We start from the raw sequence: 53840 nt of genomic DNA, 5'->3' as shown, positions 1-53840 counted from the left end.
GGACGGCCTCGCCCGAGCGGTCCGAGGCGGTGAAGCTGATCTCCTCCAGCACCTTTTCCAGGATGGTCTGCAGCCGGCGCGCGCCGATGTTCTCCACCGAGCCGTTCACCGCCACGGCGGCGTCGGCCAGGGCGTCTATGGCCTCGTCGGTGAAGGTGAGCGTCACGCCCTCGGTGGCCAGCAGGGCCTGGTGCTGGACGATCAGGTTGGCCTCGGGCTCGGTGAGGATGCGGCGCATGTCGTCGCGGGTGAGCGCCTTCAGCTCCACCCGGATCGGCAGCCGGCCCTGAAGTTCCGGCAGCAGGTCCGAGGGCTTGGCCACGTGGAAGGCGCCCGAGGCGATGAACAGCACGTGGTCGGTCTTCACCGGGCCGTGCTTGGTCGACACGGTGGTCCCCTCGATCAGGGGCAGCAGGTCGCGCTGCACCCCTTCGCGAGAGACGTCGGCGCCGCCGGAGCGTTCGCGGCTGGAGGCCACCTTGTCGATCTCGTCGAGGAAGACGATCCCCTGGTTCTCGGCCAGCTCGATGGCCTCCTGGGTCAGGGCCTCCTGGTCCAGCAGCTTGTCGCTTTCCTCCGCGATGAGCGGGGCGTGGGCCGCGGCCACCGTCGTCTTGTGGGTCTTGGTGCGGCCGCCGAAGGCCTTGCCCATCATCTCGGAGAGATTGAGCACGCCCATGTTGGGCTGGCCGGGGATTTCGAACATGCCGCCGCCGCCGGTGTCGGCCAGGGTCAGCTCCACCTCCTTGTCGTCCAGCTCGCCGGTCCGCAGCTTCTTGCGGAAGCTCTCGCGGGCGGCGGTGGAGCCGGGGCCGGTGAGGGCGTCGAGGATGCGCTCCTCGGCGGCGGCCTCGGCCTTGGCGCGGACGGCGGCGCGGCGCTTGTCGCGCACCATGGAGAGCGCGATCTCCACCAGGTCGCGGACGATCTGATCGACGTCGCGGCCGACATAGCCGACCTCGGTGAACTTGGTGGCCTCCACCTTCAGGAAGGGGGCCTGGGCCAGCCGCGCCAGGCGCCGCGCGATCTCGGTCTTGCCCACCCCGGTGGGGCCGATCAGCAGGATGTTCTTCGGCGTCACCTCGTCGCGCAGGGCCTCGGGGACGCGCCGGCGGCGCCAGCGGTTGCGCAGGGCCACGGCCACGGCCTTCTTGGCCTCGGGATGACCGACGATGAAGCGGTCGAGTTCGGAGACGATTTCGCGCGGTGAGAATTCGGTCATTGCGCCGTTAGATAGGTACGATTTGGACGGTTCAAGGCGAAGCGTCCGGCCGGTGTCGGATTCCGCGGGTCGGCTTCGTCCTTTGGCCAGGATCCGCAACCTGGAGAGCTCCCATGCCGGCGCCCGCCAACACCGACGCCTACCTCGCCACCCTGCCCGGACCCCAGCGCGACGCCCTGCAGGCCCTGCGCCGCCAGATCCTCGCCGCCGCCCCGGACGCCGTCGAGTGCATCAGCTACGGCATGCCGGCCGTGCGCCGGCACGGGGTGCTGGTCTGGTTCGCCGCCGCTAAGGGGCATTGTGGCTTCTATCCGAGCGGCCTGGTGGCGGAATTCGCCGACCGGCTGGAGGGCTATCAGACCAGCAAGGGCGCCATCCGCTTCCAGCCGGAGACGCCCCTGCCGCCGGAGCTGGTGGCCGACATCGTCGCCCGGCGGATCGCGCAGGACGACGCCGCCGCCGCGGCCCGCGCGGCCAGGAAGAAGCGCTAGGGCTTGGGCGGCGCGGCCAGGATCTCGTCGAACACCAGGACCCAGCCCCCCTGCCGCAGCTGCCAGACCCGCACATAGTGGCCCTGGCGGTCCTTGCCGTCGCGCACCCAGGCGACGTCGCCATAGGTCCAGGCCAGGTCCCCCGCCGCCGAGGCCTCGCCCCCCAGGGTCGGGCCGAAGGTCATCTGGGCCGGGCGGGTGGCCAGTTCGGCGGCCTGGGCGGCCGGGCCATTGCCGGGCGCGGCGGGCGAGCCCACCACCCGGCCGTCGTCGGCCAGCACCGCGCGATAGGCCCCGGCGGTGTCGGTCCGGGCCGCGGCGTTCAGGGCCGCCTCGGCCCGGCGCACGTCGGCGAAGGCCGATTCGGGATGTTTCCCCTTGGTGGTGGAGACCGGCAGATAGGCCGGCGGCGACCCCTGGGGCGGGGCGCCGGCGGTGCTGGAGGGGGCGCCGCCGTCGAAGACCCATTTCCAGCCGCCGTCGGCCTGCTTCTTCCAGACGGTGAAATAGTATGCGCCCGGCTTGCCGTCATAGGTGGAGGGGCCGGTGGTGAAGCCCAGGTCGCCGGACCGCGCGATCCCCGCCCACAGGGGCCACCAGACCAGGGGCGGACCGCCCTGGTCGGCGGGGCGTTTGGGGAAGGTCTCGTGGACCTTGCGCACGTCCGGGGCGAACAGGATCGCCTCGGGGGCCGAATGCTTGAGGAAGGAATCGCGGATGCCGAGCGCCAGGCCGTCGACGGCGAAGGCCCGCTCGGCCGCCACCACCGGGGCGGGATCCACCGGCGGGGCCTCGGCCAGGGCCGGCCGGGCGGCCAGGGCCAGCAGGGCGAAGAGGGCGGCTTTGGTCATTGGCGGAAGCTCCCCAGCTTGTCGCCGTAGCTAGGCCCCTGCTCCATCAATCCTCAAGTGAAGGATTGGACATAACGCCCCATGTCATCCCGCGCCGCGCGCGCCGCCCCTGGGTCCCGGCTCTGCGGCCCTGACGGGCCTTGGCCGGGATGACGGTTGCTAGAGAACTTCCACGGTCAGATTGCCGTTGGTGTAGACGCAGATCCTGGCCGCGATCCCCATGGCCCGGCGGGCCAGGTCGTCGGCGGTGCGGTCGGTCTCCATCAGGGCCAGGGCGGCGGCGAGCGCATAGTTGCCCCCCGAGCCGATGGCCGCGACCCCGGTTTCCGGCTCCAGCACGTCGCCGGCCCCGGTGACGGTGAAGATATTGTCCTTGTCGGCCACCAGCAGCATGGCCTCCAGCCGCCGCAGATAGCGGTCGGTGCGCCAGTCCTTGGCCAGGTCAACGCAGGCCCGGGCCAGCTGGTCGGGATACTGCTCCAGCTTGGCCTCCAGCCGCTCGATCAGGGTCAGGGCGTCGGCGGTGGCGCCGGCGAAGCCCGCGATCACCTTGCCCCCGGCCAGCTTGCGCACCTTGCGCGCATTGCCCTTGACGATGGTCTGGCCCATCGACACCTGTCCGTCGCCGGCGATGACGGTCTGTCCGTCCTTGCGCACGGCCAGGATGGTGGTCCCATGCCAGTCGGGGAAGCTTGTCTTGTCAGCGGGTGTCATGCTGGCCGATGTGAGCAGGCGAAGGGTCAAGGTCAAGGACGATGAGTTTTTCCGACGACGAGGTCGAGCGCTACGCCCGCCATCTGGTGCTGCGCGAGGTGGGGGGGCCGGGCCAGCAGCGGCTGAAGGCCGCCCGGGTGCTGATCGTCGGCGCCGGGGGCCTCGGCGCGCCCGCGGCCCTCTATCTCGCCGCCGCCGGGGTCGGGACCCTGGTCCTGGTCGATCCCGACCGAGTCGACGTCTCCAATCTCCAGCGCCAGGTGATCTATACCCAGGGGGATGTCGGCCGCTGCAAGGTGGAGGCCGCCGCCGAGCGGCTGCAGGCGCTCAACCCCCACGTCCATGTCGAGCGGGTCCCGGTCCACCTGGAGGAGGCCAATGCGCGCGCCCTGGTGCGCGGCTGCGACCTGGTGCTGGACGGCACCGACGACTTCGCCACCCGCTTTTCCGTCAACGCCGCCTGCGTGGCCGAGCACGTGACCCTGGTCTCCGGCGCCATCGGCCGCTGGACCGGCCAGGTGGGCGTGTTCCGCCGCGCGCCCTGCTATCGCTGCCTGGTGCCGGAGATCCCCCCCGAGGCCGAGACCTGCTCGGCGGTCGGGGTGGTGGGGGCCCTCGCCGGCGTGGTGGGCTCGATGATGGCGCTCGAGGCCATCAAGATCCTCACCGGGGCGGGGGACCCGCTCGCCGGCCGGCTGCTGATCTATGACGGCCTGTCGGCCGAGACCCGCACGGTGAGGATCGGCCCCGACCCGGAGTGCGAGGTCTGCGGGGGAAACCCTTAGAGCATCGAGGTCAGCACCCGGTCCGGCGGCTTGTGGCCGTCCATCCAGGTCTTGATATTGATGATCACCTTCTCGCCCATCTCGGTGCGGGCCTCCACCGTGGCCGAACCCAGGTGGGGCAGGAGGACGGCGTTGGAGAGCTTGAGCAGCTTGGGATTGATCGCCGGTTCGAACTCGAAGACGTCCAGCCCCGCCCCGCCGATCTCCCCCTTGGCCAGCTGATCGGCCAGGGCGCCCTCGTCGATGATCTCGCCGCGGGCGGTGTTCACCAGGATGGCGTGGGGCTGCATCAGCTTCAGCCGGCGCGCCGACAGCAGGTGATAGGTGGCGGGCGTGTGCGGGCAGTTGACCGAGATGATGTCCATCCGCGCCAGCATCTGGTCGAGGCTCTCCCAGTAGGTGGCCTCCAGGTCCTCGGCGATGCGGGGGCTGACCGGCTTGCGGTTGTGATAGTGAATCTGCATGCCGAAGGCCTTGGCCCGGCGCGCCACGGCCTGGCCGATCCGGCCCATGCCGATAATTCCTAACCGTTTTCCGGAGATCCGCCGCCCCATCATCCAGGTGGGCGCCCAGCCGGTGAAGCCCCCGGCCTGGGCCACATTGGCCCCCTCCACGATGCGGCGGGAGACCGCCATCATCAGCGCCAGCGTCAGGTCGGCGGTGTCCTCGGTGAGCACGCCCGGGGTGTTGGTGACGCTGATGCCGCGCGCATTGGCGGCGGCCACGTCGATATGGTCCACCCCGGCCCCGAAATTGGCGATCAGCTTCAGTTGGTCCCCGGCCTGGGACAGGATGTCGGCGTCCAGCTTGTCGGTGATGGTGGGGACGATGACGTCGGCGGTCTGCACCGCCGCGATCAGGGCGGCGCGGTCCAGGGGCTCGTCGTTCAGGTTGAGCTGGGTGTCGAACAGTTCCCGCAGCCGTGTCTCCACGGGATCCGGAAGCCTGCGCGTGACGATGACTTTGGGCTTTCGGGCGGGCATGGGCGGCTTCGCGGAACTCGAAAAAGGGCGTGCGGCGCGCGGGTGACTGGCGCGTCGTGAGATGAACCTCTAGCAAAGGGCATATGAGCGGCCAAGGCGAGGCGGAAACGGCGATGAGCGCGCGGGCGTGGGCGCCGCTTTTGACGGCGGCCCTGTTCTGGGCCCTGGGCGCGGCCCAGACGATGGCGGCCGCCGACCGTCCGACGCCGTCGGGTTTCCCGGTGCCGCGCTATGTCTCCTTGAAATTCAACGAGGTGAACGCCCGGTCCGGCCCCGGCGACGACCATCGCCTGCTGTGGGTCTATCACGCCCGCGACCTGCCGGTGCAGGTGGTGGCCGAGAACACCGAATGGCGGCGGATCTGCGATCCCGAGCACGGCATGGCCTGGGTGCACCGGCGCACCACCGACGGCCGGCGCACGGTGATGCGGATCAAGCCGGCCCCGCTCGCCCTGCGCGGCGGGCCCAAGGCCAGCGCCCCGGTGCACGCGATTTTGAACGCCCGGGCCCTGGCCGCGTTGGTCCGGTGCGACAGCAAGGGTTGGTGCAAGGTCCGCGTCGACGGCGTCTCGGGCTGGGCCCCGGCCGCCGAACTCTGGGGAACCGACGACCGCCCGCAATGCCGTTGAGCGACGCGGCCGGCTCTGCTAGGCCCTGACCCCACTTTTGAAGCCGGAAGGCGAACTGCATGACCATGGGCGTGAAGGCCAAGGACAACTACAGCTTCGAGGATCTCATGGCGTGTGCGCGCGGTGAGATGTTCGGGCCGGGCAACGCCCAGCTCCCGGCGCCGCCGATGCTGCTGTTCGACCGCATGACCAAGATCACCGACGAGGGCGGCGATCATGGCAAGGGCTTCATCGAAGCCGAATTCGACATCAATCCGGGCCTCTGGTTCTTTGATTGCCACTTCATCGGCGACCCGGTCATGCCCGGCAGCCTGGGCCTGGACGCCCTCTGGCAGCTGGTGGGCTTCTATCTCGGCTGGATCGGCGGCAAGGGCCGCGGCCGCGCCCTGGGCTGTGGCGAGGTGAAGTTCGGCGGCGAGGTGACCCCGAACATCAAGAAGGTCACCTACAAGATTCAGATGAAGCGCGTCATCAACCGCCGGCTCGTCATGGGGATCGGCGATGGTGTGCTGGAAGCCGATGGCGTTCCTATCTACTGGGCGCAGGATCTCCGCGTCGGTCTCTACCAACGGTAAACGGTAAAAGCCGTCTGGATCTGGGAGCAAACATGCGTCGCGTCGTCGTCACGGGTATCGGTATCGTCTCCTCGATTGGCGCCAACGCCAACGAGGTCCTCGCCTCGCTGCACGAGGCCAAGTCGGGGATCTCCTTCGCCCCGGACTATGCGGAGCTCGGTTTCCGCAGCCAGGTCCAGGCCAAGCCCGACGTGGACTGGGAGTCCATGGTGGACCGCCGCGCGGCCCGCTTCCTGGCCCAGGGCACCGGCTTCGCCCACATCGCCATGGAACAGGTGATCGCCGACTCGGGCCTTGCGGAGGCCGATGTCTCCAATGTGCGCACCGGCCTGATCGTCGGCTCCGGCGGCCCCTCCACCCGGTCCATCATCGAGGCGGCCGAAACCGCCAAGACCCGCGGTCCCAAGCGGGTCGGCCCCTTCGCCGTGCCCAAGGCCATGAGCTCGGGCCCCTCGGCGACGCTGTCGACCTGGTTCAAGATCAAGGGGCTGAACTTCTCCATCTCCTCGGCCTGCGCCACCTCCACCCACTGCATCGGGGTCGGCTACGAGCAGATCCTGATGGGCAAGCAGGATGTGGTCTTCGCGGGCGGGACCGAGGAGCTCGACTGGACCCTCAGCGTGCTCTTCGACGCCATGGGCGCCATGAGCTCCAACTTCAACGAGACCCCGGCGGTGGCCAGCCGCGCCTATGACGCGGCCCGCGACGGCTTCGTGATCGCCGGCGGCGCCGGCATCGTGGTGCTGGAGGAGTACGAGCACGCCAAGGCCCGCGGGGCCAAGATCTATGGCGAGATCCTCGGCTACGCCGCCAATTCCGACGGCTTCGACATGGTCGCCCCCTCCGGCGAGGGCGCGGCGCGCTGCATGAACCTGGCCATGGCCGACCTGGGCGGCCGCAAGATCGACTACCTCAACCCGCACGGCACCTCGACCCCGGTGGGCGACCTCAAGGAGATGGAGGCCGTGCGTTCGGTGTTCGGGGACAAGGCGCCCTACATCTCCTCGACCAAGTCCCTCACCGGCCACAGCCTGGGGGCCGCCGGCGCCCAGGAGGCGATCTATTCCCTGCTGATGCTCAACAACGGCTTCCTGGCCGAGAGCGCCCACATCGAGAACCTCGACCCCGCCTTCGCCGACCTGCCGATCCTGCGCAAGCGCCTGGACCAGCAGGTGGAGACGGTGATGTCCAACAGCTTCGGCTTCGGCGGCACCAACGGCTGCCTGGTGATGGGCCGGGTCTAGGGGCTTGGGCGCCGCGGTCTTCCGTCCCGCCCGCCGGCAGGACGTGGCGCGGATCGTCCAGCTGCTGGCCGACGATCCCCTGGGCTCGGGCCGCGAGCGGTTCGAGGACCCGCTGCCCGACAACTACTACGCCGCCTTCGACCGCATCGAGGCTAGCGACGGTAATATCCTAACCGTCGCGGAGCTGGACGGGGCCGTGGTGGGCTGCCTGCAGATGACCTTCATCCCCGGCCTCTCCAACCAGGGCGCCGACCTGGCCCTCATCGAGGGCGTCCGCGTGGACACCGCCCTGCGCAGCCAGGGCCTTGGCGGCCAACTCATTGAATGGGCTCTGCAAACCGCCCGCGCCCGCGGCTGTCAGGCCGTCGAGCTCTTCACCCACAAGACCCGCGCCGACGCCCACCGCTTCTACGACCGGCTCGGCTTCGAGCAGAGCCACGTGGGCTACCGCATCAAACTTTAGGAGAACCCGCCGTGGCCGAGGACTATGACCTGCCCAGGGGCGACCTGATGAAGGGCAAGAAGGGCGTCGTCATCGGCGTCGCCAACCACCAGTCCATCGCCTGGGGGATCGCCGCCCAGCTGGCCGCCCAGGGCGCGGAGCTGGCCTTCCTGCACCTGCCGGGCATGGAGCGCCGCGTCCAACCGCTCGCCGACTCCATCGGGGTGGGGACCGTCCTGCCGGTGGACGTCACCGACGACGCCCAGATGGACGCGGCCTTCGCCGGGGTCGAGGCGGCCTTCGGGACCCTGGACTTCTTCGTTCACTCCATCGCCTTCGCCCCCCGCGACGAGATCAAGGGCTCCTTCGTGGAGAACACCACCCGGGCCGGCTTCCTCCAGGCCATGGACATCTCGGTCTACAGCTTCGTCGACTGCGCCCGCCGCGCCTCGCGGCTGATGCCCAACGGCGGCTCGATCATCTGCATGACCTATCTGGGCGCCGAGCGGGTGATCCCCAACTACAACACCATGGGGGTGGCCAAGGCGGGCCTGGAGGCGGCCACCCGCTACGCCGCCCGCGACCTGGGCCCCGCCAAGATCCGGGTCAACGCCATCTCGGCCGGTGCCATGCGCACCCTGTCCCTGGCCGGCATCGCCGGGGGCCGCGAGAAGCTCTCCCAGGGCCGGGCCATGTCGGCCCTGAAGGAGGACACCTCCATGGAGGGGGTGGCCGGGACGGCGCTGTGGCTGCTCTCGGACCTCGGCCGCTCCACCACCGGCGAGGTGGTCCATGTGGACGCCGGCTTCCACATGATCGGCCTACCCGACGACTTCGGGGCCGAGTAGGGCCGGTCAGACCGAATAGGCCCGCAGGAAGCGCCGCGCGGCTTCGGCGGCGATGTGGTCGATCTGGGGCTCGGTGAGGCCCCGGTCGACCCCCAGCAGTTCGGCCAGCTGGTAGGTGCCGGCCACCATGCCGCCGAAGAACTCCGCAGCCTGGGCCGGGTCGTCGGCGGCCAGCCGCCCGGCGGCGGTCTCCCGGGTCAGGAAGGCGGCCAGGCGGGCACGTGACGCCTTGGGCCCGGCCTCGAACACCGCGCGCGCCACTTCCGGCGCCTCGCCGGCCCCCTGGATGTAGAGCCGCATCAGGGCGGTGGCGCGGGGATTGACCAGGGCCTGCAGCATGATCCTGGCGAAGCCGGCCAGGGCCTCCTCCGGATGCTCGTCGGCGCCGGGCATCTCCAGCGGGGCGGTGATGTCGGTCACCCGGCGGTCCACCAGGGCCGCGATCAGCTCGGCCTTGGAGCCGTAGTGATTGTAGATGGTCTGCTTGGAGACCCCGGCGCGGCGGGCGATCTCCTCCATGGAGGCGGCCAGGCCGCGCTCGGCCAGGACGCCGATGGCGGCGTCCAGGATGGCCTCGCCCTTGGCCAGGTCGATCTGTCCGGCGATCCGCGGCATCAGTGGCCCCCGCCGCCGGGGGGCGCCTGCGGGATGGCCGGCGCCGGCTTGGCCAGGAGGGCCAGGCCGATGGCGATGACGCAGCCGGCGGTCAGGAACATGAAGACATCGGCGAAGGCCATCACCAGGGCCTCGCGCCGCAGCATCATCCCCATCAGCTTGCGCATGCCCCCCTCGGGATCCAGGGCGCCGGAGGCCTGCATCATGGCGGTGAACTGGGTCATCATGGTCTGGGCCTCGAGGCTGCCGCTGTTCAGCGAGGCCGACAGCTCGGCCAGGTGGACGGCGCTCATATGGGCCAGGATGGTGGTCACCATGGCCAGGCCCACGGCCCCGCCGATGTTGCGGATCAGGTTCAGCAGGCCCGAACCGTCCTTCATCAGGGTGAGCGGCAGGGTGGAGATGCTCATCTGGGAGGCGGCGATCATGGCGATCATCGCCCCCAGGCCCCGGCAGATCTGCAGCACCAGGAACTCGTTGAAGCCCCAGTCGGCGCCGACGTGCAGGCCTTGGCCCAGCCCGACCCCCACCAGGGAAAAGCCCAGCACCAGGCCGATTCGCAGGTCCATGGTGCGGATCACCCGTCCCGCGATGGGGGCGGCCAGGAACATGGTCAGGCCCGAGACCAGCATGGTGGTGCCCACCTGGCCGGGGGAATAGCCGCGGATCTGCGCCAGGTAGAGGGGCAGGACGAAGGTGCCGGAATAGAGGCTCATCCCGGAGACGAAGTTCATCACCGTGCCGAGCGCGAAGTTGCGGTCGGTGAAGGGCGCCAGGGAGACGATGGGCTGGCGATAGGTGAGCTGCCGCCAGGTGAAGGCCGCGCCGGCCAGCACCGACAGGACGGTGAGCCAGAGAATCTTGTCGTCCTTCAGCCAGCCGTCGCCCGCGCCCTCCTCCAGCACGTACTGCATGCTGAGCAGGAAGACTGCCATCAGGACCAGGCCCGTCCAGTCGATCCCCTTGGCCAGGGAGGGGTCTCCCTTGTCGAAATTGGCGTAGCGGCCCACCAGGAACAGGGAGAGCAGGCCCGGGATGACGTTGATGTAGAACAGCCATCGCCAGCCGAGGGCCTCGGTCAGGTGGCCGCCGATGGTCGGGCCCACCGTGGGCGCCAGGGTGACGATCAGGCCCACCACAACATTGGCCGTGACCCGGCGCTCGAGGGGGAAGACGGTCATGGCCGCGGCGAAGACCTGGGGGATCATGGCGCCCCCGGCCAGGCCCTGCAGGGCGCGGGTGACGATCATCATCTCGAAGGTGGTGGACAGGCCCGTGAGGATCGAGGCGACGACGAAGGTCACGGTGGCGGCCATGAAGAAGGGCCGCGTGCCCCACATCTTGGAGAAGTAGGCGGTGAGCGGGATCATCACCACCTCGGCCAGCAGGTAGATGGTCTGCACCCAGCTGATCTCGTCGGAGCTGGCGCCGACCCCGGCCTGGATCTGCGAGAGCGACGAGGCGACGATCTGGACGTCCAGCACGGCCATGAACTGGCCGATCACCATGCCGCCGAAGCCCAGGAAGACCTTCAGCCAGTCGATCTCGCCGGTCTTGGTGAGGTGGCCGCCGGGGGGCGCCGGTTGCGGGGGACGGTCGATGGCGGCGGCGTCGGCCACGGCGGGCGCCTAGCGCGAGACGCCGCGGCGGGCGAGCTCGGTGTCCGGCGTGGCGTCGGCGAAGCCCTGGCCGGTGTCCTGGCGCACGTCGACCTTGACCGCCACCGACAGGCCCGGCCGCAGGGCGCCGGCCAGGGGCTCCTTGGGATCGACGGCGATCTTCACCGGCAGGCGTTGGGCGATCTTGGTGAAGTTGCCCACGGCGTTCTCCACCGGGATCAGGGCGAACTCCGACCCCGTGGCCGGGGCGAAGCTGTCGATGTGGCCGCGAATGGTCTGGCGGCCGAAGGCGTCGGCGCGGATCTCCACCGGCTGGCCGACCCGCAGGCGCGAGACCTGGGTCTCCTTGAAATTGGCCACCACATAGGCCTGGCCCAGCGGCACGATGCTCATCAGGGCCGAGCCGGGCCGGACATACTGGCCCGGCCGCACCGACTTGGCGCCCACCACCCCGGCGACTGGGGCGCGGATCTCGGTGCGGGAGACATCGATGCGGGCGGCGTCGACCGCGGCGTGGGCGGCCTGGGCCTGGGCGAGCGTCTGGGCCCGCGCCGAGCCCAGGGCGGCGGCGGCGCGCCGCTCGGCCTCCAAGGTGGCCTGGGCCTGGGCGACCCCGGCCTCGGCGGTGCCGGCGGCGGCCTTGGCCGACTGGGCCCGCTGCGGCGAGACCCAGCCCTGTTGGGCCAGCGCCCCATAGCGACTGAGTTCGGAGGCGGCCATCTGGGCCTGGGCGTGGGCCGAATCCACCCCGGCCGCCTTCTGGGCGATCATGGCGGTCTCCAGGGCCGACTTGTCGTCCACCCCCTGCACCGCGGCGTCCAGGGCCTGGGCGTTGGCGATGGCCTGGGCGAGCTTGGCCTGCAGCGAGGCGGCGTCCAGCCGGGCCACGACCTGGCCGGCGGCGACCCTCTGGTTGTCCTCCACCAGGACCTGGGCGACATAGCCGTCCACCTGGGGGGCCACCACCACCTTGTCGGCGGCGATGAAGGCGTTGTCGGTGGACTCGTAGCGCTGCTTGCTCGTCCACCAGATCCCGCCGCCGACGATCAGCGCCAGGGCCACCACCCCGCCGACGGCGAGGGGGACAAGTCGGGATCTCGGCAAGCCGGCCATCGGTGAAGTCCCCGCAAACCTGGACCCACGGGTCCAAGAAACAGCAGATAGGCGTCGCGCCAGCTTGGCAACGGATAAATGGACGCATGCGTCCAAAAAACAGGCGCCCCGGCGGAGGGGCTGGACGCCCCGGCCCGATCGTCGGCATATCGGCCCATGAGCGAGACCTTCGACGCCGACGTCATCATCGCCGGGGCCGGCATGGCCGGGGCCACCCTGGCGCTGGCCCTGAAGCAGGGCGGACTGACCCCGATCCTCATCGACCCCATCGTCTTCGACGCCCAGCTGGCGCCGACCTTCGACGGCCGCTCCTCGGCCATCGCCTACGCCAGCTTCCGGCAATGGCGGGCGCTGGGCCTGGCCCAGGACATCGAGCCCCACGCCCAGCGGATCGAGCAGATCCTGGTGACCGACGGCCGCAGCCCCGGCGCCTCGGCGGGAAAGCCTTCACCGTTCTACCTGCGCTTCGACTCCGCCGAGATCGCCGATCGTTCCGACGGCGAGCCCCTGGGCTACCTGCTGGAGAACCGCCGCTCCCGCGCCGCCCTGGCCACGGCGGTGGAGAAGGCCGGTATCACGGTTCTGGCCCCCGCCCGGGTGGCCCAGGTCAGTTTCGAGACCGATCGCGCCCGGGTCGCCCTGGAGGACGGCCGGGTCCTGACCGCTCCCCTCGTGGTGGGCGCCGAGGGCCGCGCCTCGGTTGTGCGCGCCGCCGCCGGGATCAATTCCCTCGGCTGGGCCTACGCCCAGACCGGCGTGGTGGCGACGGTGAAACTTTCACGGCCTCATGAGGGCGTGGCCCACGAATATTTCCTGCCGGGCGGCCCCTTCGCCATCCTGCCGCTCACCGAGGACCGGGCGAGCCTGGTCTGGACCGAACCCACCGCCAAGGCCCAGGCCCTGAAGTCGGCCCGCCCGGAGGTGTTCCACGCCCACCTGCAGCGCCGGTTCGGCGCCCTGCTCGGCGAGGCCCAGGTGATGGGACCGGTCTTCACCTATCCCCTGTCCCTGCAGCTGGCCGAGCGCATGTGCGCGCCGCGCGCCGCCCTGCTGGGGGACGCCGCCCACGGCATCCATCCCATCGCCGGCCAGGGGCTGAACCTGGGGCTGAAGGGCGCGGCGGCCCTGGCCCAGGTGCTGGTGGACGCCGCCCGCCTGGGGGAGGACATCGGCTCGGAGGTGGTGCTGGAGCGCTACGCCCGCTGGCGGCGGTTCGACAACATCTCGGTGGTGGCCGCCTGCGACCTCTTCGTGCGGCTGTTCTCCAACGACAATCCCCTGCTGCGCCTGGCGCGCGGCGCGGGCATGGCCGCGGTCAACCGCATCGGCCCCGCCCGCCGCTTCTTCATGAACGACGCGGGCGGAGCCCTGGGGGACCTGCCCCGGCTGTTGCGGGGCGAGGCGCTCTAGCCGGAGCGCCGCGCCGCGAAGTTGAGCATGCCGTCCCCGGACCGGGGCGCGCGGCCTGGCCGATAGTTGGCGCTGACCTCGATGTCGACGAAGCCGGCCACGGCCAGGGCCATCTGGAACTCCCGCATCCCCCAGACCCGATAGGCGAAGAGCTCGAGCTGGCTCTCCAGCAGCCGGCCGTCGCGCCACCGTTCATAGGTGTCGTGATTGACCCGCCGCTGGCCGAGGGGATCGGTCTCCACCCGCTGGGAATTCAGCCGCAGCAGGTCGCCGTTGGCCGCGGTCCAGCTGCGCACCCCGCCTGGGGCCTCGAGGAAGCTCAGGGGCGGCAGGTCGACCAGGAGAAGGCCTCCGGGGGCCAGGGCGTCGCGGAAACGCTCCAGCACCGCCAGGGCCGCGTCGAAGTCATCCACCAAAATGAGGGAACTGGCCGGAACGATGATGGCGGCGAAGGCCCGGTCGAAGGCGAAGTCCTGGAATCGCGCCTGGGCGAGGTCCGGCGCCAGGCCGCGGGCCTCGGCGTTGCGCCGGCAGACCGCCAGCATCTCGGCCGAATGGTCGAACCCCACCATGTCGAGGCCCGCCTCCAGCAGGGGGATGAACAGCCGGCCGGTCCCCACGGCGGCCTCGAGGACGGGGCCGTCCAGGGGCTTCAGGCGGTTCTGGTAGTAGGGGATGTCGAACAGCGACCCGACCGGCTTGTCCAGGTCGTAGATCTCCGCGCAGAGGCTTCCGTAGCGGTTGAGGGTGTCGGTCATGATGTCTCGTCGTCGCGAGGTGTCAGGCATGCGCCGGGGTCCGCTCGAGGCGGCCGGCGCGCGAAAACCTGCGGACGCTGGATGGGGCGCTAGGCGCCCGGGGCGGTCCGCGTGGACGAACGAGCCTTCATGAAACCGCCTCCCGATCTGAAGATGAGACCGCGACGGTGCGCGGAGGGGCCGGACCTGTCAATTGCGCGGCCCCGCGGCCCTCGCTATCGGGTGGCGAGGGGAGGGGGACCATGACCGCACGGCGCATCCACATCGTCGGGGCCTCGGGCTCGGGAACCACCACCCTCGGCGCCGCCCTGGCCCAGGCGATGGGCCTGCCGCACCACGACAGCGACAGCTTCTTCTGGCTCCCCACCGAGCCGCCCTTCACGACGCAGCGGCCGCAGGATGAGCGGCTGCCGATGTTGAAGGCCGCCCTGCCGGCGGATGGCGGCTGGGTGATCTCCGGCTCCCTGCTGTCCTGGGGGCTGGAGGTGGCCGACCGGTTCGACCTGGTGGTCTTCCTCTATCTCGACCCCGAGATCCGCATGGCCCGCAGCCTGGCCCGTGAACGCGTCCGCTATGGCGACCGGATCCTACCCGGGGGCGACATGCATGAAGCGCATGAGACGTTCATGACCTGGTCGCGGGGCTATGACGACGGCTCCAACGGCGGCCGGAGCCTGCCCAGCCACAAGGCTTGGCTTTCGACCCTCGCCTGCCCGGTGCTGGAGATCGGCGACGCGCCGTCGGTGGAGGCGAGCGTGGCCCGGGTGCTCTCGGCCGCCGCCCGCGCCTGAGGGCGGCTTGCGGCGCAACGTCGCGGGAGGCCACGCCCCTTGGCGGTTGGCCGTCCCGCCCGCGGCGGTCTCGGCCGAGACGGACCGCAACCTCGCCTCTGCGCCGGCATCCCTTGCCGCGTCCCGAAAACGCCGCGGCCGACATCGCCCCCGCCGCCTGACCTGGTCGCACCTGGAATTGCGGCCCGCGACGGTGCGCAACTCCAGGGTAGGGCGGCGCTATACTCAATCCGGGGAGAGTAGCGGCGCCGGGCATTACTTGTGATCACCTAGTATTAACGCCGCGTATACCAAGCCCTTGGATCAGTCGACCTGGCGACCGTTTCCCGCGCGCCAGCGCGCCGGACCGCCGCGATGACTTCAAGGGTGCGACATGACGTTTCTCGATGACTGGAAGATTTCCGCCAAGATCCTGACCGCCTTGCTCGTGGTGTCGATCGCCTTCGCCGCCTCGGCCGCCTTCAGCAGCCTGGAGATGATGAAGGCGGAGAAGGCCTATGGGAGCCTCACCCAGCACAGCGCGCCGTCAGCGCTGGAGATCTCGCGAGCCAACCGGCAGATCAATCAGATCGGCTACGCCGCCTACCGCACCATCGCCTATGACGGCGCGGGGGCCGAGGCCCAGGCGGCCAAGGCCGCCTATGAGGAGTCCGTGGCCAAGCTGCGCGCCAACCTCGACAAGGCCGCCAAGCTGGAGCCGAAGGACGCCGGCAAGATCGCCGAATTCCGGACCCGGGCCGAGGAGGTCGTCGCCGGGGGCGGCCAGGCCGTCGCCCTGGGGCTCCAGAACCAGGCGGCCGAGGCCAACGCCGTCATGATGGCGCTCGATCCCAAGATCGCGGCCCTGACGGCGGATCTGCGCGCCTTCAATGAAATCTCCGCCAACGCCGATCAAAAGATGACGGCCGAACTCGCGGCGGCCGGTCGCCGGACGGTGATGGCCAACATCGTGATGGCGGTGGCCGGCATCGGCGGCGGCCTGGCCGTCGGCATGTGGATCGCCAATGGCAAGATCTCCCGTCCCCTCAACCGCCTGGCCGAGCACATGCGGCGCCTGGCGGGCGGCGACCTGGAGGTCGAGGTGGACGGCCAGGCCCGCGGCGACGAGGTGGGCCTGATGGCCAAGGCCGTCCAGGTGTTCAAGGACAACGGCCTGCGGGCTCGGGCGCTGGAGACGGAGGCCACGGAACTGCGGTCCGCCGCCGAGACCGAACGGGTGATGACCGAGGCCGAACGCAAGAAGGTCGAGGCCGAGCAGGCCATGGTGGTCTCCACCCTGGCGGCCAATCTCGGCCGCCTGGCCCAGGGGGACCTGACCTCCCGCATCGAGGCGGAATTCACCGGCCAGTACCTGCAGATCAAGAAGGACTTCAACGCCGCCGTCGACAGCCTGGAGGAGGCCATGGGGGCCATCAGCAGCGCCACCGACGGCATCAAGGGCGGGTCCGACGAGATCGCCACGGCCTCCGACGACCTGTCGCGGCGCACCGAGCAGCAGGCCGCCAGCCTGGAGGAGACCGCCGCGGCCCTGGATCAGATCACCGCCACCGTGCGCCGCAGCGCCGAGGGCGCCAAGCAGGCCTCCGCCGCCGCCGCCACCGCCCGCACCGACGCCGCCCGCTCGGGCGAGGTGGTCAATGAGGCCGTCTCAGCCATGGGGGAGATCGAGGAGAGCTCGGGCCAGATCACCCAGATCATCAGCGTCATCGACGAGATCGCCTTCCAGACCAACCTCCTGGCCTTGAACGCCGGGGTCGAGGCCGCCCGCGCCGGCGACGCCGGCAAGGGCTTCGCCGTGGTGGCCTCCGAGGTCCGCGCGCTCGCCCAGCGGTCCGCCGAGGCCGCCAAGGAGATCAAGACCCTGATCGCCTCCTCCTCCTCCCAGGTGGAGCGCGGAGTCAGGCTGGTGGGGGAGACCGGGGAGGCCCTGAGCGCCATCGTCACCCGGGTGACCGAGATCGACACCCTGATCTCCGAGATCGCCCAGTCGTCGCAGGAGCAGGCCACCGGCCTCGCCCAGGTCAACACCGCCGTCAACCAGATGGACCAGGTCACCCAGCAGAACGCCGCCATGGTGGAGCAGGCCACCGCGGCCGCCTCCAGCCTGCGCTCCGAGGCCGACGACCTCACCCACCTGGTGTCCCGCTTCCAGACCGGGAGGCGGACGCCCAGGGCCGCCGCCCGGCCGGTGGTCGCCCAGCCGGGCCGCCACGCCCCGGCCGCCAATCCGGTGGCCCGCGCCCAGGGCCGCCTGGCCGCGGCCATGGCCCCGGCGCCCTCGACCAATGAATGGGAAGAGTTCTGATGGAGGCCCTGGCTTCGGGCGGGGTGCTGGAGCTGATCTCCTTCGAGATCGGCGGCCAGTCCTTCTGCATCGACATCCGCTCGGTGCGCGAGATCCGCGGCTGGACCCCCGCCACGGCCATGCCCCACACCCCGACCTACATCCAGGGGGTGATCAACCTGCGCGGCGCGGTCATGCCGGTGATCGACCTGCGCAGCCGCCTGGGGCTGGGGGTGACCGATCCCTCCTCGCGCCACGTCAATGTGGTGGTCCAGCATGGTCCCCGCCTGGCGGGGCTGCTGGTGGACGCGGTCCAGGAGACCTTCATGGTCGATTCCAGCATCCTGCAGACGCCGCCGCACATGGACGCCACCTCCAGCGAGGTCTTCGTCGACGCCATCATCCCCCTGGAGGGGCGGATGCTCAGCCGTCTGGTGGTGGAGTCCCTGATGCCGGCCGAGCCGGCGCAGGCGGCCTGACGATGCGGAGTCCGGGGCCGACCTAGTCGGTCAGGTCCCGGGCCTCTTCCGGCAGCATGATCGGCACCCCGTCGCGGATGGGATAGGCCAGCCTGGCCGACTTGGAGACCAGCTCGCCCCGCTCGCGGTCGTAGGTGAGCGGCCCGTGGGTCACCGGGCAGACGAGGATCTCCAGCAGGCGCGGGTCGATCTCGGCGGTGAGGGCGGGGAGGGGCTGGGTCATGACGCCATCCCTACTGCATGGAATGGCCGGCGTCATCGCCGTCTTCCAGGGCGTCGATCTCCAGCAGGGTGGTGAGCGCATCCACCCGCTCGATGAGGGTCGGCGCCTCCAGCAGGGCCTGTTTCTCCAAGGGTTCGAAGGGCAGGCCCATGGCCAGGCTGGTGACCAGGCTCTCCAGGGGCGCGGTCTCGGCGGTGTCCCAGTCGATGTCCAGCTCGCGGCGATTCAGGTACTTCTTGAGCGCCTTGGCGAACCGCTTGCGGTCGAACTCGTCGGGATCGACCTCCTCGTCGGCCAGGTCGCCGAAGAAGGGGGCGAAGGCGGTGCGCACCTGGCGATAGGGGGTCTTCACCGGCAGCTCCTCGCCGGCCTCGAAGCGGCAGACCCCGGTCAGGGTGATGAGATAGGTGCCGTCGGAGGTCTCGTTGAAGCTGGTGATGCGCCCGGCGCAGCCGACATGGGCCAGGTTGGGCCGCGAGCGCTCGCCGCCGGGCCGGGTCTGGACCATGCCGATCATGCGGTCGCCGGCCATGACATCGTCGATCAGGTTCAGATAGCGGGGCTCGAAGATGCGCAGGGGCAGCTCACCGCCGGGCAGCAGCATGGCGCCGTCCAGGGGAAAGACCGGGATCACCTGCGGCAGGTCGCCCGGGCTCTGGTAGCCGCCGGGGACGGCGCGTTCGCCCTTCATGAGAACAGGATCGACGACAGCCGCCGCCTCCCCGACCGGGCCACGTCGGAGCCGGGCCCCGCGGCCTCGAAGATGGTGATCAGCTGCTTGCGGGCCGCCTCGTCGTTCCAGGCGCGGTCGGCCTCGATGATCTTCAGCAGATGGTCCGACGCCGCCTCCCAGGCGCCGCGGCCGGCGAGCGCCGTGGCGATCTCATAGCGGGCCTGGTGGTCATTGGCGTCGGCGGCCAGGCGCTTCTCCAGGTCGGAGGTCTCCTCCGGCGCGGCGTCGGCCAGGGCGAGCGCGGCGCGCACGCTGTCCAGGTCGGGGTCCTTGGCGCCTTCCGGGGCCATGTCGGCGATCTCGCGGGCCCGCTCGGGCTCGCCGCCCTGCAGATAGACCCGGGCCAGGCCCCCGAGCGCCTTGGCGTTGGCGGGGTCGCCCTGCAGCACCTGGGCGAAGGCCTGGGCCGCGCCGCCCAGGTCGCCGAGCTCCAGGGACTCCTTGGCCATGGCCAGCAACGCGTCGGTCTCGTTGGCCGGCGCCTGGCCGGCGATGCGGTCGACGAACTGTTTCACCTGGCTGTCGGGCAGGGCGCCCATGAACCCGTCGATGGGCTGGCCGCCGGAAAAGGCGAACACCGCGGGAATCGACTGCACCCGCAGCTGACCCGCGTACTGCGGGTGCTGATCGATGTCGATCTTCACCAGCTTGACCTTGCCCTTGGCCGCCAGCACCGCCTTTTCGATGGAGGGGCCGAGCTGCTTGCAGGGGCCGCACCAGGGCGCCCAGAAGTCGACGATCACCGGCGTGGTCTTGGACGCCTCGATCACGTCGGCCATGAAGCCCGCGTCGCTGCCGTCCTTGATGAGGTCGCCGCCGGCGCCCGGCGCGGTTTCACCGATGAGGGTCATGGTCTGCAGTCTTTCCCGTCCGGGGGTTGAACGTCTCGGCGCCTAAAATGGTCCCAAGCGGCCCGCGCTTCAACGGACGAAACCATCCTCGACCACAGCCATGGCCGTGAAGTCCACCACCAGGGGCGTGATCCCCAGGGCCTGGAAGAACCGCCGCAGCCCCGCCTGGCTGACCGTGGTGGTGGCGGTGTTGGTGAGAGGGTGAAAATTTACCCGTTCGGCCTGGGCCAGCGCCCGGTCCAGGACGAAGGTCACCCGGCGGTCGGCGTCGTTGATCATCGCGAAGGCGGTCACCGAGCCCGGCGTCACCCCCAGGGTCTCGGCCATCAGCTCTGCGCTGCCGAAGGAAAGCCTCGCCGAGCCGATCACCGGGTGCAGGCGCTTGAGGTCGATCACCGTGGTGTCCTGGGCCGAGATCAGCCACAGCCGGCCCTTGGCGTCCTTCAGGAACAGGTTCTTGCTGTGGGCGCCGGCGATGCCGTGCTTGATCTCCTCGCCTTCCCCCACCCGGAACACCGCCTCGTGCTCGGTGGTGGCGTGGTCGATCCCGTGGGCGTCGAAGAAGGCGATCAGGTCGGGGCGAGTCAGCATTCGGCTTGATACCGAACTGGACGCGGGCGCGACAGGCTGGCTAGACCAGAGACTGGTCACTTGCGTCGAGAGCCCGCCATGGAACTTGAGTGCTACCCCACCGCCGAACGCCCGCCGGAAATCGTGCCGGGCCGCCCGCAGCGGGCCTGGATGGACCATTTCGCCGAGCGGCACCCCTATCGCTGCCTGCCGCTGGCCATGGCCAACACCACCGGCTGGGAGATCCTCTGTCCCATGGCCTTCACCGCCGAATGGAACGGCGGGGCCCGGCAGGAGGATATCAAGCTCAAGACCGACCACCCGCACCCGGACTTCCACAACTTCGCCAAGAGCCACTTCAGCCACGGGGTGGTGACCTTCCACCCGGGCTATCTGTTCCGCACCCCGCCGGGCTGGTCGATGATCGCCCAGGGACCCCCCAACCACGTCAAGGACGGCATCCAGCCCCTGGCCGGCCTGGTGGAGACCGACTGGCTGCCCTTCCCCTTCACGATGAACTGGATCTTCACCCGCCCCGGCGTGGTGCGGTTCGAGAAGGGCGAGCCCTTCTGCTTCATCACCCTGACCCAGGACAAGGTGATCGCGGAGGTCCAGCCGGTGATCAAGTCGATGAGCCGCAACCCCGAACTGCGCGACCAGTACGACGTCTGGGAGAAGCACCGGGCGGAGTTCAACAAGAAGATCTTCCAGCTCGATCCGGAGGCCACCAAGGCCGCCTGGCAGCGCTATTACTTCAAGGGCGAGTTCCCGCCGGAGATCGAAAACGAGGCTCCCAAGGACCATGTGAACAAGCGCCGGCTCAAGGCGCCGCGGTTCATGGGGTGAGAAAGACGCCAATAGAGGCCAGCCCCGCTTGCCAAGCCCCGGACCCTCTGCCATAAGCCCGCTCTCGAATTTCGGGGCCATTCCTGACAGGGGATCGGTTTCACGGAGTGCGGGCGTAGCTCAGTGGTAGAGCACAACCTTGCCAAGGTTGGGGTCGAGAGTTCGAATCTCTTCGCCCGCTCCAGAAATTCGATCGACCCGCAGGCCCGGCGTACCTCCCCATCCGGGGGAAGGGACGGCGAACCGGAACCGGGCCCTGATATGGAACCTTAAGACCGCATGTTCGAACCCAAAGGCATGAAGCACGCCGACCGCCAGGCGACCTCCGCCGCGGCGAAGAAGGCCCTGCTGGAACGCTTCAAGCCCAAGCCCACCGTCATCGATCCCAATATCGAGGCCCGCAAGGCCGCCGCCGCCGCCGAGCTGGAGGCCGTCCGCGCCGCCCGCAACGCCGAGCGCGAGACCAAGCGCGCCGCCGCCGCCGAGGCCGAGCGCCTGCGGCTGGAGGATGAGGCCATCACCCAGGAAGCCCGCGACCTGGACCTGCGCGCCAAGCAGAAAGAGGCCCGCGACCTGCGCTACGCCGCCCGCAAGCAGAAGCGGAAGTAGGCGAAAGCTTCACGGCCCCGAGACGACCCGACGCCCGCTTCCCACCAGGACGCGGGCGTTTTTCTATCCGCCTTGCGTCGCCGCGCGTTGAGCCCCTGCATGTTCGAACAGCTTATCGCCTATCAGGCCGGGCAGCAGCCCGACGCCGCGGCCCTGGTCCACGGCGGCGACAGCTTCACCTTCGCCCGCATGGCCGCCGACATCGGGCGCTGCGCCGCCTGGCTGGCGACCCTGGACCTGCCCCTGGACGCCCGCGCCCTGGTCTGCACGCCCCATCCCTACCTGCACTGGGTGCTGACCTTCGCCCTGGAGCAGAACGGCCTGGTGAGCGCCTGCAGCGCCACGGCGGAGGACATCCCCCGCGACATCGCCCTGCTGAAGCCCCAGGCGCTGTTCGCCAGCGCCCCGCCCGCCGGCCCGCCGGAGGTTCCCACCTATCGGATCGACCAGGCCTGGATCGACGCCCTGTGGGCCCATGCCCCCACCACGGCGCGGCGCCGTCCGCGGCGCAAGGATGATCCCTGCCGCATCATCGTCACCTCCGGCACCACCGGCTCGCCGAAGAAGATCCTGCTGACCCGCGAGGTGATCGACGTCCAGACCGGCGCCCTGCTGTTCAACCAGTTCTATGTCCGGCCGCGGCTGCGAGCGGCCGCCACGGTGGGGGCCGGGTCCATCGGCGGCCTGAAGACCAGCCTGCTGTGCTGGGCCCAGGGGGGAACCATGTGCCACCCCGATCCGGCGATGGGCTGGGCCCCGGCCCTGGACGCCCTGCAGATCAACCTGATCCGCCTGGCCCCGCATCATCTCCAGACCCTGCTGCGCGCCCTGCCCGGCGACGCCGCCCCCAGGCCCGACCTGATCGTCGGGATCATCGGCGGCTCGATCTCCAAGGCCCTGGCCGAGGAGACCCGGGCCCGGCTGAGCGGAAACATCGTGGTCAATTACGGGTCCACCGAGGCCGGCGCCACGGCGCTCGGCCGGCTGGCGGACATGGCCGGCGCGGAGGACGCCGCGGGCTTCGTCTGCCCCTGGGCGGAGGTTCAGATCCTGGGTCCGGAGGGCGAGGTCCTGCCGCCGGGCCAGGTGGGGGAGATCCGCATCGGCGGGGCGGGCCTGGTGGATGGCTACATGGACGATCCGGCGGCCACCGCGCAGATGTTCCGCGACGGCTGGTTCTGGCCGGGCGACCTGGGGGTGATCGACCCCCACGGCCTGCTGCGGGTGGTGGGGCGGACCAACGACCTGATGAATGTCGGCGGGGCGAAGTTCCTGGCCTCGCGGCTGGAGGCCCTGGTCCTGGCGGTGGAGGGGGTAAGCGACGCCGCGGTCTTCCTGGCCCCGGACGCCGACGGCCTCGACGCGCCGCACGTCGCCTATGTGGCCGAGGATGGCCTCGACCTGGCGGCCCTCGGGCGCGTCATCGACGGGGCGCTCGGGCGCCCGGCGCGGCTGCTGCGGGTCGCGCAGACGCCGCGCAACGCCATGGGCAAGATCCAGCGCGACCGCCTGCGCCAGATGCTCGACGAGGAGCCCGGTCAGGCCTCGATCTTGTTGTAGGGGTACTGGTCGCGGATCTCGTAGGCGAAGAACTGGCCCTTGGAATCGGCGTCGATGAAGCTGCGGTGCACCTCGCCGGGCACCCCGACATAGACGTACTCGTCTCCGTCGTGGAACCGGACGAACAGCTTTGATCGATCCTCGTCGTAGCGGATATCGCTGATAGCGGCGGATTGGATCTGCATCGGGACCTCCAAAGTCTCCGTCGACGGACTAAAACACCACGAGCCTGGGGGATGGTTCCCGCGGGGACCGACGCATGTCACCTTGACGCGAACCGGCCACAACCTGGGCCGGAGGAATTTCGGGGGAAATCATGCAACCGCACTACGAAGTCGCCATCGTCACCATCGCGGCCCTGCTCGTCTATGTCTGGATGGGTCTGCGGGTGGGCAAGGCTCGTCAAGTTTCCGGCATCGCCGCGCCCGCCATGCACGGCGACGCCCACCTGGAGCGCAATATCCGGGTCCACTACAACACCCTGGAATGGCTGCCGATCTTCCTGGCCGGCCTGTGGCTGTTCGCCATCTACTGGGACGACCGCATCGCCGCGGCCGTGGGCGTGGTCTGGATCGTCGGGCGCATCGTCTATGCGCTGGGCTATGTGGCCGACCCCGGCAAGCGGGAGGCGGGCTTCCTGATCCAGGCCCTGGCCGCCGCCGTCCTGCTGTTCGGCGCGCTCGGCAGGGTCATCTGGGCCATGCTCCAGACCGGGACGGTCTAGGCGAACAGCACCCAGGCCTGCCAGATGGACAGGCCGGTCACCAGGGCCCCCACCAGCCAGGTCAGGGCCCGCAGCGGCAGGACCTTGGTGGCCCAGCCGGCGACGGGGGCGGCCACCACCCCGCCGGCGATCAGGCCGACCACCGACCACAGGTGGTCGGTCAGGCCCGTCGTCTCCCAGTGGCCGGTGACCAGCGCGGTGATGAAGGCCGCCGAGACCGCCACCGACATGAAGAACTCCGCCGCGTTGGTGGTGCCGATCGCCTGGCGGGGGTCGGCGCCGCCGCCCATCAGGGTGGAGGTCACCACCGGCCCCCAGCCGCCGCCGCCCACGGCGTCGAAGAAGCCGCCGGTGAGGCCGAGCGGGAAGGGCAGGCGCCAGGAGAACAGCTTGGGGCGGGCCTGCCGCCAGGCGCGATAGAGGATCACCAGGCCCATCAGGCCCAGCCACCCCACCACATAGGGCTTGATCACCGCCCCATCGATGGAGGTGAGCAGGTAGGTGCCGGCCACCCCGCCCAGCACCCCGCCCGCCGACAGCAGCAGCAACAGGCGCCAGCCGATATTGCGGTGGTAGATGTGGCTGATGGCCGAGGCCGCGCCGGTGAACATCTTGGCGGCGTGGACGCTGGCCGAGGCGTTGGCGGGACTGACCCCAAGCGCGAGCAGCACGGTGGAGCAGATCACCCCATAGGCCATGCCGAGCGCGCCATCGACGAGCTGGGCCGCGAAGCCCACCGCGACGAACAGCCAGAATTCGGAACCCATGAGGTCGCCCCTTTGTGCGCGGCCTATGTGGCGGAAATTCCCCACCCAAGCATTGGGGATTAACTCGGGGCCCGCGCAAGTTTTCTGAAGGCCTTCGGGTGGTCCCGGCGCCCTGGGCGGCGGCGGCGGGAGGCCGAATCAGTCGCGCTCGCCCCTCTCGCCAACGAAATCATACTCAGAATGGGTATAACGCGTTGTTTTTAATGGGATATTTATCGCGACAAAACGTCCCAAGCTCAAGGTTGCGACCATCTGCCCGTGAGAATAGAGCCGCGGCGCGACCGCAGTCTCGAGGGTCGGCCCTACCCCGGTAGGGCCAGTGGCCGTTCCAGATCACATCCGCGCTCCGCGATGACGCGACAAGGAAGTCGCCCCGCGCTCCCCGTCTCTCCTGAGTTGTTCGGTTCATCAGTCTTGGAAGCCGGAAAGTAGCGCCAGTATTCGCCGTATCCAACCCGGCCAGGTTGTTGGAAGTTCTGTTGAGAGAACGCAGGGCTTTCCTCGTCACGGCCTGGACTCGCCCGGCCGCTCATTAGGTGTTTCCCGGGGGTTTGCTATGTGCTCGCCCCGTTCAGCCCAACGGGGCGAGGGGAAAACGATGTTGCGAGACCACAAGAAACTGCTGGCCGCAGGAGCGATGACGCTCATGCTGGCCACGCCAATGGTCGGCCACGCCGATCCGGCCAAGGACCTGGCGGTCGCCGCCCGGGCCCTGACCTTCCTGGAGAATGGGCCCACGGGCCGCGCCGTGCTGGGGGTGGTCTTCGACCCCTCCAAGCCGGGCTCCGTGGCCGAGAAGAACGCCATCATGGCCGCGCTCGGCGCGGGCTATGCGGCCGGCGCGGTCACCCTGACCGGCAAGCCGATCGAGGCCTCCGCGGTCGGCGGCGCCGCCGGCGTCGCGGCCCTCTACGTCACCGAGGGCGTCAACTACGGCGCGGTCGGCGGGGCCGCCAAGGCCAAGAAGCTGATCACCATCGGTTCCGACCCGGCCTGCGTGAAGTCCGGCGCCTGCGTGATGGGCGTGGCCACCGACCCCAAGGTCGACATCACCGTCAACCGCGCGGCCGCCGCCGCCGTGGGCGCCACCTTCAAGGCCGCCTTCCGCATGATGATCAAGGAGGTCTGAGCCGAGCCGGCTTGGAACGAACACCCATGAAAAAGCAAATCCTTCTGGCCGGCGCCGCCGCCGGCCTGGCGCTCGCCGCCTCCACCGCCGCCCAGGCCCAGTCCATCGACTACGGCTCCCTGCAGGAGCTGTTCGGCGAGGCCGTGACCACCTCGGCCACCGGTTCTCCGCAGCGCTCCACCGAAGCGCCCGCCGACATGCAGATCATCTCGGCCGACGAGATTCGCCGCTCCGGCGAGACCAGCCTGCCGGGCATCCTGCAGCGGGTCGCGGGCATCGACGTGCTCAACCACTCGGCCGGCCAGTCGGACGTCAATGTCCGTGGCTATGACCAGGTCTCCTCGCCGCGCCTGCTGGTGCTGGTCAACGGCCGTCAGGTCTATCTGGACCACTATGGCGTGACGATCTGGGCCACCATCCCGGTCCAGCTCGACGAGATTCGCCAGATCGAGGTCGTGAAGGGCCCCAACAGCGCCCTGTTCGGCTTCAACGCCGTGTCCGGCGTGGTCAACATCATCACCTACAACCCGAAGTTCGACGACACCGACGTGGTGACCGTGCGCGCCGGGACCCACGGCTCCACCAGCGGTTCGCTGGTGAGCACCTTCAAGCTGGGCCAGGCCCTGTCGGCCCGCCTCTCCGTCGGCGGCAGCCGCCAGGATGAGTGGGCGGCCAAGGCCGTCCTGCCGACTGCGGACGAACTTCACGATCCCCACTCGGCCTCCGCCAATCTGGACGTCGTCGCCCAGCTGGCCGAGAAGACCGAACTGCGCATGGAGGGCTCCTGGTCCAACATTCAGCAGGACAGCCGCGCCGCCGGATCCTCCTATACCGTCCTCAAGATGATCACCAATTCCGAGAAGGCCACCCTGACCTCGGACACCAAGCTGGGCACCATTCAGGCCCAGGTCTATCAGAACCAGCTCACGGCGAAGTACAGCATCGCTGGCGGCATCTACTGGAAGAACACCATCACGGTGGCCAGCCTGCAGGACCTGTTCAAGGTCGGCACGGCCCACACCTTCCGGCTGGGGGGCGAATATCGCCACAACACCCTGAACATCGCCCCGGCCAATACGTCGGACGTCAGCTACGACGTGGCGGCGCTGTCGGGCATGTGGAACTGGGAGGTCAACGATAAGCTGACCACCACCACCGCCCTCCGCGTCGACCGGATGTCCCTGGAGCGCACCGGGCCCTTCCTGCCCCGCGCTCCGAACGGCGACAACAGGCTCTGGGACCGGGACATCACCAAGACCAGCGCCAATGCGACGGTGGCCTGGCGGCCGACCGACGCTGACACCTTCCGGCTCTCCTACGGCCGCGGGGTTCAGGCCCCCAGCCTGATCGAGCTCGGCGGGCTTGAACTGCCGCTCGCCGCCGGCCCGATGACCCTGGACATCGTCGGCAATCCGAAACTGAAACCCTCGATCGTCACCAACTACGAGCTGGCCTACGACCACGACTTCGCCCCGATCAAGGCCAAGCTCGGCGTGCGTCTGTTCAGCCAGGACTGGAAGGACATCAAGACCGGGATCAGCACGGCCACCCTGGATTTCTTCCCCACCCTCACGACCAATGGCGGCTTCACCCAGATCAACGGCCTGAATTCCAAGCTGAAGGGCGCCGAAATCACGGCGTCGGGGAAGATCTCCCCCGAACTGGGCTGGCGCGCCGACTACACCGTGACCGACGTGAAGGACGCGCCCTTCGCCGGCGTCAACACCTTCGCCCGGGGCGTCGCCTTCCAAGAGACGACCCCCAAGGGCCGCGGCAATATCGGCGTCGACTACGTCAAGGGCCCCTGGGAGGCTGACGCCAACCTGCACTATGTCGGCGACTATCAGTTCTACGACGTCGTCACGACCAAGCTCACCCCGGTGAACGCCTACGCCAGTCTCTCGGCCCGGGTCGGCTACAGGACCGAGACCGGGATCACCCTGGCCCTGGCCGGCCAGAACCTGCTGCACGAGCGTCAGAACCAGACCAGCGGTCTCGGCGCCGAGCGCCGGGTGCTGTTCACCGTCAGCAAGACCTGGTGACCTAGCGGCCGCCGCCCCTCCCCGGCGGCCGGCAGATCCCAGCCAGGCGCGGCTCGCCGCGCTTGAAAGGCTCCAGGGCGCCCCAGCCCTGGAGCCTTTTTGCTGGGCGCTCTCCGGCGGCGGAGGTCCGGCCCCTATCGCGGCGCGGGCGGACGGGCTAGCTCAGGGCCGACAGCCTCCTGATCCCCGATCCGTCCCATGACCGCCCTTCCCGTCGATCCCGCCCGCTACGCCACCTTCCTGGGGGTGATGGCGGTGATGGCCGTGACCCCGGGGCCGGCCAACGTCTTCGCCATCGCCATCGGGGCCGAGCGGGGGCGCCGGGCGGCGCTCACCGCCGTGGCCGGGATGAACAGCGCCACCCTGGTCTGGTTCGCCGTGGCGGCCCTGGGCCTCGGCGCCGCGGTCCTGGCCTTTCCGCAGGTCTTCCACCTGATCGCCTATGCCGGGGCGGCCTATGTCGCCTGGCTGGGGCTCAAGAGCCTGCTGGCGGCCCGCATCCCGACGATGGGCGAGCTGAAGCCCGCCGCCATCCGTCCCGGCCGCCACGCCTTCCGGGACGGCTTCGCGGTGCAGATCTCCAACCCCAAGGCGATCCTGTTCTTCACCGCCGTCCTGCCCCCCTTCCTGGACCCCGAGCGGCCGCTGCCGCTGCAGCTGGCCAGCTTCGCCTGCGGCACCATCGCCTTCGACGTGATCGCCATGAGCGCCTACGGCCTGGGGGGCGCGGCCCTCGCGCGGCGCATGACCGAGCCGCGGTTCCGGCGGGCCTTCCAGGTCGTCGTGGGCCTGCTGCTCATCGCCGCCGCCGCCCTGATGGCCCTCCGCCGCTAGACCGGTCCCACCGCAACGGGGGGCGCGGCAGGCCAGGACCTACCCGAGACGGCCTTCCCCATCCCCAGATCGGGTATAATATTGTGAATTCAGGGCCTTAACGGGTGCGACAAAGCGCCCGGCCCAGGGGTGCGACAATAGGTTCCAACTTAGTAAGGTTAAGCTTCTTCCCCAGTCTCCGGCCCCGGCCCTACCGCGGTAGGGCCAAGCGTAGGCCGAGCTTCAAGAGCATCGTCGACGGGTCGATGCGATGTCGAGGCCTGCGACGCCCCCGGGTTTCGACGCCGACGTTAAATAATAGCGCAACTCGCTCTGGGTATTACCAGGACTATGTACATACCTAATACATAGGTATGGCTATTGAATGCACAACATAACTGTATTGCGGCGCTAGGAATCCAACAACTGCGCAACGTCGATTAACTTCTATTTACCATTGAGCGGTTCAAAAGCGCCCTCACTTAGCCCGCACCGGGTGAGGGAACGATGATGTCGCGACACCACATGAAGCAGCCGACGGCGGGGGCCATGGCCCTCTCCCCGCTGACGCCGACGATCGGCGCCGGCGGGCCGACGGCGGCTGAGCGTGGCGCCTCCGAGGCGGGCCGCAAGCCCGGCCGCATCTCCTTCCTCACTGACGGACGGCACGAGCGTCGGACCCCGGCGGCCGCCCGCGCGGCCCGGGGCCTGACGCCTCCACCGAACCATCCCCCGCAACGCGGGGGATTCCATTCCGTACCAGAGACCTCCGCCAGAACGGCGCGGGGCGACGACCAGAGGGGTTACATGTCGATCTCAACGAAGAAACTGCTGTCGGCGGGGGCCATGGCCCTCGTCCTGGCCGCGCCCGCCGTCGGCCACGCCGATCCGGCCAAGGACCTGGCGGTCGCCGCCCGGGCCCTGACCTTCCTGGAGGGCGGACCCGCCGGCAAGGCGGTTCTTGGCGTGGTCTTCGACCCCTCCAAGCCGGGCTCCGTGGCCGAGAAGAACGCCATCATGGCCGCGCTCGGCGCGGGCTACGCGGCCGGCGCCGTCACCCTGACCGGCAAGCCGATCGAGGCCTCCGCGGTCGGCGGCGCCGCCGGCGTCGCGGCCCTCTACGTCACCGAGGGCGTCAACTACGGCGCGGTCGGCGGGGCCGCCAAGGGCAAGAAGCTGATCACCATCGGCTCGGACCCGGCCTGCGTGAAGTCCGGCGCCTGCGTGATGGGCGTGGCCACCGACCCCAAGGTCGACATCACCGTCAACCGAGCCGCCGCCGCCGCCGTCGGAGCGACCTTCAAGGCCGCCTTCCGCATGATGATCCACGAGATCTGAGCAGAATAGCCAGAGAAAGCCATCCCATGAAAAAGCAAATCCTACTGGCCGGCGCCGCCGCGAGCCTGGCGCTCGCCGCCTCCGCCGCCCACGCCCAGTCCATCGACTACGGCTCCCTCGAGCAGCTGTTCAACGAACCGGTCACCACCTCGGCCACCGGCTCGCCGCAGCGCTCCACCGAGGTGCCGGTCGACATGACCATCATCTCGGCCGCCGACATCAAGCGTTCGGGGGCCAGCGACCTGCCCACCATCCTCAGCCGCGTCGCCGGCGTGGACGTGCTCAACTTCGCCGCCGGCCAGTCCGACGTCGGCATCCGCGGCTACAACCAGGCCCGCTCGCCGCGCCTGCTGGTGCTGATCAACGGCCGTCAGGTCTATCTGGACCACTTCGGCTACACCGACTGGACCGCCCTGCCGATCTCGCTCGGCGAAATCCGCCAGATCGAGGTGGTCCGCGGACCCAACAGCGCCATCTTCGGCTTCAACGCCGTCTCCGGCGTGGTCAACATCATCACCTTCAATCCGAAGTTCGATGACATCAACATGGCCGAGGCCCGCGTCGGCACCGGCGAGAGCGCCGGGGTCTCGGTCGTCCAGACCATGCACCTGGGCGACAAGGTCTCGGTCCGGCTCTCGGCTGGCGGCGAGCACCAGAACGAGTGGAAGGACAACAGCGCGGCCGTCACCGCGGCCATGATCCACAACCCCTCGACCCTGCACGCCAATGTCGACGCCGTCGTCGAGATGGGCCCCAAGGCCCAGCTTCGGGTCGAGGGCTCCTATTCCAACGGCCAGGCCTCGCAGGTCATCTCGACCTTCGCCTACGCCCAGCACCGCATCAAGACCGACAGCCTGAAGGCCACCCTCACGGCCGACACCAAGCTCGGCCTGATCCAGGTGCAGGGCTATCACAACGACCTCGACGCCCTGACCCCCGGCCGCCGCTATCTGAACGGCATCACCGTGGCCAGCATCGAGGACCTGTTCAAGATCGGCGCGGCGCACACCGTCCGCGTCGGCCTGGAATACCGCGACAACCAGCTCGACACCGCCTCCTACTCGGGCGCCAAGATCAGCTACAAGGTCCTGGCCCCCTCGGTGATGTGGAACTGGGTGGTCAATCCCAAGCTCTCCCTGACCGCCGCCGCCCGCCTGGACAAGCTGACCCTGGAACGCACCGGGCCCTTCCCGGCCGGCGTCCCCCAGACCAACAACGCGCTCTGGGATCGCGACATCAAGGAAACCAGCGTCAATCTCGGCGCGGTCTTCAAGGCCACCGACAAGGACAGCCTGCGCGCCACCTACGCCCGCGGCGTCCAGGCCCCGACCCTGCTGGAGCTGGGCGGCCTGATCATCCCGCCCGCCACCCCGGCGCCCGTGGGCTTCCTGATCGAGGGCAACCCGTACCTGGATCCGGCGATCGTCACCAACTACGAGCTGGCCTATGACCGCGACCTGGCCCCGCTGCGGGCCAAGGCCAGCCTGAAGGTCTTCATGCAGAAGACCGAAAGCGTGAAGGGCCAGTTCTCGACCGCGATCATCGACATCCCGGCCACGGCGACCACCTGGAACGCCTATCAGTACGCCAACACCGGCGACTCCGAGATGAAGGGCGTCGAAATCGCCGCCTCCGGCAAGTTCGGGACGGGCTTCCACTGGAGCGCCGACAGCACCTACACCAAGGTCGAGGACAAGCCGACCATCAGCGCGGCGGCCCTGATCCTGCGCAAGGTCGACTTCGAAGCCACCACGCCGAAGTACCGCAGCAACCTGGCCCTCGGCTGGGCGGACGAGAAGTGGGCGATCGACGGTTACGTTCACCAAATCAGCAAGTTCTCCTCCTACAACGGGAACCTGCTGGAGGCCGTGCCGGCCTACACCACCCTGGCCGGCCGCGTGTCCTACAAGCTGGAGAACGGCATCGAGCTGGGCCTGAACGGCATGAACCTGATGCACGGGCGCCAGTCGCAAGCCAAGGGCCCCAGCGGCCTGCAGGCCGAGCGTCGGGTGCAGTTCACCCTCAGCAAGGCCTGGTGATCTAGAGCCGACCCCGCGGCGCCGCCGCGGGGTCACGCTTCTTCTGGAGATATGAGATGAAGACCTTCCGCCTCGCCGACCTCTCCCTCGTCGTGAAGATGGCGTTCGCCCCGGCCTTCGCCGTGCTCATGCTGGCCCTGGTGGCCGGCGGGGCGCTGTGGAGCCAGCAACAGCAGACCAAGGCCATCGATCGCATCGTCAGCGAGGACATGGCCGTCAGTCTCGACCTGGCGCGCATCTCCAAGCGCATCACCTCGGTGCACGGCGAACTCTACCTGCTGATGACCCACACGGCCGCCACACCGGGGACCGACGCCACCGCCCAGCTGCAGAAGCTGATGGCCGACGTCGACGCCATCAAGGCCGAGCTGGTCCAGGTGAAGGGCAAGATGCCCGCCGACGAGCGCAAGGCCTTCGACTCCCTGATCAAGGATCTCACCGACTATCGCGGCGGCATCGAGGTCGTGGGCTCGATGCTGGGCATCGACTTCGCCACAGCCGCGGCCTTCGTCGAGCCCTTCGAGGTCCAGTACAACCGCATGACCCAGACCCTGGACGGCGCCACCGCCAAGGTCCAGGCGGCCGCCAAGGCGCACGCCAAGGCCAGCGCGGCCCAGGCCACTCTCAGCGGCCAGGTGGCCATGGGCGGGGCGCTCATCACCCTGCTGGCCGTCGCCGGCATCTCCATCGGCACGATCCTGGGGGTCAAGCGCGCCATCCAGGGCATCGCCGGCGCCACCGAGAAGCTGGCCGCCGGGGACAACAACCAGGACCTCGACAAGATCGCCCGCGGCGACGAACTGGGGGCCATCGTCGGCTCCCTGGGGGTCTTCCGCGACAACCAGCTGCGTCTCGCCACCATGCGCGAGGAGCAGGAGACCATGGCGGCCCGCGAGGAGGCCACCCGCGCCCAGGCCGAAAAGGAACGGGCCGAGGCCCAGGCGGCCCAGGCCGCCGTGGTCAGCACCCTGGCCGACGGCCTGTCGCGCCTGTCCCAGGGCGACCTGACCCACTCCATCGACCAGGCCTTCCCCGAGGAATACGAGGCCCTGCGGTCCGACTTCAACGCCGCGGTCGACAAGCTGCGGGAGGCGATGCAGGTCATCGTCGCCACCAGCTCGCAGATCGGCTCCAGCGCCGAGGAGATCGCCGGCGCCTCCGACGACCTGTCGCGCCGCACCGAGCAGCAGGCCGCCTCCCTGGAGGAGACCGCCGCGGCCCTGGACGAGATCACCGCCACGGTGAAGAAGTCCGCGGAAGGCGCCGGTCACGCCCGGCAGGTGGTGCAGACCGCCAAGACCGGCGCGGCCGACGGCGGCGAGATCGTCCGCCAGGCCGTCCTGGCCATGGGCGAGATCGAACGCTCCTCCACCCAGATCAGCCAGATCATCGGGGTGATCGACGAGATCGCCTTCCAGACCAACCTGCTGGCGCTCAACGCCGGGGTCGAGGCCGCGCGCGCCGGGGAGGCCGGCAAGGGCTTCGCCGTCGTCGCCTCCGAGGTCCGGGCGCTGGCCCAGCGCTCGGCCGAGGCCGCCAAGGAGATCAAGGCTCTGATCAGCGCCTCCTCCACCCAGGTGGGTTCGGGCGTGCAACTGGTGGGCAAGACCGGCCAGGCCCTGGAGATGCTGGTGGCCCAGGTCGACGAAATCGACGGCCTGGTGGGCGAGATCGCCGCCTCGGCCAGGGAACAGGCCACCGGCCTCAACGAGGTCAACGCCGCGGTCAACAAGATGGACCAGGTGACCCAGCAGAACGCGGCCATGGTGGAGCAGTCCACCGCCGCGGCCCACGCCCTGAACGACGAGGCCAGCGAGCTTCGCCGCCTGATGGGCGACTTCCGCACCGGCGCCGAGAATGCGCCGCCGCGCAAGGCCGCCCGCGCGCCGAACCGTCCGCGCATCGCCGGTGCGGATTCGCGTCCCGCGGCCTCCCCGCCGCGGCGCATGGCCGAGAAGATCCGCGCCAACTTCGGCGGCGGCGCGGCCCAGCAGAAGACCCAGGACTGGGAGGAATTCTGATCCCGGTCTGACCCCCTCAACCCCGGCGGCGTCCCCCGCCGCCGGGTCCGGCCTTCCTCCCCCCGAGGATTCGACTGGCGCGCGCTTGATTCAAGGCAGGCGCGCGCCGCCCTTTTTCCGGTTTCAAGTTTGACATCCGGGCCTTGGCCGCAACCAAAATAAAGCCCATGTGTTCGGCTGGAATATCCGCCCGATCCACTTGGTGCCTCGTCATGAAACGCCGTTCCGCCGCCCTCGCCGCCAGTTTTGTCGTCTTGGCGACTCTTGGCGCCTGCGCCACCGCCACCCCTTACCAGCCCAATATTCCCGGCCAGCAGGTCAAGGGCGGGTTCTCCGAGGTGCGCCTGGAGGCCGATCGCTACCGCGTCACCTTCTCGGGAAACAGCCTCACCTCCCGCGAGACGGTGGAGGGCTACCTGCTCTATCGCGCCGCCGAGCTCACCGTGAACCAGGGCTATGACTGGTTCACCGTGGTGGAGCGCCAGACCGACCGCGACGCGCGGACCTATGTCGAGCCCGACCCCTTCTACCGCCCCTGGTATGGCCCGCGTTACGGCTTCTGGCGGCCCTCCTGGCGCTATTACGGCGCGGGCTACGGCTGGCGCTCGTGGGATCCCTTCTACGGCGACCCCTTCTGGGCCGACCGCATGGATGTCCGCACGGTGGAGCGCTTCGAGGCCACCGCCGAGATCGTCATGCACAAGGGCGCCAAGCCCGAGGGCGACGCCCACGCCTTCGACGCCCGGGCGGTGATGGCCAATATCGGCCCCCGCGTCCTGCGCCCCGCGCCGTAAGGCTCCGAAACGAAAGACGCCCGCCTCCGGACCTGGAGGCGGGCGTCTTGCTGTCCGGTCTTGGGGCCGACCTCAGCCCTTGACGCGCTTGTCCCGCTTGGCGGCGACGCGCAGGCGGAGCGCATTGAGCTTGATGAAGCCCGAGGCGTCGTTGTGGTCGTAGGGCGCCTGGCCCTCCTCGAAGGTGACCAGGTCCTGGTCGTAGAGGGAGTAGGGGCTGGTGCGGCCGATGATGGTGACATTGCCCTTGTAGAGCTTCACCCGCACCTGGCCGGAGACCATCTTCTGGCTGTGGTCGATGGCCGCCTGCAGCATCTCCCGCTCGGGGGTGAACCAGAAGCCGTTGTAGATGAGCTCGGCGTATTTGGGCATCAGCTCGTCCTTCAGGTGCATGGACCCGCGGTCCAGCGTGATGGACTCGATGCCCCGGTGGGCGGCCAGCAGGATGGTCCCGCCCGGCGTCTCGTAGACGCCGCGCGACTTCATGCCGACATAGCGGTTCTCCACCAGGTCCAGGCGGCCGACGCCGTTGTCGTGGCCCAGTTCGTTGAGCTTGGTGAGCAGGGTCGCCGGGCTCATCGTCACCCCGTCGATGGCCACCGGATCGCCGTGCTCGAAGTCCAGGGTGAAGACGGTGGGTTTGTCCGGCGCGTCCTCCGGGGCGATGGTGCGCATGTGGACGAACTCCGGCGCCTCGACCGCGGGGTCCTCCAGCACCTTACCCTCGGAGGAGGAGTGCAGCAGGTTGGCGTCGACGCTGAAGGGCGCCTCGCCGCGCTTGTCCTTGGAGATCGGGATCTGGTGCTTCTCGGCGAAGTCGATCAGGGCCTCGCGGGACTTGAAGTCCCACTCCCGCCAGGGCGCGATGACGTGGATGTCCGGCTCCAGGGCGTAATAGGCCACCTCGTAGCGGACCTGGTCGTTGCCCTTGCCGGTGGAGCCGTGGCTGACGGCGTCGGCGCCCACCTTGCGGGCGATCTCGATCTGCTTCTTGGCGATCAGCGGCCGGGCGATGGAGGTGCCCAGCAGGTACTGGCCCTCATAGACGGTGTTGGCGCGGAACATCGGGAAGACGTAGTCGCGGACGAATTCCTCGCGCAGGTCCTCGATGAAGATGTTCTCGGGCTTGATCCCCAGCAGCAGGGCCTTGTCGCGGGCCGGGCCCAGCTCCTCGCCCTGGCCGAGGTCGGCGGTGAAGGTGACCACCTCCGCCCCGTACTCGGTCTCCAGCCACTTCAGGATGATCGAGGTGTCCAGCCCGCCGGAATAGGCCAGGACGACTTTCTTGATCGCGGGCTTGGACATGGGCTTTGGGGTCTTTCGGCAGAGAGGGAGGTCGCGGGCGTATAGGGGCCAAAGGCCCGGCGTATCAAGACTTGAGCGCGCCTTCGCTCTCCAGCAGCTCGAGCGCCGCCTTCAGCCAGCGCAGGTGACCCACCGCGATCAGGGCCGCGGCGGTGGCCCGCACCCCGAACAGGATCACCGATTGCTCCACGCTGGTGGCGGCGTTGCGGTTGAAGGCCACCAGGGCCAGGCCCAGGAAGAAGGCCGCCGTCGGGATCAGCAGCAGGGCCAGGTTGCGCTTCAGCCGCAGGGTGGGCTTGCCGTTCAGGGCGAACTGCAGCGGCACCTTGGTCTCGGGCGTCATCCGGCCCCAGGCCATGCGGGTGGCCGAGGCCATGATGGAGAGCGCGATGATCCACAGGGCGTCGCCCACCAGGGAGAACAGCATCAGACGGTCACCTGGGTTCCGAGCTCGACCACGCGGCCGGGGGGGATCTTGTAGAAGTCGGTGGGGTTGGCGGCGTTGCGCATCAGGAAGATGAACAGCTTGTCCTGCCACAGAGGCATGCCGCTCTGGGCCGAGGCCACCACCGAGCGGCGGCCCAGGAAGAAGCTGGTGGCCATGATGTCGAACTTCAGGCCGAGCTTGCGGCACAGGCCCAGCGCCTTGGGCAGGTTCGGACTCTCCATGAAGCCGTAGTTGATGGTGACCTTCTTGAAGTCGTCGTTGATCGGCTCGATCTGCACCCGGTTCTCCTCCTTGACCCGCGGGGTCTCGGCGGTGTGGACCGTCAGGATGATGTTCTTCTCGTGCAGCACCTTGTTGTGCTTGAGATTGTGCATCAGGGCCACGGGCGCCATGTCCGGGTCCGAGGTCAGGAAGATCGCGGTGCCGGGCGCCCGGTGCGGGGCGCGGACCTTGAGGATTTCCGACAGCTCCAGCAGGGGCACGGAGTCGCGGCGGGTCTTCTCGGTGAGGATCTGGGCGCCGCGGGTCCAGGTCCACATGATCACCACCAGGGCCAGGCCCAGCACCAGGGGCAGCCAGGCGCCCTGCGGGATCTTCAGCAGGTTGGAGGAGATGAAGGTGACGTCCAGGGCGCCGAAGCCGATGGCCGCCGCCCAGGCCTGCCAGGTGGGCCTATGCCACATGTGCTTGATGATGACGAAGAACAGCAGGGTGTCGACGAACATCGCCCCGGTCACCGCGATGCCGTAGGCCGCCGCCAGGTTCGACGAGTTGCGGAAGGTGAACAGCAGGACCAGCACCCCGATCATCAGGATGGTGTTGACCTGGGGCACGAAGATCTGGCCGGCCTGGGTCTCGCTGGTCCGGCGGATGTCGATGCGCGGGAAGAGGCCGAGCTGCACCGCCTGCTGGGTCATGGAGAAGGCGCCGGTGATCACCGCCTGGGAGGCGATGACCGTGGCCGCCGTGGCCAACAGCAGCACCGGCCAGTAGATGACCTCCGGGATCATCTCGAAGAACGGGTTGGACCGCGCGGCGGGATGGGCCAGCACCAGGGCGCCCTGGCCCAGATAGTTCAGCAGCAGGGCCGGCAGGACCAGGATCACCCAGGCCGCCTGGATCGGCTTCTTCCCGAAGTGGCCCATGTCGGCATAGAGGGCCTCGGCCCCGGTCACCGCCAGGAAGACGCTGCCCAGGATGATGAAGCCCAGCAGGCCGTTGTCCCACAGGAAGATCAGCCCGTAGTGGGGCAGCAGGGCGCGGATGATCGAGGGGTCGTCGATGATGTGATAGACGCCCAGTCCCGCCAGGACGAGGAACCACAGGGCGGTGATGGGGCCGAAGAACTTGGCGATGCCCGCCGTGCCCTTGGCCTGGACCATGAACAGGGCCACCAGGATCGCCGCCGAGATCGGCACCACGAGGGGCGCCATCTTGTGTCCGACGCCCGGCGCGTCCTTCAGGCCCTCGATGGCCGAGAGCACCGAGACCGCCGGGGTGATGATGCCGTCGCCGTAGAACAGCGCCGCCCCCACCACGCCCAGGAAGAAGACCGCCGTCGAGCGGCGGCCCAGGGAGCGTTGGGCGAGCGCCATCAGGGCGAGCGTCCCGCCCTCGCCCTTGTTGTCGGCCCGCATCAGGAAGACCACGTACTTGATGGTCACGATGAGGATCAGGGCCCAGGTCACCAGGGACACCACCCCCAGCACCGCGATCTCGTTGGAGACCGAGTGGCGGGTGTGATGCAGCGCCTCGCGCATCGCGTAGAGCGGACTGGTGCCGATATCGCCGAACACCACGCCGATGGCCCCCAGCGCCAGGGCGCGGAAGCTCTCTTTGTGGGGGGCGTGCAGCGAATCCTCCGTCGCCTCGGTGGCGACGCTGGCCGGATCAGCCATCCATAATCTCCGGGGCCGAAAAAGCGGCGCCCTTGGGCGGCCCGATGCCGTCGTGCGGCGGGCGCGATACACCCTTTCCCACCGCCATTCAATCGCGGGCTGAGCACAGGATGCGGCGGCTCGTCGCGTCTGCAACGTCCGCGCGGGCCAGCAGGTTCGCCAAACCTTGCGTATTGCCTGTTCTAGCGCCACATCTGGCCCATGTTCATCCAGACCGAACCCACGCCGAACCCCGAGGTCCTGAAGTTCCTCCCCGGCCAGCCCGTCCTGGCGGAGGGCTCGCGCGATTTCCGCGGCCCGCAGGAAGCCGAGGCTTCGCCCCTGGCCCAGGGCCTGTTCGACATCGAGGGCGTGGAGCGGGTCTTCTTCGGCCCCGACTTCGTCACGGTCGGCAAGCATCCCGACCAGGACTGGGCCCATCTGAAGGCGCCGGTTCTGGCCGCCATCATGGATCACTTCGCCTCCGGCAAGCCCCTGTTCGCCGCCGAGGCCAGCGCCGAGAGCGGCGGCCATGACGATGACACGGTCTATGACGCCGACACCGCCCAGGTGGTGGCCGAGATCAAGGACCTGCTGGACACCCGCATCCGTCCGGCCGTGGCTCAGGACGGCGGCGACATCCTGTTCAACCGCTTCGAGCCCGACACCGGGGTCGTCTGGCTGCACATGCGCGGCGCCTGCTCGGGCTGCCCCTCCTCCTCGGCGACGCTGAAGGCCGGGGTCGAGAACATGCTCAAGCACTATGTGCCCGAGGTGACCCGGGTCGAGCAGACCCTCTGATCCTGCTGGCCATCGACACCTGCCTGGGCGCCTGCTGCGCCGCCGTCCTCGACGGCGGCCGTGTCCTGGCGCGCCGGGTCGAGCCCATGACGCGGGGCCACCAGGAGCGAATCGCGCCGCTGGTGGCCCAGGTGATGGGGGAGGCCGGGATCGCCTTCGACCAGCTCGACCGCGTCGGCGTCACCGTGGGCCCAGGCTCCTTCACCGGCCTGCGGGTCGGCCTGGCCTTCGCCAAGGGCCTGGGGGCGGCGCTCTCCATCCCGGTGGTGGGGGTGGGCGTGCTGGAGGCCCTGGCCGAACCCCTGGGCGGAAGCGTCCTGGCCGTCCTCGACGCCAAGCGTGACCAGGTCTACCTCCAGGCCTTCGCCGACGGCGTCGCGGTGAGCGCGCCGGACGCCCTGCCCCTGGGAACCGCCGCCGCACGCCTGGCGGAGCTGGCCGGACCGGTGACCCTGGTGGGTTCCGGCGCGCATCTGCTGGCGGATCTCCTGCCCGGCGCCACGGTGATCGCCGCCGACCATGCCGACCCCGTCGCCGTGGCTCGCCTGGCCGCCGCCCGCAGCCCGGTTCCGCCCCGCCCCCTCTATCTCCGCGCCCCCGACGCCAAGCTGCCGGGCGGCCGCGACCTGCCCGCATGAACCTTCGCCCCGCCCAGCAGGCCGACCTGGAGGCCCTGTCGGCCGTCCACCGCCGCGCCTTCACGCCGGGCTGGGACGCCGAGGAGATCGCCGACCTGGCCAGCGGCCCCGGCGCCTTCGGCCTGATCGTCGAGGCCGAGGCGCCGCTCGGCATGATCCTCTGCCGGGCCCTGGCCGGCGAGGCCGAGGTCCTGACCCTGGCGGTGGATCCGCAGGCCCGCCGCCGCGGCGTCGCCCGCGCCCTGGTGACCGCCGCCGCCGGCGCGGCCCGCGCGGCCGGGGCGGAGGCGATGTTCCTGGAGGTGGCTGTGGACAATGACGGGGCCATCGCCCTCTACGAAACCCAGGGATTCGTGCGGGCCGGCCGGCGTCCCAGCTATTATGATCGTGGCGGAGGGGTCTATGTGGACGCCGTCGTCATGCGTCTCGACCTTAACAGCGCCGCCCTCTAGACCTATCCTATCGGCTAGTCGACAATCAGGAGTCGGTTCTTGGACCGGATCGAGAATCTCTGCATCGAAAAGGGCATGCGCATGACCGAGCAGCGCCGCGTCATCGCGCGCGTGCTCTCGGCCGCCCATGACCACCCCGACGTGGAGGAGCTCTATCGCCGGTCCCACCAGGTGGACCCGCACATCTCCATCGCCACGGTCTATCGGACGGTCCGCCTGTTCGAGGAGGCCGGCATCATCGCCCGCCACGACTTCCGCGATGGCCGCTCGCGCTACGAGGAAGCCACCGAGGTCCACCACGACCACCTGATCGACATGAAGTCGGGCAAGGTCATCGAGTTCGTCGACGACGAGATCGAGGCCCTGCAGGAGGCGATCGCCCGCAAGCTCGGCTACCGGCTGGTGGATCACCGGCTGGAGCTCTATGGCGTTCCGGTCGAGGACTGACCGGAGCCTTGCGCCCCATGACCGACCCCGCGCCCGCCCGGCGCCTCTTCATCAAGACCTACGGCTGTCAGATGAACGTCTATGACAGCGAGCGGATGGCCGACCTCCTGCGGCCGCTGGGCTACGCCATGGCCGAAGGTCCCGAGGACGCCGACCTGGTGGTGCTCAACACCTGCCACATCCGCGAGAAGGCCACCGAGAAGGTCTATTCCGAGCTCGGCTACATCAAGCAGATGAAGCTGGACCGCCAGGCCCGGGGCAAGTCCATGACCATCGCCGTGGCCGGCTGCGTGGCCCAGGCCGAGGGCAAGGAGATCATGCATCGCCAGCCGGCGGTGGACCTGGTCATCGGGCCCCAGGCCTATCACCAGCTGCCGGAACTGATCGCCAGGACCCACCGCGCCAAGGGCGAGCGCCTGGCCGCCGACTTCGGCGCGGAGGCCAAGTTCGACCGCCTGGGTCCGGAGCGGAAGGCCGACGGCGTCACCGCCTTCCTCACCGTCCAGGAGGGCTGCGACAAGTTCTGCACCTTCTGCGTGGTGCCCTATACCCGCGGCGCGGAGTTCTCGCGGCCCGCGCCGGCGATCCTGGCCGAGGCCCGCGACCTGGCCGCCCAGGGCGTGCGCGAGGTCACCCTGCTGGGCCAGAACGTCAACGCCTATGGCGGCGAGGGCGGCCTGGCGGCCCTGGTCCGCCAGCTCGCGCAGGTCGAGGGCCTGGACCGCATCCGCTACACCACCAGCCACCCCGCCGACATGGACGAGGCCCTGATCGCGGCGCATGGCGAGGTCGAGGCCCTGATGCCCTATCTGCACCTGCCGGTGCAGGCCGGCTCCGACCGGGTGCTCAAGGCCATGAACCGGGCCCACACCGCCGAGAGCTACCTGCGGCTGGTGGAGAGGATCCGCGCGGCGCGACCCGACATGGCCCTGGCCGGGGACTTCATCGTCGGCTTCCCCGGCGAGCGGGAGAGCGACTTCGAGGCGACCCTGCAGCTGGTGGCCGAGATCGGCTACGCCAGCGCCTTCTCCTTCAAGTATTCCCGTCGCCCGGGAACTCCCGCCGCCGCCCTGCCCGGACAGCTGGCCGAGGAGGTCAAGGACGAGCGCCTGGCCCGCCTCAACGCCCTGCTGGACGATCAGCAGAAGGCCTTCAACGCCAGCCAGGTCGGCGCGACCCTGCCCGTGCTGTTCGAGCGCGCCGGCCGCCATCCCGGCCAGCTTTCGGGGCGCAGCCCCTATCTCCAGGCCGTGCACGTCGCCGGCCCGGATCATCTGATCGGCCAGATCGTTCCGGTCCGTATCGAGGGCGCGGCCAAGATGAGCCTGGCCGGCGCCCTGGCATTGGAGTTCGCGTGAGCAAGGCGCCTGAGTTCATTCCCCTGTCCGACGGGGCCGCCCGCGCGGTGGCCGGGGCGGCCAGCCGCCACGCGGCCCTGATCGAGGACGCCTTCGACGTCCTGGTGGAGACCCCCGGCGGCGGGGTGTCGATCACCGGCGAGGCCAAGAACCGCGCCGCCGCCAAGCGGGTGGTGGAGCAGATCGCCGAGCGCGCCGACTCCGGCCTGGAGATCACCGAGGCCGACATCCGCGTGGCCATAGGCCAGGCCCGGATGGGCCGAGGCGCCGCGCCGGGCGGCCTGCCCACCGGCAAGCGCGGCCAGGTGGCGCCCAAGACGCCCGGCCAGGCCCGCTATCTCCAGGCCCTGGCGGCCTGCGAGCTGGTCTTCGGCCTGGGCCCCGCCGGCACCGGCAAGACCTTCCTGGCCGTGGCCCATGGCGCGGGCATGCTGCTGCGCGGCGAGGTGGAGCGCCTGATCGTCAGCCGCCCGGCGGTGGAGGCCGGCGAACGCCTCGGCTTCCTGCCCGGCGACCTGTCGGAGAAGGTCGACCCCTACATGGCCCCGGTCTGGGAGGCGCTCACCGACATCCTCGGCGCCGAACAGTTCAAGCGCCGGCGCGAGAAGGGGGAGATCGAGGTCGCCCCCATCGCCTTCCTGCGCGGCCGCACCCTGAACCACGCCTTCGTCATCGTCGACGAGGCCCAGAACACCACCCGCCTGCAGATGAAGATGGTGCTCACCCGGCTGGGGGAGGGCTCGCGCATGGCGGTGACCGGGGATCCCAGCCAGATCGACCTGGTGAACGCCGCCGATTCCGGCCTGGCCCACGCCGTCGGCCTGCTGGAGGGCGTCAAGGGGGTGGGGGTCAACCGCTTCACCGTCGAGGACGTGGTGCGCCATCCCATGGTGGAGCGCATCGTGCGGGCCTATGACGCCGACGCCGCCAAGCGCGGACGCTCCATTTGATCGACGTCGAGATCGAGGACGAGGCCTGGGGCCGTGACCTGCGCGACATCGAGGCCCTGGTGACGGCGGCCGCGACCGCCGCCCTGGCCGGCGCCGGGCGCGAGGGGGCGTTGGTGGTGCTGCTCACCGACGACGCCGGCGTCCAGGACCTGAACCAGCGCTTCCGGGGCAAGGACAGCCCCACCAATGTCCTGTCCTTCCCGGCGCCGGAGAATCCCGAGGACCACCTGGGGGATATCGCGCTGGCCCACGGGGTCTGCGTCCGCGAGGCCGCCGAGCAGGGCAAGACCCTCGCCCACCATCTGCAACACCTTGTGGCGCACGGGGTGCTGCATCTTGTAGGGTACGATCACGAAAACGACGCCGACGCCGAGGACATGGAAGGTCTGGAGCGCGTCGTCATGGCCGGTCTGGGTGCGCCTGATCCCTACGGCGCCGAACAGGGAGACGATGGCTAGTTCCGACGACCCGCCCGCCGCCGCGCGCAAGAGCCGCGGCATACGGGCCTTCCTGCGACGGCTGCGCGGCACGGGCGGCATGGAGCCGCCGCCGGCCCCCATCGATCTGGTGGGCGACCGCATGGTCGACCAGGCCCAGGCCTTCCAGACCCTGCGGGTCGAGGACGTCATGACGCCGCGGGCCGATATCGTCGCCGTGGAGCTCACCACCCCCTTCGCCGGGGTGATCGAGCGGTTCGTCGAGGCCGAGCACAGCCGGATGCCTATCTATCGCGAGACCCTCGACGATCCGGTGGGCGTGGTCCACGTGAAGGACGTCTTCAAGCTGCTGGCCGGTCCCAGGCCCAAGGGCGGCAAGGCCCCGGGCCCCACCGACGCCATCCTGCAGAAGGTGCGCCGCGACGCCCTCTATGTGCCGGCCTCCATGCGCGCCGCCGACCTGCTGCTGCGCATGCAGACCAGCCGCATCCACATGGCCCTGGTGATCGACGAGTTCGGCGGCACCGACGGCCTGGTCACCCTGGAGGACCTGGTGGAGGCGGTGGTCGGCGAGATCGACGACGAGCACGACGAGGCCCAGGCGGCCGGGGTGGTGGCCCGTCCGGGCGGGGTGTTCGAGGCCGACGCCCGCGCCCCCCTGGAGGAGCTGGAGGCCGCCCTGGGCGCCGAGCTGGCGCCGCCGGACCTCGAGGAGGAGATCGACACCGTGGCCGGCCTGGTCACCGCCCTGGCCGGCCGGGTGCCGCAGCGGGGCGAGGTGATCGCCCATCCGGGCGGCTACGAGTTCCAGGTCACCGACGCGGACCCCCGGCGGGTCAAGCGAGTGCGGGTGCGCCGTCTGCCCGAGCCGGACGTCATCATTTGACCCTGCCGCTGACGCCGGCCTGGCGCGCGCGCATCCTGGCCGTCCTGGCCGGGATCGGCGCGGGCCTCGCCCACCCGCCCTTCGGCCTGATCCTGGGAATCGCCGCCTACGGCCTGCTGATGTGGCTCGCGGAGACCGACGGCCCGCGCCCGCGGCGCTCGGCCTTCTTCCGCGGCTGGCTGGCCGGGGTGGGCTATTTCGCCGTGGGCACGCACTGGATCACCGAGCCCTTCCTGGTGGACGCCGCCAACCAGGGCTGGATGGCCCCCTTCGCCCTGCTGCTGATGTCCGGCGGCCTGGCCCTGTTCTGGGGGCTGGCGGCCCTGATCTACCGGATCTCCGGGGCCCGGGGCCCCTGGCGGGTGCTGGTCTTCGCCGGCGCCCTGACCCTTTGCGAGTGGCTGCGGGGCCATGTCCTCACCGGCTTCCCCTGGGACCTGCCCGGCGAGGCCTGGCGGGCGGGCTCGGCGCCGTCCCAGGCCGCCGCCTATGTGGGGACCTACGGCCTCTCCTGGATCACCGTGGCCCTGGGGGCGTCCGTCGCCCTGCTGTGGGAGGCCGGCCGCACCCGTCGCATCGCCGCCGCCGGCATCGTCCTGACCCTGGCGGCCCTCTACGGCTTCGGGGCCCTGCGGCTTTCCCGGGCCGTGGAGACCGCGGCGACCGCCCCCCTCGTGCGGATCGTGCAGGGGAACATCGACCAGAAGGAGAAGTGGAAGCCGGAGAACCTGGACATGGTCTTCTCCACCTATGTCCGCCTCACCACCCGACCGGCCAAGGCCCGCCCCGACATCGTGGTCTGGCCCGAGGGCGCCCTGCCGGCGGTGATCGACGACCTGCTGGCGCCCGGCAGCCCCTACGCCACCCGCCTGACCGACGCCCTGCAGCCGGGCCAGACCCTGATGATGGGCGCCAACCGGGTCGGTCCCAGCCCCGGCGGCGGGGTCGACTATTTCAACAGCCTGGTGGTCCTGCGCCGCGAGACGCCGGGCCTGCGGGTGACGGGGTTCTACGACAAGCACCGCCTGGTGCCCTTCGGCGAGTTCCTGCCCCTGGGGGATCTCGCCACCCGGCTCGGGATCCGCAGCCTGGTGCACATGCCCGAGGACTTCACCGCCGGGCCGCCGCCGGCGCCGATCCATCCCGACGGGGTGCCGGCCGTCCAGCCCCTGATCTGCTACGAGGCCCTGTTCCCGGGCTTCGCCTCGGAGGCCGCCCGCCGCGGCGGCGGCCGGGCCGCCTGGCTGCTGAACGTGTCCAACGACGCCTGGTTCGGGGCCACCAGCGGACCTTGGCAACATCTCAACATCGCCGCCTACCGGGCGATCGAGGAGGGCCTGCCGATCGCGCGAGCCACCCCGACAGGTGTATCGACGATGATCGACCCCTATGGCCGCCCCATTTTGGGCGCCCGTCTAACCCTTGGCCAGGAAGGGATTCTGGACATTCGCCTGCCTCCAGCGCTCGCCCCTACGGTGTATTCGCGTTTCGGCGACGCCGGATTCGCCATCATGTTGCTCTTATCCGCGCTCATCCCGTTGTTGGGACGTTTTCGACGAGCTGTCTGAGTTGACGCCGGCGTCATGTTTTTGGCGGCGCAGCTCGGATTCGTCTATGGGAAGCATATGGCCAAGGAATTCGACGTCGATCGGTCCCCCAATCCGATCGACCTGCATGTGGGTTTGCGTATCCGCCTGAGGCGGAAGGAACTGGGTGTCAGCCAGGAGAAGCTGGCGGATTCCATCGGCCTGACCTTCCAGCAAGTCCAGAAGTACGAGCGCGCCGCCAACCGGGTGAGCGCCTCGAAGCTCTGGGACATGGCGCGCGCCCTGCAGACCTCCATCTCCTACTTCTTCGACGGCCTGCCCGACGAAGCGCTGAACGCTCCGGCCCCCGGCGACGGGCCCTCGCCGGCCCACGCCTTCCTGATGACCCCCGAGGGCATGGAGCTGGCCGCGGTGTTTCCGAAGATCCGCCGGGCCCGGGTGCGCCGGCGCATCCTGGACCTGGTCCGCGCCATGGTGGACGAGGAGGAGGGCGAGCCGGAACCGGCCCTTCCCCGCGAGCCGGTCGAGGCCGACTGAGCGCCATGACCCCGCGCATCGCCGTCCTGCTGGATGAGAACACCAGCAGCGGCGCGACGCGCTACGAGGCCCACAAGGGCTACTTCCAGGGCCTGCGCCAGGCCGGCGCCGCCCCCTTCGGCCTGCCCTACTTCGCCGAGATGGTCGAAGGCGTCGTCACCGACTTCGACGGCCTGCTCAGCGTCGGCGGCCGCTTCGCCTATCCGCCCGCCTGGTATCGTCCGGGGGAGGCCTCCTTCGCCCCGGCCTCGCCGCGGCTGGAGGTGGAGCAGGCCCTGATGTCGGGCTTCCTGGCGGCCGGCAAGCCGGTGCTGGGGATCTGCGCGGGCATGCAGATGCTGGCCTGCCTGCACGGCGCCCGGCTCACCGCCGACGTGAAGACCCTGGGCGAGGTCCTCGACCACGACACCCGCGACCATCCGCACGAGATCGCCCTGGCGCCCGGCTCGCGCCTGGCCGCCCTGGTCGGGTCTCCGACCCTGAGCGTCAACAGCTTCCACCGGGAGGCCGTCGCCGACCTGGGCCCGGGGCTCTTGGCCACGGCGCACGCCCCCGACGGCGTCATCGAGGCGGTGGAAGTGGCCGATCACCCGTTCGCCCTGGGGATCCAGTGGCATCAGGAGCTGTTCGCCGGGACCGATCACGCCGGAAATCGCATCTTCCGGGGCTTCGTCGAGGCCTGCGACCGATAGGCGCCGCTTGCGGGATATAAAGATTTCTTTATAGGATTTCCGCGACGTTCCAGATCGCCGCCCCTGCCTGCGGCGCTCGCGCATTTTCCGGAGCCTTCCTCTTGAGCCGTTCCTCCTACATCTTCACCAGCGAAAGCGTTTCCGAAGGTCACCCGGACAAGGTCGCCGACCGCATCTCCGACACGGTGGTCGACGCTTTCCTGGCCGCCGAGCCGGAGGCCCGCGTGGCCTGCGAGACCCTGGTCACCACCAACCGCATCGTCCTGGCCGGCGAGGTCCGCGCCGGCAAGCCGGGCGCCTCCAAGGCCGAGAACAAGCAGATGACCAAGGACATCCTTGGCACGCTGGAGCCCCTGGTGCGCGCCGCGGTCAAGGACATCGGCTACGAGCAGAAGGGCTTCCACTGGCAGAAGGCGAAGTTCGCCAACTACCTGCACGCCCAGTCGGCCGACATCGCCCAGGGCGTGGACTCGTCCAACAAGAAGGACGAGGGCGCCGGCGACCAGGGCATCATGTTCGGCTACGCCTGCGACGAGACGCCGGAGCTGATGCCGGCCACCCTGCAGTACTCGCACAACATCCTCAGCAAGCTGGCCCAGGTGCGTCACTCGGGCGAGGCCAAGGGCCTGGAGCCCGACGCCAAGAGCCAGGTGACCCTGCTCTACCAGGACGGCCGCCCGGTCGAGGTGCTGCAGATCGTGGTCTCCACCCAGCACGCCAAGAAGATCGGCGACAACGCCGCCTCCTCCAAGCGCATCCTCGAATTGATCAAGCCCTATGTGCTCGGCGTCTTCCCCGACGGCCTGGTGACCAAGAAGACCAAGTGGCACGTCAACCCGACCGGCAAGTTCCTGATCGGCGGGCCGGACGGCGACGCGGGCCTCACGGGCCGCAAGATCATCGTCGACACCTACGGCGGCGCGGCCCCGCACGGCGGCGGCGCCTTCTCCGGCAAGGACCCCACCAAGGTGGACCGCTCGGCGGCCTATATGTGCCGCTACCTGGCCAAGAACGTGGTGGCCGCTGGGCTGGCCCGGAAGTGCACCATCCAGATCAGCTACGCCATCGGCGTGGCCAATCCGCTGTCCTTCTATGTCGACCTGCACGGCACCGGCGAGGTCGAGGCGGCCAAGCTGGAGAAGGTCCTGCCCGAGCTGGTGGGCGGCGCCACGCCGCGCGCCATCCGCGAGCACCTGGGCCTCAACAAGCCCATCTACGCCCGCACCGCGGCCTACGGCCACTTCGGTCGCACCCCCGACAGCGACGGCGGCTTCTCCTGGGAGAAGACCGATCTCGTGGACAAGCTGAAGGCCGCCCTCTGATAGATCGGCCAGGCGGCGGGATTCGTCTCGCCGCCGCCAGATCTCTGGGCTAGAGGCGGGGCCAATGGAAAGTCACCCGCCCCTCCGGTCCTTCGGCCGCCTCAAGTCGCGCCCGATCAAGCCGCGCCAGGCCGCCCTGATGGACAGCCTGCTGCCGCGCCTGCGCGCGCCCCTGGAGTCCTTCGATCCCAAGGCGCTGATGCCGGCCGCCCGCGAGGTCTGGCTGGAGGTGGGCTTCGGCGGCGGCGAGCACATGGCCGCCCAGGCCGCGCGGTCCCCCGACATCCTGATCCTCGGGGCCGAGCCCTTCCAGAACGGGGTGGCCAGCGCCCTGCGCCATCTCGACGAGGGGGCGATCGAGAACGTCCGCCTCCACGACAACGACGTGCGCGAGCTGATGGCGCGCCTGCCCGACGCCTGCCTGGACCGGGTCTTCGTGCTGTTTCCCGACCCCTGGCCCAAGGCGCGGCACAACAAGCGCCGCCTGATCCAGGCGCAGACTCTCGCAGAGCTGGCGCGTCTGCTGAAGCCCGGCGGGACCTTGCGCTTCGCCACGGACTGGGCCGACTACGCCGACTGGACCCTGGAGCGGGTGCTGGCCAGCGGCCTGTTCGCCTGGCCGGCGGAACGCGCCTGCGACTGGCGCGTCCCGCCCGCCGACCACGTCACCACGCGCTATGAGGAAAAGCGCCTGGGCGACTGCGCGCCGGTGTTCCTGGACTTCGTCCGGCTCTAACTACTTGAGCAGCTTGGCCTTGGCGGCGGCCTTCTCGGCCTCCATCTGGGCGTTCAGCTCGATGCCCGCGCGGATCAGTTCGCCGGTCTCTTCCGGATCGGCCCAGCGGACGATCTCCACCGACTTGCCCTTTTCCAGGTCCTTATAGTGCTGGAAGAAGTGGGCGATCTGCTCGGTCAGGATCGCCGGCAGGCCGCGCCAGGAATCCAGGCCGGCATAGAAGGGATGCAGCTTGTCCACCGGGACGGCCAGGATCTTCTCGTCGTTGCCGGCCTCGTCCACCATCATCAGGCAGCCGATCGGGCGGCAGCGGATGATGGCGCCGGGCACCACCGGGGTGGGGCCCACCACCAGGATATCCATGGGATCGCCGTCGCCCGACAGGGTGTGGGGGATGAACCCGTAGTTGCCGGGATAGAACATGGCGGTGTGCAGGAAGCGGTCGACATAGATCGCGCCGCTTTCCTTGTCGAGTTCGTACTTCACCGGTTCCCCGCCCTGCGGGATCTCGATGATGGCGTTGACGTCATAGGGCGGATTGAAACCCACCGAGATCTTGGAAATGTCCATGGGGAGATGGCCTTTTCACACACAGGAAGAGTAGGCGCGGTCTTTGGACTATTCGGCGCGCGGGATAAAGGCCCGACCCCTTACGAATAAACGCGCCATGACCTTCGATTGGGCGCAAGGCTCGCCTTTGAAAAGGCGCGCCCCATGATCCTCAACGGCCAAACCCTCTACCTCGCCCTCGTCGTCGTCAGCTTCACGATCCTGATCGTGGTCACGCTCGGCGTGTCGATCTGGTCCAACCGCAAGCCCTGATCCCTCGACGAGGCCGCGCCGGCGGGGGCTGACAAGTCCCCCGCGCGGTGCTATATGGGGCTCTACATCGTCCGTAAGCGCTGGATAGCGCCTATGAGCGGCAGGCCTCGGCCCGGCCGCTTTTTTGTTGCCGGAGAGCGGCCAAGCTTATGCGTGGCAAGACTGCAGAAGACCTGAGGCTCCTGGAGCTGCTGGACCCCGTGGCCGAGGCCGCGGGCTACGAGATCGTCCGCCTGCGCCTGATGGGGGGCGAGCACGCCCGCCGGCTGCAGATCATGGCCGAGACCCCCGACGGCGAAATGATCGTCGAGGACTGCGCCAAGCTGTCGCGGGCCATTTCCGAGATCATGGACGCCGCCGACCCGATCAGCGGCGAATACACCCTGGAGGTCTCCTCCCCCGGCGTCGACCGTCCCCTGACCCGGATGAAGGACTTCGCCAATTACGAGGGCCACGAGGCCCGCCTCGAACTCGACCGCGTCGCCGACGGCCGCAAGCGCTTCCGCGGCATGCTGGCCGGGGTCGAGGACGACAATGTCGCCATCGATCTGGAGGGGGAGGCCGAGACCGCCCTCATTCCCTTCGCCTGGATCGTGGAAGCCAAACTGATCCTGACCGACCAGCTGATGAAGCGCGGCGCCGAAGAGCGCGCCGCACGGCTGGCCGAAACCCAACAACAGACGCCCGAGCAAGAGGACTAAGACCATGAGCCTGACCGGCATTTCAGCCAACCGGCTTGAACTCCTGCAGATCGCCGAGGCCGTGGCCCGCGAGAAGTCGATCGACAAGGAGATCGTCATCGAGGCGATCGAGGAGGCGATCCAGAAGGGCGCCCGCTCGCGCTACGGCGCCGAGCACGACATCCGGGTCCACATCGATCCCAAGACCGGCGAGACCACCATCAAGCGCGTGATCACCGTGATCCCCGACGATCTGGTCTATGAAGCCGAGGACAGCGAGGATGGCCCGAGCGAGCCCATGGGCTCGCGCCGCCTGCGCGAGGCGCTCGCCGCCGACAAGGACGCCTTCGTCGGCAAGACCTACGAAGAAATCCTGCCGCCCTTCGAGTTCGGCCGGGTCCAGACCCAGATGGCGCGCCAGGTGGTGACCGGGAAGGTCCGCGAGGCCGAGCGCGAGCGCCAGTTCGAGGAGTTCAAGGACCGCGTGGGCGAGATCGTCAACGGCGTGGTCAAGCGGGTCGAGTACGGCAACACCGTCGTCGACCTGGGCCGCGGCGAGGGCATCATGCGCCGCGACCAGTCGATCCCGCGCGAGAACTTCAACATCGGCGATCGCATCCGCTGCTACATCTACGACGTCCGCCGCGAGACCAAGGGCCCGCAGATCCTGCTGAGCCGCGCCCACGGCGGCTTCATGGCCAAGCTGTTCGCCCAGGAAGTTCCTGAAGTGTACGACGGGGTCATCGAGATCCGCGCCGTGGCCCGCGACCCGGGCAGCCGCGCCAAGATGGCCGTGGTCTCCAACGACAGCTCCATCGACCCCGTCGGCGCCTGCGTCGGCATGCGCGGCAGCCGCGTCCAGGCCGTGGTCGCCGAGCTGCAGGGCGAGAAGATCGACATCATCCAGTGGAGCCCGGACGAGGCGACCTTCATCGTCAACGCCCTCGCCCCCGCCGAAGTCTCCAAGGTCGTCATGGACGAGGAGGACGAGCGCGTCGAGGTGGTGGTTCCCGACGAGCAGCTGAGCCTCGCCATCGGCCGCCGCGGCCAGAACGTCCGTCTTGCGAGCCAACTTACGGGTTGGCAAATCGACATCATGACCGAGAGCCAGGAGAGCGAGCGCCGCCAGCGCGAGTTCACCGAGCGCACGGCCCTGTTCCAGGAAGCCCTGGACGTCGACGAGGTCATCGCCCAGCTGCTGGTCACCGAGGGCTTCGCCACGGTGGAAGATGTCGCCTATGTCGAGAACGCCGAGGTCGCGGCCATCGAGGGCTTCGACGAGGACACCGCCGAGGAAATCCAGGCCCGCGCGCGCGACTTCCTGGAGAAGGAAGCCGCCGAGCTGGACGCCAAGCGCCGCGAATACGGCGTCGAGGACGCCCTGCTGGAGATCGAGGGCGTCACCCTGCCGGTCGCCGTGGCCCTGGGCGCCGGCGACGTGAAGACCATCGAGGACCTGGCCGGCCTGATCCCCGACGACCTGCGCGGCTGGTTCGAGAGCAAGGACGGCGAGCGGGTTCGCGAGCCGGGCATCCTGGAGGCCTTCGGCCTGGACGCCGCCGACGCCGAGGCCCTGATCATGCGCGCCCGTGTCGCCATGGGCTGGATCGAGGCGCCCCCCGAACCCGAGGTCGAGGAAGCCGCTCCGGTGGAGCTGACGGAAGAAGAGCAGGTGTTCGGCACCGCCGCGTCCCAGGCCGCCGCCTCGGCCGCCCGGGCCGCCGCCGCCGTTGAAGCCCCCGCCGAAGACGCGGCCGCCGAAGCGACCCCTGCCGACAGCGAGGAGGCGTAAGCCTCAGCGTGACCGCCTCGTCCGCCCCAAAGACCCTGGCGCAGGTCGCGCGCGAGCGTCGCGACATCGTCACGGGCGAGGTGATGGCCGAGGACCGCCTGATCCGCTTCGTGGCGGGTCCGGGCGGGGTCGTCGTCCCCGACCTGGCGCGCAAGCTGCCGGGCCGGGGGATGTGGGTGGCCGCCGACCGCGCCTCCGTGGAGACCGCGGCCAAGAAGGGGCTGTTCTCCCGCTCGGCCAAGGCCAAGCTGATCGCCAGCCCCGACCTCGCCGACCAGGTGGACGCCCTGCTGCGCCGCCGGGTCCTGGACGGCCTTGGTCTTGCCAAGCGGGCCGGCGATCTTATCTCTGGTTACGAGAAGGTCGCCGCCGCGCTGAACGCCGGACGCGCGGCCTGGGTGATCGAGGCCGCCGACGGCGCGGCGGACGGCCGCCGCAAGATCCTCAATGTGGCCCGCAAGTCACCGCGGGCGCCCAAGCTTCTCGGACTCTATTCCAATGAGGAATTGGGTTTGGCCTTGGGTGGAGAGAATGTGATACACACCGCCTTCCTTGCGGGGCGCGGCGCCGATCAGTGGACATTCGATGTCCACCGTTTATCTGGCTTCCGCCCGCTCCTTCCCGAGAGTTGGCGCGAGGAGCCCTGAAGAGGCGGGCGGAACGAACCTCGTTCCGCGCGCCTAAAGCTATTGAACGTGGTCGGAACGCCCGACCGGTATGTAAAGCGAGCGCATGAGCGACGAGAACGACAACGGCCGGCCCCCCGCCCCTGGCGGACGCACACCTCTCACCCTGAAGCCGCGTGGCGTCGCAGGGTCGGTGAGCGCGGGTACGGTGAAGCAAAGCTTCAGCCACGGCCGGTCCAAGACCGTGGTCGTCGAGACCAAGCGCGCCCGCACCCACACCGCCCCTCCGGGCAACCTGGCCGCGCCTTCGCCCGCCGAGAAGCGGGTCTTCACCCCGCCGGCGCCGTCCGCCCCGCGCCCCGCCGGCCCGGTGGGCGACGGCAACCTGTCGGCCGAGGAGCAGCGCGCCCGCCAGCGCGCCATCGAACTGGCCCGTGAACATCAGGCTCGCCAGGCCGCCGAGCAGAAGGCCCGCGAGGACCGGGCCCGCGCCGAGGCCGCCGCCCAGGCCGCCGCCGCGGCCAAGCCGGTGGAGGCCCCCGCCGCGCCGGTGGCCGCCGCCCCGACTCCGGCGC

Annotated in this window: 57 protein-coding genes and 1 tRNA gene (1 of these 58 running past the window's edge); 40 read left to right on the top strand and 18 right to left on the bottom strand. The window is 69.6% G+C overall.

Translation table 11 applies throughout. The annotated features are described in order from the left end of the window. A protein-coding gene (hslU, locus tag AC1RN5_RS16275) for an ATP-dependent protease ATPase subunit HslU (RefSeq protein WP_493042194.1) crosses the window boundary here: on the bottom strand, window positions 1–1222 show its 5' portion. Its footprint begins 77 nt before the window's first position; the window shows 1222 of its 1299 coding nt (coding positions 1–1222); the start codon lies at window positions 1220–1222; its stop codon lies off the left edge, out of view. 113 nt (window positions 1223–1335) lie between these two features. Between hslU and AC1RN5_RS16270 the strand changes: the two genes are divergently transcribed. Further along, window positions 1336–1713, top strand: a complete 378-nt coding sequence (locus AC1RN5_RS16270) for an iron chaperone (protein ID WP_493042193.1) — start codon at window positions 1336–1338, stop codon at window positions 1711–1713. Here AC1RN5_RS16270 and AC1RN5_RS16265 read toward each other — a convergent pair. Both AC1RN5_RS16265 and hslV read right to left on the bottom strand, forming a co-directional pair. Continuing rightward, window positions 1710–2564, bottom strand: a complete 855-nt coding sequence (locus AC1RN5_RS16265; protein ID WP_493042192.1) for a DUF4440 domain-containing protein — start codon at window positions 2562–2564, stop codon at window positions 1710–1712. The two genes, AC1RN5_RS16270 and AC1RN5_RS16265, sit on opposite strands and share 4 nt — an antisense overlap. Before the next feature lie 159 nt (window positions 2565–2723). Continuing rightward, entirely contained in the window at window positions 2724–3308 is a 585-nt protein-coding gene (hslV, locus tag AC1RN5_RS16260) for an ATP-dependent protease subunit HslV (protein WP_493042996.1), read from the bottom strand. Window positions 3309–3319: 11 nt separating this feature from the next. Here hslV and AC1RN5_RS16255 point away from each other — a divergent pair, with 11 nt between their 5' ends. After that, the gene (locus tag AC1RN5_RS16255) at window positions 3320–4063 is read left to right on the top strand and encodes a HesA/MoeB/ThiF family protein (RefSeq protein ID WP_493042191.1); all 744 of its coding nucleotides are present in this window, start codon (window positions 3320–3322) and stop codon (window positions 4061–4063) included. Here AC1RN5_RS16255 and AC1RN5_RS16250 read toward each other — a convergent pair. Continuing rightward, a complete protein-coding gene (locus tag AC1RN5_RS16250; RefSeq protein ID WP_493042190.1) occupies window positions 4060–5046 on the bottom strand; it encodes a 2-hydroxyacid dehydrogenase in 987 nt (328 codons plus the stop codon). The two genes, AC1RN5_RS16255 and AC1RN5_RS16250, sit on opposite strands and share 4 nt — an antisense overlap. A gap of 113 nt (window positions 5047–5159) precedes the next feature. Between AC1RN5_RS16250 and AC1RN5_RS16245 the strand changes: the two genes are divergently transcribed. The 5 genes from AC1RN5_RS16245 to AC1RN5_RS16225 all read left to right on the top strand — a co-directional run bounded on the left by AC1RN5_RS16245 (window position 5160) and on the right by AC1RN5_RS16225 (window position 8784). Beyond that, window positions 5160–5675 (top strand): SH3 domain-containing protein, encoded by a 516-nt coding sequence (locus AC1RN5_RS16245; RefSeq protein WP_493042189.1) that lies wholly within the window; start codon window positions 5160–5162, stop codon window positions 5673–5675. 65 nt (window positions 5676–5740) lie between these two features. Then, window positions 5741–6250, top strand: a complete 510-nt coding sequence (gene fabA, locus AC1RN5_RS16240; protein ID WP_304699099.1) for a 3-hydroxyacyl-[acyl-carrier-protein] dehydratase FabA — start codon at window positions 5741–5743, stop codon at window positions 6248–6250. A 32-nt stretch (window positions 6251–6282) separates the two neighbouring features. Then, window positions 6283–7494, top strand: a complete 1212-nt coding sequence (gene fabB / locus AC1RN5_RS16235) for a beta-ketoacyl-ACP synthase I (RefSeq protein ID WP_493042188.1) — start codon at window positions 6283–6285, stop codon at window positions 7492–7494. Window positions 7495–7498: 4 nt separating this feature from the next. Continuing rightward, on the top strand, window positions 7499–7957 hold the full coding sequence (locus AC1RN5_RS16230; protein ID WP_493042187.1) for a GNAT family N-acetyltransferase: 459 nt from the start codon (window positions 7499–7501) through the stop codon (window positions 7955–7957). 11 nt (window positions 7958–7968) lie between these two features. Then, window positions 7969–8784 carry an enoyl-ACP reductase FabI gene (locus tag AC1RN5_RS16225; RefSeq protein WP_493042186.1) on the top strand — a complete coding sequence of 272 codons (816 nt, stop codon included), beginning with the start codon at window positions 7969–7971 and terminating at the stop codon, window positions 8782–8784. Window positions 8785–8790: 6 nt separating this feature from the next. Here AC1RN5_RS16225 and AC1RN5_RS16220 read toward each other — a convergent pair whose 3' ends face one another. From AC1RN5_RS16220 to AC1RN5_RS16210, 3 genes are read right to left on the bottom strand one after another with little or no spacing between them, the layout of a single operon-like run. Continuing rightward, a complete protein-coding gene (locus AC1RN5_RS16220; protein ID WP_493042185.1) occupies window positions 8791–9399 on the bottom strand; it encodes a TetR/AcrR family transcriptional regulator in 609 nt (202 codons plus the stop codon). Then, window positions 9399–11018, bottom strand: a complete 1620-nt coding sequence (locus tag AC1RN5_RS16215; RefSeq protein WP_493042184.1) for a DHA2 family efflux MFS transporter permease subunit — start codon at window positions 11016–11018, stop codon at window positions 9399–9401. Before AC1RN5_RS16215 ends, AC1RN5_RS16220 begins: the two co-directional genes overlap by 1 nt. A gap of 9 nt (window positions 11019–11027) precedes the next feature. Further along, window positions 11028–12131 carry an HlyD family secretion protein gene (locus AC1RN5_RS16210; RefSeq protein WP_493042183.1) on the bottom strand — a complete coding sequence of 368 codons (1104 nt, stop codon included), beginning with the start codon at window positions 12129–12131 and terminating at the stop codon, window positions 11028–11030. Window positions 12132–12287: 156 nt separating this feature from the next. Between AC1RN5_RS16210 and AC1RN5_RS16205 the strand changes: the two genes are divergently transcribed. Next, on the top strand, window positions 12288–13541 hold the full coding sequence (locus AC1RN5_RS16205) for a UbiH/UbiF/VisC/COQ6 family ubiquinone biosynthesis hydroxylase (RefSeq protein ID WP_493042182.1): 1254 nt from the start codon (window positions 12288–12290) through the stop codon (window positions 13539–13541). Here the strand turns inward: AC1RN5_RS16205 and AC1RN5_RS16200 are convergent. Continuing rightward, on the bottom strand, window positions 13538–14299 hold the full coding sequence (locus AC1RN5_RS16200) for a class I SAM-dependent methyltransferase (protein WP_493042181.1): 762 nt from the start codon (window positions 14297–14299) through the stop codon (window positions 13538–13540). The two genes, AC1RN5_RS16205 and AC1RN5_RS16200, sit on opposite strands and share 4 nt — an antisense overlap. Window positions 14300–14541: 242 nt before the next feature. Between AC1RN5_RS16200 and AC1RN5_RS16195 the strand changes: the two genes are divergently transcribed. From AC1RN5_RS16195 to AC1RN5_RS16185, 3 genes are all read left to right on the top strand, one after another. Further along, entirely contained in the window at window positions 14542–15090 is a 549-nt protein-coding gene (locus AC1RN5_RS16195) for a P-loop NTPase family protein (RefSeq protein ID WP_493042180.1), read from the top strand. A 373-nt stretch (window positions 15091–15463) separates the two neighbouring features. Continuing rightward, window positions 15464–17395: a methyl-accepting chemotaxis protein gene (locus AC1RN5_RS16190; protein WP_493042179.1), complete on the top strand. Its 1932-nt coding sequence runs from the start codon at window positions 15464–15466 to the stop codon at window positions 17393–17395. Continuing rightward, window positions 17395–17853 carry a chemotaxis protein CheW gene (locus AC1RN5_RS16185; RefSeq protein ID WP_493042178.1) on the top strand — a complete coding sequence of 153 codons (459 nt, stop codon included), beginning with the start codon at window positions 17395–17397 and terminating at the stop codon, window positions 17851–17853. The genes AC1RN5_RS16190 and AC1RN5_RS16185 overlap by 1 nt, the downstream gene beginning before the upstream one ends. Before the next feature lie 22 nt (window positions 17854–17875). Here the strand turns inward: AC1RN5_RS16185 and AC1RN5_RS16180 are convergent, their stop codons facing one another. The 4 genes from AC1RN5_RS16180 to AC1RN5_RS16165 all read right to left on the bottom strand — a co-directional run bounded on the left by AC1RN5_RS16180 (window position 17876) and on the right by AC1RN5_RS16165 (window position 20251). Continuing rightward, window positions 17876–18076: a Trm112 family protein gene (locus AC1RN5_RS16180; protein ID WP_493042177.1), complete on the bottom strand. Its 201-nt coding sequence runs from the start codon at window positions 18074–18076 to the stop codon at window positions 17876–17878. 10 nt (window positions 18077–18086) lie between these two features. Beyond that, complete coding sequence (locus tag AC1RN5_RS16175) at window positions 18087–18767, bottom strand: LON peptidase substrate-binding domain-containing protein (RefSeq protein ID WP_421933681.1); 681 nt, start codon at window positions 18765–18767, stop codon at window positions 18087–18089. After that, window positions 18764–19660: a tetratricopeptide repeat protein gene (locus tag AC1RN5_RS16170; RefSeq protein WP_493042176.1), complete on the bottom strand. Its 897-nt coding sequence runs from the start codon at window positions 19658–19660 to the stop codon at window positions 18764–18766. Before AC1RN5_RS16170 ends, AC1RN5_RS16175 begins: the two co-directional genes overlap by 4 nt. 69 nt (window positions 19661–19729) lie before the next feature. Continuing rightward, a complete protein-coding gene (locus tag AC1RN5_RS16165; protein ID WP_493042175.1) occupies window positions 19730–20251 on the bottom strand; it encodes a prolyl-tRNA synthetase associated domain-containing protein in 522 nt (173 codons plus the stop codon). 78 nt (window positions 20252–20329) lie between these two features. Here AC1RN5_RS16165 and AC1RN5_RS16160 point away from each other — a divergent pair, with 78 nt between their 5' ends. From AC1RN5_RS16160 to AC1RN5_RS16145, 4 genes are all read left to right on the top strand, one after another. Continuing rightward, window positions 20330–21076: a DUF6065 family protein gene (locus AC1RN5_RS16160; RefSeq protein ID WP_421933678.1), complete on the top strand. Its 747-nt coding sequence runs from the start codon at window positions 20330–20332 to the stop codon at window positions 21074–21076. A 109-nt stretch (window positions 21077–21185) separates the two neighbouring features. After that, window positions 21186–21260, top strand: a tRNA-Gly gene (locus AC1RN5_RS16155). A gap of 95 nt (window positions 21261–21355) precedes the next feature. Next, the gene (locus AC1RN5_RS16150; protein WP_421933677.1) at window positions 21356–21685 is read left to right on the top strand and encodes a DUF6481 family protein; all 330 of its coding nucleotides are present in this window, start codon (window positions 21356–21358) and stop codon (window positions 21683–21685) included. Between the two features lie 99 nt (window positions 21686–21784). Beyond that, window positions 21785–23245, top strand: a complete 1461-nt coding sequence (locus AC1RN5_RS16145) for a class I adenylate-forming enzyme family protein (RefSeq protein WP_493042174.1) — start codon at window positions 21785–21787, stop codon at window positions 23243–23245. On the opposite strand, the gene AC1RN5_RS16140 is transcribed toward AC1RN5_RS16145, so the two are convergent. Further along, window positions 23224–23430, bottom strand: a complete 207-nt coding sequence (locus AC1RN5_RS16140) for a KTSC domain-containing protein (RefSeq protein ID WP_493042173.1) — start codon at window positions 23428–23430, stop codon at window positions 23224–23226. The two genes, AC1RN5_RS16145 and AC1RN5_RS16140, sit on opposite strands and share 22 nt — an antisense overlap. Window positions 23431–23561: 131 nt before the next feature. Here AC1RN5_RS16140 and AC1RN5_RS16135 point away from each other — a divergent pair, with 131 nt between their 5' ends. Further along, a complete protein-coding gene (locus AC1RN5_RS16135) occupies window positions 23562–23969 on the top strand; it encodes an MAPEG family protein (protein WP_493042172.1) in 408 nt (135 codons plus the stop codon). Here AC1RN5_RS16135 and AC1RN5_RS16130 read toward each other — a convergent pair. Further along, window positions 23966–24736 carry a sulfite exporter TauE/SafE family protein gene (locus tag AC1RN5_RS16130; protein ID WP_493042171.1) on the bottom strand — a complete coding sequence of 257 codons (771 nt, stop codon included), beginning with the start codon at window positions 24734–24736 and terminating at the stop codon, window positions 23966–23968. The two genes, AC1RN5_RS16135 and AC1RN5_RS16130, sit on opposite strands and share 4 nt — an antisense overlap. 646 nt (window positions 24737–25382) lie before the next feature. On the opposite strand from AC1RN5_RS16130, the gene AC1RN5_RS16125 reads away from it, so the two are divergent. The 7 genes from AC1RN5_RS16125 to AC1RN5_RS16095 all read left to right on the top strand — a co-directional run bounded on the left by AC1RN5_RS16125 (window position 25383) and on the right by AC1RN5_RS16095 (window position 34912). Then, window positions 25383–25865 carry a hypothetical protein gene (locus tag AC1RN5_RS16125; protein WP_493042170.1) on the top strand — a complete coding sequence of 161 codons (483 nt, stop codon included), beginning with the start codon at window positions 25383–25385 and terminating at the stop codon, window positions 25863–25865. Between the two features lie 26 nt (window positions 25866–25891). After that, the gene (locus tag AC1RN5_RS16120) at window positions 25892–27907 is read left to right on the top strand and encodes a TonB-dependent receptor plug domain-containing protein (RefSeq protein ID WP_493042169.1); all 2016 of its coding nucleotides are present in this window, start codon (window positions 25892–25894) and stop codon (window positions 27905–27907) included. A gap of 198 nt (window positions 27908–28105) precedes the next feature. After that, window positions 28106–28741, top strand: a complete 636-nt coding sequence (locus AC1RN5_RS16115) for a LysE family translocator (RefSeq protein WP_493042168.1) — start codon at window positions 28106–28108, stop codon at window positions 28739–28741. A 786-nt stretch (window positions 28742–29527) separates the two neighbouring features. Next, a complete protein-coding gene (locus AC1RN5_RS16110; RefSeq protein WP_493042167.1) occupies window positions 29528–30058 on the top strand; it encodes a hypothetical protein in 531 nt (176 codons plus the stop codon). A gap of 26 nt (window positions 30059–30084) precedes the next feature. Next, window positions 30085–32097 carry a TonB-dependent receptor plug domain-containing protein gene (locus tag AC1RN5_RS16105; protein ID WP_493042166.1) on the top strand — a complete coding sequence of 671 codons (2013 nt, stop codon included), beginning with the start codon at window positions 30085–30087 and terminating at the stop codon, window positions 32095–32097. 56 nt (window positions 32098–32153) lie between these two features. Continuing rightward, window positions 32154–34118 (top strand): HAMP domain-containing methyl-accepting chemotaxis protein, encoded by a 1965-nt coding sequence (locus AC1RN5_RS16100; protein ID WP_493042165.1) that lies wholly within the window; start codon window positions 32154–32156, stop codon window positions 34116–34118. 212 nt (window positions 34119–34330) lie between these two features. Next, on the top strand, window positions 34331–34912 hold the full coding sequence (locus AC1RN5_RS16095; protein WP_493042164.1) for a CC0125/CC1285 family lipoprotein: 582 nt from the start codon (window positions 34331–34333) through the stop codon (window positions 34910–34912). 72 nt (window positions 34913–34984) lie between these two features. On the opposite strand, the gene AC1RN5_RS16090 is transcribed toward AC1RN5_RS16095, so the two are convergent. The 3 genes from AC1RN5_RS16090 to AC1RN5_RS16080 form a co-directional block, all read right to left on the bottom strand. Then, complete coding sequence (locus AC1RN5_RS16090) at window positions 34985–36217, bottom strand: argininosuccinate synthase (RefSeq protein ID WP_493042163.1); 1233 nt, start codon at window positions 36215–36217, stop codon at window positions 34985–34987. Window positions 36218–36281: 64 nt separating this feature from the next. Continuing rightward, on the bottom strand, window positions 36282–36644 hold the full coding sequence (locus AC1RN5_RS16085; protein WP_421933664.1) for a hypothetical protein: 363 nt from the start codon (window positions 36642–36644) through the stop codon (window positions 36282–36284). Next, on the bottom strand, window positions 36644–38563 hold the full coding sequence (locus tag AC1RN5_RS16080) for a potassium transporter Kup (RefSeq protein ID WP_493042162.1): 1920 nt from the start codon (window positions 38561–38563) through the stop codon (window positions 36644–36646). The genes AC1RN5_RS16085 and AC1RN5_RS16080 overlap by 1 nt, the downstream gene beginning before the upstream one ends. A gap of 201 nt (window positions 38564–38764) precedes the next feature. Between AC1RN5_RS16080 and AC1RN5_RS16075 the strand changes: the two genes are divergently transcribed. From AC1RN5_RS16075 to trmB, 13 genes are all read left to right on the top strand, one after another. Beyond that, window positions 38765–39343 carry a NifU family protein gene (locus tag AC1RN5_RS16075; protein ID WP_493042161.1) on the top strand — a complete coding sequence of 193 codons (579 nt, stop codon included), beginning with the start codon at window positions 38765–38767 and terminating at the stop codon, window positions 39341–39343. Further along, a complete protein-coding gene (tsaB, locus tag AC1RN5_RS16070; RefSeq protein ID WP_493042993.1) occupies window positions 39343–39981 on the top strand; it encodes a tRNA (adenosine(37)-N6)-threonylcarbamoyltransferase complex dimerization subunit type 1 TsaB in 639 nt (212 codons plus the stop codon). The genes AC1RN5_RS16075 and tsaB overlap by 1 nt, the downstream gene beginning before the upstream one ends. Next, the gene (locus AC1RN5_RS16065) at window positions 39978–40433 is read left to right on the top strand and encodes a GNAT family N-acetyltransferase (RefSeq protein ID WP_493042160.1); all 456 of its coding nucleotides are present in this window, start codon (window positions 39978–39980) and stop codon (window positions 40431–40433) included. The genes tsaB and AC1RN5_RS16065 overlap by 4 nt, the downstream gene beginning before the upstream one ends. Before the next feature lie 39 nt (window positions 40434–40472). After that, the gene (locus AC1RN5_RS16060; RefSeq protein ID WP_304697056.1) at window positions 40473–40880 is read left to right on the top strand and encodes a Fur family transcriptional regulator; all 408 of its coding nucleotides are present in this window, start codon (window positions 40473–40475) and stop codon (window positions 40878–40880) included. 17 nt (window positions 40881–40897) lie between these two features. Further along, window positions 40898–42238: a tRNA (N6-isopentenyl adenosine(37)-C2)-methylthiotransferase MiaB gene (miaB, locus tag AC1RN5_RS16055; RefSeq protein ID WP_493042159.1), complete on the top strand. Its 1341-nt coding sequence runs from the start codon at window positions 40898–40900 to the stop codon at window positions 42236–42238. Continuing rightward, entirely contained in the window at window positions 42235–43188 is a 954-nt protein-coding gene (locus tag AC1RN5_RS16050; RefSeq protein ID WP_493042158.1) for a PhoH family protein, read from the top strand. Before miaB ends, AC1RN5_RS16050 begins: the two co-directional genes overlap by 4 nt. Next, window positions 43185–43646, top strand: a complete 462-nt coding sequence (gene ybeY, locus AC1RN5_RS16045; protein WP_493042157.1) for an rRNA maturation RNase YbeY — start codon at window positions 43185–43187, stop codon at window positions 43644–43646. The genes AC1RN5_RS16050 and ybeY overlap by 4 nt, the downstream gene beginning before the upstream one ends. Continuing rightward, entirely contained in the window at window positions 43639–44511 is an 873-nt protein-coding gene (locus AC1RN5_RS16040; RefSeq protein WP_421933657.1) for a hemolysin family protein, read from the top strand. The genes ybeY and AC1RN5_RS16040 overlap by 8 nt, the downstream gene beginning before the upstream one ends. Next, on the top strand, window positions 44508–46079 hold the full coding sequence (lnt, locus tag AC1RN5_RS16035; RefSeq protein WP_493042156.1) for an apolipoprotein N-acyltransferase: 1572 nt from the start codon (window positions 44508–44510) through the stop codon (window positions 46077–46079). The genes AC1RN5_RS16040 and lnt overlap by 4 nt, the downstream gene beginning before the upstream one ends. A gap of 57 nt (window positions 46080–46136) precedes the next feature. Continuing rightward, on the top strand, window positions 46137–46595 hold the full coding sequence (locus AC1RN5_RS16030) for a helix-turn-helix domain-containing protein (RefSeq protein WP_493042155.1): 459 nt from the start codon (window positions 46137–46139) through the stop codon (window positions 46593–46595). Window positions 46596–46600: 5 nt separating this feature from the next. Beyond that, on the top strand, window positions 46601–47287 hold the full coding sequence (locus AC1RN5_RS16025) for a gamma-glutamyl-gamma-aminobutyrate hydrolase family protein (RefSeq protein ID WP_493042154.1): 687 nt from the start codon (window positions 46601–46603) through the stop codon (window positions 47285–47287). A gap of 101 nt (window positions 47288–47388) precedes the next feature. Further along, on the top strand, window positions 47389–48609 hold the full coding sequence (gene metK / locus AC1RN5_RS16020) for a methionine adenosyltransferase (RefSeq protein ID WP_493042153.1): 1221 nt from the start codon (window positions 47389–47391) through the stop codon (window positions 48607–48609). A gap of 64 nt (window positions 48610–48673) precedes the next feature. Beyond that, window positions 48674–49345, top strand: a complete 672-nt coding sequence (gene trmB / locus AC1RN5_RS16015; RefSeq protein WP_493042152.1) for a tRNA (guanosine(46)-N7)-methyltransferase TrmB — start codon at window positions 48674–48676, stop codon at window positions 49343–49345. Here trmB and ppa read toward each other — a convergent pair whose 3' ends face one another. Then, window positions 49346–49915 (bottom strand): inorganic diphosphatase, encoded by a 570-nt coding sequence (ppa, locus tag AC1RN5_RS16010; RefSeq protein ID WP_421933651.1) that lies wholly within the window; start codon window positions 49913–49915, stop codon window positions 49346–49348. It lies immediately after the preceding gene. Between the two features lie 401 nt (window positions 49916–50316). Between ppa and rimP the strand changes: the two genes are divergently transcribed. The 4 genes from rimP to AC1RN5_RS15990 form a co-directional block, all read left to right on the top strand. Beyond that, window positions 50317–50868 (top strand): ribosome maturation factor RimP, encoded by a 552-nt coding sequence (gene rimP / locus AC1RN5_RS16005; protein ID WP_493042151.1) that lies wholly within the window; start codon window positions 50317–50319, stop codon window positions 50866–50868. Window positions 50869–50872: 4 nt separating this feature from the next. Then, on the top strand, window positions 50873–52639 hold the full coding sequence (gene nusA, locus AC1RN5_RS16000; RefSeq protein WP_493042150.1) for a transcription termination factor NusA: 1767 nt from the start codon (window positions 50873–50875) through the stop codon (window positions 52637–52639). Window positions 52640–52647: 8 nt separating this feature from the next. Then, window positions 52648–53286 carry an RNA-binding protein gene (locus AC1RN5_RS15995; protein ID WP_421933648.1) on the top strand — a complete coding sequence of 213 codons (639 nt, stop codon included), beginning with the start codon at window positions 52648–52650 and terminating at the stop codon, window positions 53284–53286. An 85-nt stretch (window positions 53287–53371) separates the two neighbouring features. Continuing rightward, a partial coding sequence (locus tag AC1RN5_RS15990) for an IF-2-associated domain-containing protein (RefSeq protein WP_493042149.1) occupies window positions 53372–53840 on the top strand: 469 nt, incomplete at its 3' end.

Source organism: Phenylobacterium sp. GW821-FHT12F10 (assembly GCF_058806695.1).
The sequence above is the reverse complement of the archived record's forward strand: the minus strand, read 5'-3'. Positions and strand labels throughout refer to the sequence as shown.

Excerpts from the sequence above, each read along its gene's own strand:
- AC1RN5_RS16270 (WP_493042193.1), top strand. The coding sequence starts at position 1,336 with ATGCCGGCGCCCGCCAACACCGACGCCTACCTCGCCACCCTGCCCGGA.
- AC1RN5_RS16265 (WP_493042192.1), bottom strand. The coding sequence starts at position 2,564 with ATGACCAAAGCCGCCCTCTTCGCCCTGCTGGCCCTGGCCGCCCGGCCG.
- AC1RN5_RS16255 (WP_493042191.1), top strand. The coding sequence starts at position 3,320 with ATGAGTTTTTCCGACGACGAGGTCGAGCGCTACGCCCGCCATCTGGTG.
- AC1RN5_RS16250 (WP_493042190.1), bottom strand. The coding sequence starts at position 5,046 with ATGCCCGCCCGAAAGCCCAAAGTCATCGTCACGCGCAGGCTTCCGGAT.
- AC1RN5_RS16245 (WP_493042189.1), top strand. The coding sequence starts at position 5,160 with ATGAGCGCGCGGGCGTGGGCGCCGCTTTTGACGGCGGCCCTGTTCTGG.
- fabA (WP_304699099.1), top strand. The coding sequence starts at position 5,741 with ATGGGCGTGAAGGCCAAGGACAACTACAGCTTCGAGGATCTCATGGCG.
- fabB (WP_493042188.1), top strand. The coding sequence starts at position 6,283 with ATGCGTCGCGTCGTCGTCACGGGTATCGGTATCGTCTCCTCGATTGGC.
- AC1RN5_RS16220 (WP_493042185.1), bottom strand. The coding sequence starts at position 9,399 with ATGCCGCGGATCGCCGGACAGATCGACCTGGCCAAGGGCGAGGCCATC.
- AC1RN5_RS16210 (WP_493042183.1), bottom strand. The coding sequence starts at position 12,131 with ATGGCCGGCTTGCCGAGATCCCGACTTGTCCCCCTCGCCGTCGGCGGG.
- AC1RN5_RS16205 (WP_493042182.1), top strand. The coding sequence starts at position 12,288 with ATGAGCGAGACCTTCGACGCCGACGTCATCATCGCCGGGGCCGGCATG.
- AC1RN5_RS16200 (WP_493042181.1), bottom strand. The coding sequence starts at position 14,299 with ATGACCGACACCCTCAACCGCTACGGAAGCCTCTGCGCGGAGATCTAC.
- AC1RN5_RS16195 (WP_493042180.1), top strand. The coding sequence starts at position 14,542 with ATGACCGCACGGCGCATCCACATCGTCGGGGCCTCGGGCTCGGGAACC.
- AC1RN5_RS16190 (WP_493042179.1), top strand. The coding sequence starts at position 15,464 with ATGACGTTTCTCGATGACTGGAAGATTTCCGCCAAGATCCTGACCGCC.
- AC1RN5_RS16185 (WP_493042178.1), top strand. The coding sequence starts at position 17,395 with ATGGAGGCCCTGGCTTCGGGCGGGGTGCTGGAGCTGATCTCCTTCGAG.
- AC1RN5_RS16180 (WP_493042177.1), bottom strand. The coding sequence starts at position 18,076 with ATGACCCAGCCCCTCCCCGCCCTCACCGCCGAGATCGACCCGCGCCTG.
- AC1RN5_RS16175 (WP_421933681.1), bottom strand. The coding sequence starts at position 18,767 with ATGAAGGGCGAACGCGCCGTCCCCGGCGGCTACCAGAGCCCGGGCGAC.
- AC1RN5_RS16170 (WP_493042176.1), bottom strand. The coding sequence starts at position 19,660 with ATGACCCTCATCGGTGAAACCGCGCCGGGCGCCGGCGGCGACCTCATC.
- AC1RN5_RS16165 (WP_493042175.1), bottom strand. The coding sequence starts at position 20,251 with ATGCTGACTCGCCCCGACCTGATCGCCTTCTTCGACGCCCACGGGATC.
- AC1RN5_RS16160 (WP_421933678.1), top strand. The coding sequence starts at position 20,330 with ATGGAACTTGAGTGCTACCCCACCGCCGAACGCCCGCCGGAAATCGTG.
- AC1RN5_RS16150 (WP_421933677.1), top strand. The coding sequence starts at position 21,356 with ATGTTCGAACCCAAAGGCATGAAGCACGCCGACCGCCAGGCGACCTCC.
- AC1RN5_RS16145 (WP_493042174.1), top strand. The coding sequence starts at position 21,785 with ATGTTCGAACAGCTTATCGCCTATCAGGCCGGGCAGCAGCCCGACGCC.
- AC1RN5_RS16140 (WP_493042173.1), bottom strand. The coding sequence starts at position 23,430 with ATGCAGATCCAATCCGCCGCTATCAGCGATATCCGCTACGACGAGGAT.
- AC1RN5_RS16135 (WP_493042172.1), top strand. The coding sequence starts at position 23,562 with ATGCAACCGCACTACGAAGTCGCCATCGTCACCATCGCGGCCCTGCTC.
- AC1RN5_RS16130 (WP_493042171.1), bottom strand. The coding sequence starts at position 24,736 with ATGGGTTCCGAATTCTGGCTGTTCGTCGCGGTGGGCTTCGCGGCCCAG.
- AC1RN5_RS16125 (WP_493042170.1), top strand. The coding sequence starts at position 25,383 with ATGCTGGCCACGCCAATGGTCGGCCACGCCGATCCGGCCAAGGACCTG.
- AC1RN5_RS16120 (WP_493042169.1), top strand. The coding sequence starts at position 25,892 with ATGAAAAAGCAAATCCTTCTGGCCGGCGCCGCCGCCGGCCTGGCGCTC.
- AC1RN5_RS16115 (WP_493042168.1), top strand. The coding sequence starts at position 28,106 with ATGACCGCCCTTCCCGTCGATCCCGCCCGCTACGCCACCTTCCTGGGG.
- AC1RN5_RS16110 (WP_493042167.1), top strand. The coding sequence starts at position 29,528 with ATGTCGATCTCAACGAAGAAACTGCTGTCGGCGGGGGCCATGGCCCTC.
- AC1RN5_RS16105 (WP_493042166.1), top strand. The coding sequence starts at position 30,085 with ATGAAAAAGCAAATCCTACTGGCCGGCGCCGCCGCGAGCCTGGCGCTC.
- AC1RN5_RS16100 (WP_493042165.1), top strand. The coding sequence starts at position 32,154 with ATGAAGACCTTCCGCCTCGCCGACCTCTCCCTCGTCGTGAAGATGGCG.
- AC1RN5_RS16095 (WP_493042164.1), top strand. The coding sequence starts at position 34,331 with ATGAAACGCCGTTCCGCCGCCCTCGCCGCCAGTTTTGTCGTCTTGGCG.
- AC1RN5_RS16090 (WP_493042163.1), bottom strand. The coding sequence starts at position 36,217 with ATGTCCAAGCCCGCGATCAAGAAAGTCGTCCTGGCCTATTCCGGCGGG.
- AC1RN5_RS16085 (WP_421933664.1), bottom strand. The coding sequence starts at position 36,644 with ATGCTGTTCTCCCTGGTGGGCGACGCCCTGTGGATCATCGCGCTCTCC.
- AC1RN5_RS16080 (WP_493042162.1), bottom strand. The coding sequence starts at position 38,563 with ATGGCTGATCCGGCCAGCGTCGCCACCGAGGCGACGGAGGATTCGCTG.
- AC1RN5_RS16075 (WP_493042161.1), top strand. The coding sequence starts at position 38,765 with ATGTTCATCCAGACCGAACCCACGCCGAACCCCGAGGTCCTGAAGTTC.
- AC1RN5_RS16065 (WP_493042160.1), top strand. The coding sequence starts at position 39,978 with ATGAACCTTCGCCCCGCCCAGCAGGCCGACCTGGAGGCCCTGTCGGCC.
- miaB (WP_493042159.1), top strand. The coding sequence starts at position 40,898 with ATGACCGACCCCGCGCCCGCCCGGCGCCTCTTCATCAAGACCTACGGC.
- AC1RN5_RS16040 (WP_421933657.1), top strand. The coding sequence starts at position 43,639 with ATGGCTAGTTCCGACGACCCGCCCGCCGCCGCGCGCAAGAGCCGCGGC.
- AC1RN5_RS16030 (WP_493042155.1), top strand. The coding sequence starts at position 46,137 with ATGGCCAAGGAATTCGACGTCGATCGGTCCCCCAATCCGATCGACCTG.
- AC1RN5_RS16025 (WP_493042154.1), top strand. The coding sequence starts at position 46,601 with ATGACCCCGCGCATCGCCGTCCTGCTGGATGAGAACACCAGCAGCGGC.
- trmB (WP_493042152.1), top strand. The coding sequence starts at position 48,674 with ATGGAAAGTCACCCGCCCCTCCGGTCCTTCGGCCGCCTCAAGTCGCGC.
- ppa (WP_421933651.1), bottom strand. The coding sequence starts at position 49,915 with ATGGACATTTCCAAGATCTCGGTGGGTTTCAATCCGCCCTATGACGTC.
- rimP (WP_493042151.1), top strand. The coding sequence starts at position 50,317 with ATGCGTGGCAAGACTGCAGAAGACCTGAGGCTCCTGGAGCTGCTGGAC.
- nusA (WP_493042150.1), top strand. The coding sequence starts at position 50,873 with ATGAGCCTGACCGGCATTTCAGCCAACCGGCTTGAACTCCTGCAGATC.